Genomic DNA, 48,774 nt, shown 5'->3' on the forward strand with positions numbered 1-48,774 from the left:
CGCCGGCACTGCTCGCCAAATCAGGAGCGGGCGCCCACCAGTTGCGGGGTCTCGCGATAGTCCTGCGGGAACAAACGCTTGAGGCTTTCCACCTTCGGCTTGTCGTTGATGACGATGTACATATTGTCCGGATGCCGCACCAGATAGTCCTGGTGATAGCTCTCCGCGGGATAGAAGGCGCTGAGCGGCTCGATGGTGGTGGCGATCGGCCGGGGGTAGACCTTGCTCGCGCCCAGCTGCGCCACATAATCGGTGGCCAGCGCGCGCTGGGCGGCATCGTCGACGAAAATGGCGGAGCGATATTGCGTGCCCACATCCGGCCCCTGCCGGTTCTTCTGGGTCGGATCGTGCACCACCGAGAAGAAGATGCGCAGCAATTCGCCCGCCCCCACCACGCGGGGATCATAGGTGATGCGCACCGCCTCCGCGTGACCGGTGTCGCCATTGCTGACGCGGGAATAGTCCGCGGTCTCCTTGGTGCCGCCCGCATAGCCGGACACGGCGGAACTGACGCCCTTGACGTGCTGATACACCGCCTGCACGCCCCAGAAACAGCCGCCCGCCACCACCAAAGTGGCGGTGTCGCCGGTTTCCGCGGGCGCCTTCACCGGCGCCGGGGCGAGGACCACGCTTTCGGCGGCGTGAACGCCGGTGGAGAAGGGCGCGGCCAGAAGCAGAGCGAGCGCCGACAGCGCCAGGAAGCGGCGACGGGCGACGTGCGGGAGGGCGCCACGGACAGGCGCATCCGGCGCGTGAGAAACGGTGGTCTTCTGAGTGCGCATTGCGGAGTTCCTTGCACCGCCGCCCGGTGCCTTCGCTATGGGCGGCTTCGGGCACTGTACGTCGCAGAGCCCTGGCCCGTTACACCGATGCCGCCATCGTGACCTGACGTATCGGGACTTCGGGCCGGGCCCATGGCGGCTCAGTCCTCCGCCACCGGCGCGTCTTCCGCGTCCGGGGCGCGGGGGGCGTCGCCGCTTCCTTCCAGAAAGATGCGGCGCCGGATGATCTCCGCCGCCATGAAATCCAGGAACACCCGCACCCGCGCCGCATGACGCAGATCCGGATGGGTCAGCAGCCACAGATCATTGCCATAAGCCGGCTCCGGCGGGGCGAGCCGCACCAGGGCCGGACAGGCATCGGCAATGAAGCAGGGCACGTAGCCGATGCCCAGGCCCGCCTCCACCGCCTCGGCCAGGCCCAGAACCGTATTCACCTTGTAGCCGATGCGCTCCGGCGCCACCCGCGCCTGGACATCGCGCACCACCTGCATGCCGCCGAAGCCATCGCTGAGCGAAATCCAATCGCGCTGCGACAAGGCTTCGTCGGACACCGCCTGCGGATCGGGAAAATCGGACGCCAAGCCGTAGAGCGCCCAGCCCAGGCGCGCCACGCGGCGGCCCACCAGATTGTCCGGGGGCGTGTCGGTGGCGCGGATGGCCACGTCGGCATCGCGCTTGGAGAGGTTGAGGGCGGAATTGCCCAGCACCATTTCCAGCCGCACGTTGGGGTAAGCGGCGCGAAACCGCGTCAGCAGCGGCAATATCAGATGCAGCAGCAGGCTGTCGCTGGTGGTGACGCGCAATTCGCCCGCCGGCGCCAGTTCGCGCCCGGCGATCTTGCGGGTGACGGAGGTGATGTCCGCATCCACCCGCTCGGCCAGCGCCACCACTTCCTCGCCCGCCGGGGTCAAGGCATAGCCGGCCCGGTGGCGCAGGAACAACTGCACCCCCAGCGCCTCCTCGATCTGCCGCAGCCGCCGGAACACGGTGGAATGGTTGACGCCGATCTGCGCCGCTGCCGCCGGCAGGCCGCGCGCATCGGCCACCGCCTTGATCAGGCGGAAGTCATCCCAGGCCAGGTTCTTGAACGGCTCCGCCACGGTAGTCTCCCGACCTGCGCCAGTGCGCACGAAAGCGACCGCGCAGCAGCTGCGCGGTCGCATCTAGCATATCTGAACCGATCAGGCGGTGCGGGCGGCAGGCTTGGTCTGGGTCAGCTGCGCCACGGTCACCGACTTCAGGGCGAAGGCGCCATCGCCGAGGAAGCCCTGGACCACCGCGGCCATGGCGAGGAAGGCGGGATATTCCCAGCCACCGCCGGCGGCATTGAACACCCAGCCGTTCGGGGCATGCACCGAGAGCGCGCCCAGCAGCAGCGGCACCAGGGCCAAAGAGACCACCCGGCCGTAGAAGCCGACCAGGATGGCGACGCCGCCGATGAACTCGCCCAGCACGATCGGCCAAGCCAGCGCCGTGGGCAGGCCCACCTGGGCCAGATAGCCGGCAAATCCGGGCATCGTGAACACGGCGAACTTCAGATAGGCGTGCGAGATGAACATGACGCCGAGGGTGACGCGGAGGAGGAAGGCGCCATAAGGGGCGGTGCGATTGTCGATCATGGGAAGTCTCCAGTCTCAAGGGTTTGAAGGGTCCGGGGCCGTTCAGCGACCCCGGCGGTCAACTCACTGTGGAGCCACCATCCTCATTTCCTCACCGCAACGCAATTTCGAATTTCGCACGATCGACATTGCACCCGCGCAATCGAAAGTGCTGGCGTTGGGGGCCGGCTGACCTATCTCTGGTGGCAAGGGCGCCGACCGGCCCCACACCCCATCCTCAGGAGTTCAGCCATGACATCCGCCTCCATCCCCGGCATCCACCACATCACCGCCATTTCCGGTCCCGCCCAGCGCAACCTGGACTTCTACACCCGCGTCCTCGGTCTGCGGCTGGTGAAGAAGACGGTGAATTTCGACGATCCGGGCACCTATCACTTCTATTTCGGCGACGAGACCGGCCAGCCCGGCACCATCCTCACCTTCTTCCCCTGGGCCCATGTGGCGCCGGGCCGGCTGGGGGTGGGCGAAACGCAGGAGACCGTGTTCCGGGTGCCGGAAGGCGCCATGGGCTATTGGCTGCACCGGCTGGTAGAAACCGGCGTCGCCCACCAGGCGCCCATTGAGCGCTTCGGCGACAAGGTGATCCCGTTCAAGGATCCCGACGGCATGCGTCTGGCGCTCGTCGGCGTCCCCGGCATCGAGGGCGAGCCGGCCTGGACCGGCGGCACCGTGCCGGCGGAGGCGGCCATCCGTGGCTTCCATTCCGCCAGCCTGCTCCTGGCTGATACCGCCCCCACCGGCGCCATCCTCACCGATGTGCTCGGCTTCACCGAAGTGGCCCGCGAGGGCGATCTGGTGCGCTACCGGGCAGGCACCACACAGATCGGCGGCATCGTCGATCTGCGCGGCGCCGGCGGTTTCCTGCCCGCCCGCATGGGCGGCGGCTCGGTGCACCACATCGCCTTCCGGGCGGCGGATGATGCCGCTGAAATGGAGATGGTGCGCAAGCTGCAGGAGAACCACGGCATCACCACCACCGAGCAGAAGGACCGCAACTACTTCCGGTCCGTCTACTTCCGCGAGCCCGGCCATGTGCTGTTCGAGATTGCCACCGATGTCCCCGGCTTTGCCGCCGACGAGCCGGTGTCCAGCCTCGGCGCGGCGCTGAAGCTGCCGTCGTTCCTGGAGCCACGCCGCGCCTCCATCGAAGAGGTGCTGCCGGTCCTGGTCTGAGCCAAGGCCCGCCGCGCGCCCCGGCGCCGGCGGGCTGACGCCAGCGGACCTCACATGATCCCCGTCTGACCCCCAGCCCCCCATGGGAGGTTGCCATGACCACCGATACGTCTTTGTCCTTCATTCATCGCTTTGAACCGGCTCGCGCCCCCGGCGCCGCACCGCTTCTGCTGCTGCACGGCACCGGCGGCGACGAGGCGGACCTTCTGCCCCTCGGGCGCGCCGTCTCGCCCAACGCGGCCCTGCTCTCGCCCCGCGGGCGGGTGCTGGAAGGCGGCATGCCGCGCTTCTTCCGTCGCCTGTCGGAAGGCGTGTTCGACGAGGCGGACGTGCGTCGCCGCGCCGGAGAACTGGCGGACTTCATCGCCGAGGCCCGGGTAGCCTATGGCCTGCCCGCGCCCATGGCGCTGGGCTTTTCCAATGGCGCCAACATCGCCGCCGCGGTGCTTCAGCTTCACCCCGAGGCCCTGGCCGGAGCGGTTCTGCTGCGCGCCATGGTGCCGCTGAGCGATCCGCCGCCCGCCGATCTCACCGGCAAGAAGATCCTCATGCTCTCGGGCGCAGTGGATCCCATCGTGCCGTCGGCGAACTCCACCCGTTTGGCGGACATCTTCACCCGCCAGGGCGCCCATGTGCGCCATCAGGTCCTGCCGGTGGGCCACGGCCTGTCCCAGGCCGACTTGAGCCTCACCCAGGCCTGGCTGGCCGCCGCCTGACACCGCACTCAGGGGTCCGCCGCACCATGCGGCGGCCCCCTCCCATGCCCGGCCGCCCCGCGCCGCCGGTCCGCGCACGCGCGCCAGATCCGGCACCAGGATCGGCCCCGCCCGCACATGGCAATGGACGCAGTGAGCCAGCCGCTAGCGGCAAGCCCTCCAAACAGCGTATCGTTCGCCGCCTCATGGTCGAGGTGGATCGGCTGCGAATCGCAAGCCTCCTGCGAAAAGGCGATGATCTCGGGCGCCTCCGATGTGAGGCCGGCGCTCGGTAAAATGCTGGCTCACGGGGAGGTCGTCGCGGTAAATCGCTGGCGTAGCAGGGAGCGATGGGATGTCCGTTGATCTCTGCATGCCCACCCCGGCTCTGCAGTGGCGCACCGGCGAAACCGGGGCTCCGCGCGGGCGCCAAATGTCTTGAGTGCAAACCCTTGGGGCACAAGTAACTTGCCGGATGACTGGATCGGACCTAGTTTCTCCCCCCGTGCCGCGGGCCCCTCCCGCCGCGCTGCCATTGGCGGCCTTGCTCGGCACAGCGGCTCCCCCCTCCTGGCGGCGACGCGCCCTGGCGCCGAGGCGCTTTCTTTGCTTCCTTTCCGCACGCTTTGGCCAATGAGTCTGGTCACGCCCGTCCGCGGCGCCCGGCGTCACGCCCGTTCAAGGATGTCCGTTCCATGTCGAAGGCCTACTCGCAGCGGGTCGTAGTTACCGGCCTCGGCCTCGTGTCGCCTTTGGGGTGCGGGGTGGAGCCGGTGTGGTCGCGCCTGATCGCCGGGCGCTCGGGCCTGCGCCGGCTGCCGGACGCCATGGTGCCGGACGTGGAGCCCAAGGTGGCGGGCGTGGTGCCGTCGCGGGCCGAGGATCCGCACGGCTTCGACATGGAGGCGGTCCCGGTCAAGGACCGCAAGAAGATGGACCGCTTCATTCTGTTCGCCCTGGAGGCCTCCCGCCAGGCGCTGGAACAGGCCGGCTGGCAGCCGGAGGACGAAGCGGATCTGGAGCGCACCGGCATCATCATGGCCTCCGGCATCGGCGGCTTCCAAGGCATCGTCGAGGCGGTGCGCACGGTGGATACGCGGGGCGCCAAGCGCCTGTCGCCCTTCACCATTCCCTCGTTCCTGATCAGTCTGGCCGCCGGGCAGGTGTCGATCCGCTACGGCTTCAAGGGTCCGCTCGGGGCGCCCGTCACCGCCTGCGCCGCCAGCGTGCAGGCCATCGGCGACGGCTTGCGGCTGATTCGCTCGGGCGAAGCGGATGTGATGATCTGCGGCGGCGCGGAAGCCTGCATCGACCGGGTGAGTCTGGGCTCGTTCGCCGCCGCCCGCGCCCTCTCCACCCATTTCAACGACACGCCCGAGGCCGCATCCCGGCCGTTCGATTCCGCCCGGGACGGCTTCGTCATGGGCGAAGGCGCCGCGTCCCTGGTGATCGAGACCCTCGAACATGCGTTGGCGCGGGGCGCGACGCCCCTGGCGGAAGTGGCCGGATACGGCACCAGTTCGGACGCCTTCCATGTGACCGCCGCCCCGGAAAATGGCGAAGGCGCCCAGCGCGCCATGCGCGCGGCCCTGGGCATGGCCGGCCTGGAGCCGGGACAGATCGGCTATATCAATGCCCACGCCACCTCCACCCCGGTGGGCGACACCAGCGAACTGGCGGCGATCCGGGCGGTGTTCGGCGACAGCGGCCCGGCCATCTCCTCCACCAAATCCGCCACCGGACATCTGCTGGGCGCGGCGGGTGCGCTGGAAGCGGCGTTCTCAATCCTTGCCCTGCGCGACGGCATGCTTCCGCCGACCCTGAATCTCACCGATCCCGATCCCGCCGCCGCCGGTCTCGACCTGATCGGGCCGCAGGCGCGGGCGGAACAGGTGGACTATGCCCTGTCCAATGGCTTCGGCTTCGGCGGCGTCAATGCCTGCGTGATCTTCCGGCGCTGGACCGGACGCTGACGGGACGGGCACCGCCCGCCCCGCACCCACGCCAGCCCCTTTGGGCCGGATGGCCTATTGCGGCAGTTCACCCACCGGGCGGCCCAGCCACTTCTGCGACATGGCATTCAACGTGCCGTCGGCCTTGGCCGCCAGGATGATGGCGTTGACCTTGGCCCGCAGCCGCTCGTCGCCCTTCGCAATGCCGACAAAGCAGGGCGAATCCTTGATGAGGAACTTGAACTCGGTGTTGGTGGCCGGGTTCATCTGCATGATGGTGCCGGCGGCGGCGGCGCTGATGGCGACCAATTGGGTCTGCCCCGCCACATAGGCCGAGGCGGTGGCGGCATTGTCCTCATAGCGCTTCACCACCACGCCGGGCGGCGTCACCTTCTCCAGTTCCTGGTCTTCCATGGCGCCGCGGGTCACCGCCACGGTCTTGCCCGCCATGTCGGCCGGCCCCTTCACCGCCACCGACTTGCCGCCGAATACCGCCTGGAAGAACGGCGCATAGGCGTAGCTGAAGTCCAGCACCTTCTCGCGCTCGGCATTCTTGCCCAAGGTGGAGATGATCAGGTCCACCTTGCCGGTCTGGAGATAGGGAATGCGGTTGGCGCTGGTGACAGACACCAGTTCCGCCTTCACGCCCATCTTCTCGGCAATCAATTCCGCCATGGCGATGTCCAGGCCCTGCGGTTTCAGGTCGGGGCCGACGAAGCCATAGGGCGGATAGTCGGTGGGAACGGCGATGCGGATCACCTTGCGCGCCATGATGGCATCCAGGCCATCCTCCGCCCGCGCCGGCGGCGCGAGCCCCAGCAGCGCCGCGAAAGCACAAAGAAAGAGAGCGGATCTGCGGTTCATGGGAGGTCTCCTCGGGCTCAAAACGCACAGGTTACGGTGCCGCGGCGGCACGCTGCTCACCCCAGCAGCCCCCGCAGCGGGCGCATTTTGCATGCAGGAGTCATGCCGTTACGCGCGGCGGCGACCTATCCCCGGCCTGCGGCTCCCTGGACCGGCAGGGCGATGGAATATTTCACCTGGCTAAGGGCAAAACTCGATTCGATGGACGCGATGCCGTCCAGCCGGGTCAGCTTGGTCTTGAGAAACGTCTCATAGGCTGCCAAATCGCGCGCCACCACGCGCAGCAGATAATCCCGCGCGCCGGTCATGAGATAGCACTCCAGCACTTCCTCCCAGCCGGAGATGGCCTTGGCGAAGCGCTCCAGATCTTCTTCCTTCTGGCGTTCCAGCTTGATGGAAATGAACACGCTCACATGCAGGCCGATGGCCGCCTGGTCCACGATCGCCACGTGGCGGACGATGACCCCGCTCTCTTCCAGCATCCGCACCCGGCGATGGCAGGGCGAGGCGGACAGTCCCACCTGGGCTGACAATTCCTGCATGGTGATGCGGCAATCCTCCTGCAGCAGCGTGAGGATCTTGCGGTCGATGGCATCCAGTTCATGCATGGGGACGGGTCGCCCGGCTCGGTTTCCGGCAGGCACGTTATCTCAAGTCCGCCCGCGTGAAAGGGGGCGTGACGGTCCCGTGACGGGATTCGCGCGAAAGATGGATCGGCCCTGGCACCCGCATGCCAGGGCCGATCCCGACGCCGGAGGGGGTCGAGGCGCCGCGGCCCAAAGTGGTGAGCCGCCATGGGTGGTAAACATCCCACCTTGTGCGAGCATGGCGACAATGGCCTTTTTCCCCGATGGGCCGAGCCGGCGACGCCGCAGAGGCAGGGGCAGAGGCACGGCACCGTCACACCGACGCGGCACTAGCCGCGCCGATTCGCCAGCGCCGACCCAGGCGATGCGGTCCTCGGCCACGCGGCCATGTGTGCGCCGCCAGCCCCCTTGCGCTCAAGGCTTTCAGGGCCATATCCCGCGAGGCGCATCGGCCTGCCGACGCGCCCCGGGCGCCACGCCCTTTCCGTCCGTGCCCCAAAGCAATCGCCGACGTTGGGCTTTGCCGCCATCACGCGGACACCGAAGCTCCATCGGGTCCGCCTGTGACCAAAATTCGCACAACCGCCGTCCGAACAGGCTATATCCCGCCCATGCAGCCGATCATCTCCATCCGCGGTCTCTCGAAGACCTATGCGTCCGGCCATTCCGCGCTCAAGGACGTCACGCTTGATATCCGGCGCGGCGAAATCTTCGCGCTGCTGGGCCCCAACGGGGCCGGCAAGACCACTTTGATCTCCATCATCTGCGGCCTGGTCAATCCCAGCACCGGGACCGTGATCGCCGACGGCCACGATATCATCAAGGAGTTTCGGGCCGCGCGGGCGCGCATCGGCCTGGTGCCGCAGGAACTGAGCACCGACGCCTTCGAGACGGTTTGGGACACGGTCAGCTTCAGCCGCGGGCTGTTCGGCAAGGCGCCCAACCCCGCTCATATCGAGAAGGTGCTCAAGGACCTGTCGCTGTGGGACAAGAAGGGTAGCAAGATCATCACCCTGTCCGGGGGCATGAAGCGACGGGTGATGATCGCCAAGGCGCTCTCCCACGAGCCGCAGATCCTGTTCCTGGACGAGCCCACCGCCGGCGTCGACGTGGAACTGCGCCGCGACATGTGGCGGGTGATCCGTGAGCTGCGGGATTCCGGCGTCACCATCATCCTCACCACCCATTATCTGGAAGAGGCCGAGGAGATGGCCGACCGGGTCGGCGTCATCCGCAAGGGCGAGCTGATCCTGGTGGAGGACAAGCTGGATCTGATGCACAAGCTCGGTCGCAAGGAACTGACGCTGCATCTGGCGACGCCGCTCGCCGCCATCCCCGCGGCGCTGAGCGCCCATCCGCTGACCTTGTCCGAAGATGGCACGACGCTGACCTATACCTACGACACCGCCGGCTCCCCCACCTTCATCGCCCCGTTCCTGCAGGACATGGCCGCGGCGGGCATTGCGTTCAACGATCTCCAGACCCAGCAGAGCTCCCTGGAGGAGATTTTCGTCCGTCTGGTGCGAGCCACCCCGTGAGACCTGCGATGCCATCCGGCTTGCCGTCCCACGCACCCGTCATCGCCATGCCCGCACGCCGCGCCGGCCCCGCTCCGGGCCGCCCGCTGCCGCGGGAGCAAAGGGCACGTCCATGAATTACCATGCCATTCGCGCCATCTACATCTTCGAGATGGCCCGCACCCGGCGCACGCTGCTGCAGAGCATCGTCTCGCCGGTCTTGTCCACATCGCTCTATTTCATCGTGTTCGGCTCCGCCATCGGCAGCCACATGGGCGACATCAACGATGTGAGCTACGGGGCCTTTATCGTTCCGGGGCTCATCATGCTGGGGCTCCTGACCCAGAGCATCGCCAACGCCTCGTTCGGCATTTACTTCCCGCGGTTCGTCGGAACGATCTATGAATTGTTGTCCGCGCCGCTCTCGGCGGTGGAGATCGTGATCGGATACGTTGGCGCAGCGGCAACCAAATCCGTCATCCTCGGCCTCATCACCCTGGCGACAGCCGCCCTGTTCGTGGACCTGCGGATTGATCATCCGTTCTGGATGCTCGGTTTCCTGGTGCTGACGTCGGTGACCTTCAGTCTTTTCGGCTTCGTCATCGGCATCTGGGCGGACAGTTTCGAGAAGTTGCAGATGGTTCCACTGCTGGTCATCACGCCGCTCACCTTCCTTGGCGGAAGCTTCTATTCGATCGACATGCTCCCGCCGTTCTGGCGCACGGTGACCTTGTTCAATCCCGTGGTCTACCTGGTGAGTTGTTTCCGCTGGAGCTTCTACGGCATCTCCGATGTCAGCGTCGGCCTGAGCCTTGCCATGACCTTTCTGTTCCTGGCCCTGTGCCTCGGTGCGGTGGTTTGGATCTTCAAGACCGGATATCGAATGAAGAGCTGAGCCCCGCGGGCGCACAATCCGGGCGGAATTCCACCGCAATCGTGGAGATTTATTGCAAATCGGCAACAAATGCCGAATTGGATCGTTTTATCCCGCGGCCGCGCTTGAACAGAGCGTCAAGCTGCTGCAATAAACGTGTATAACCGGAGGACAGGCCGTGGACGATCAAGATTCGAATGACTTCCTGGCAGAGAACGCAGCGCATATCGTCAGCGCCTTCGTTGCCAATAATAGCGTGAGCGCGGCTGAGCTGCCCCAGTTGATCCAGGCGGTTCATGCGGCCCTGGCCGCATTGAGCGCCGAACCAGCGGCCGTCGAAGCGCCCAAGCAGTTGACGCCCGCCATCAGCATCAAGCGCTCGGTCACCCCGGACAGCATCGTCTGCCTGGAATGCGGCCAGAAGTTCAAGTCGCTGAAGCGCCATCTGCTGTCCAAGCATGGGCTGACGCCGGATGAGTTCCGCAAGAAGTGGGAACTGCCCTATGACTATCCGATGGTGGCGCCCAATTATGCGCTGACCCGCTCGGCCATGGCCAAGGAAATCGGCCTCGGCCGCGCCAAGGTGGAAGCCCCGAAGGAGCCGCCGGCTCCGGTGCGCAAGGCCCGCACGCCCCGCGCCAAGAAGGCCTGACGCCGTAAGAAGCCCGTCATGCCAAGGCGGGGCCGTGGAGCGGCCTCGCCTGTGGACGGTCTATTCCGCGCGAGCCCAGGCCTCACCGCCTGGGCCGCGCGCCGTCCGTTTGGATGCAGGGCCGTGAATCCAGGCCCCATATGCGCAGGCCCCTTTTACGAAGGCCCCTTGTACGCAGGCCTCGGAGCGATCGCCTCCCTCACGGCTTGCCACCCGTTCGCGCGCAGCGATGGCCTGCACCACCTGAGGGAGCAGCAATCTCAGAACCGTCGTCCGCGCGGACAGCGGGCTTCGGCCGCACGGGGAGCGGGCGGACGCTCAGTCCACCTTCTCATTGGGATAGACACCCCACAGCTTGCCTTGCTCGATGAAGCCATCGAAGCCGTCGCCGATCAGCCGGCACCATTTGCCGTCACAGGTCTTGACCGTGCCGAGGACGCCCGGCTCCAGCCGCGCGGCGACCTTGGCATTGGCGTCCGGCTTGTCCCGCAGCGTCACCGTCGCGTCCTTGCCCCAGGGCGCCACCAGCGCGGTGCGCCGACCGGACAACATGGAATGATAGACCCAGCCCTCCGCGCCCTCCGCGTCGCGGATGCGCCGCCAGGTCTCGAATTCGGCGGTGATCTCCACCGGCAGGCCGGACCGGGTGAAGATCCAGGCCACGTCCTGATCGCGATTGGGCCCATTGCGCACATTCACCTTGTCCGCCTTCAGCGACACAAAGCGCGGCACGGGAAGTCCGGTTCCGGGCGTGTCGTCCGCTGCACGGGCGCTCGCGCCTGGAAGCACCGCCGCCAACAGCAGGGCGAACGCCGCCGCGCGCGTGTGGAAGGGATGCCGCCCCGTGATCTGCATGTCCGATCGTCCTTTCGCACCACCCGCCGACCCACTTTGGCCAGCCGGTCTCATAAAACCGAGGCAGCCTTGATTTTGCGTTGAGACCCGCAAAATCGGCCACGCCATCCCCTGCGCCCCCGCCGCGCCCGAGGGCGAGCCTGAAGTGCGCTCCGCACGGTCCAGCGTCAAGGGCACGGGGCGCAGCGCTCTTTGTCTTTCGCCGTCCGTCTGCTAGACGGGACTATAAGGGTTAAGAAACGGGGAACGGGGAAGCAAATGGCGCGTCGCAAGCCGCTGGTTGTCGTCACGCGGAAGCTGCCGGATACGGTGGAAACCCGCATGCGGGAGCTGTTCGACGCCCAGCTGAACGTCGATGACATCCCCATGGACCAGGCCGCCTTGGTGGCCGCCGTGAAGCATGCGGACGTGCTGGTCCCCACCCTCACCGATCGCATCGACAATGCCGTATTGTCGCAGGCCGGTGAAAACCTCCGGCTGATCGCCAGCTTCTCCAACGGCGTCGATCATATCGACGTGTCCAGCGCCCTGGCGCGCGGCATCACCGTCACCAATACCCCCGGCGTCCTCACCGAGGATACCGCAGACATGACCATGGCGCTGATCCTGGCCGTGCCCCGCCGTCTGGTGGAAGGCGCGCAAACCTTGATCGGCGAGCGCGACGAATGGAGCGGCTGGTCGCCCACCTGGATGCTCGGGCGCCGCATCTGGGGCAAGCGCCTCGGCATCATCGGCATGGGCCGCATCGGCCAGGCGGTGGCCCGCCGCGCCAAGGCGTTCGGCCTCCAGATCCATTATCACAATCGCCGCCCGCTGCCGGGCGCGGTGGAAGAGGCGCTGGAAGCCACCTATTGGGACAGCCTGGACCAGATGCTGGCCCGCATGGACATCGTCTCGGTGAACTGCCCGCACACGCCGGCCACCTTCCATCTGCTCTCCGCCCGCCGGCTGAAGCTGATGAAGCGCGAAGCCTATGTGGTGAACACCGCCCGCGGCGAAGTGATCGACGAGAACGCCCTCGCCCGCATGCTGGAAGCCGGCGAACTGGCCGGCGCCGGGCTCGACGTGTTCGAGCAGGAGCCGGCGGTGAACCCCAAGCTGGTGCGCCTCGCCCGCAACGGCAAGGTGGTGCTGCTGCCGCACATGGGCTCGGCCACGCTGGAAGGCCGCGTGGACATGGGCGAGAAGGTCATCGTCAACATCAAGACCTTCATGGACGGCCACCGTCCGCCGGATCGCGTCCTGCCCTCCATGCTGTGAAGCGGGAGACGGCCCGGTTCCCATTCTGAAGGCCGCCGTTCAGGCGGCCTTTTCATGTTGGGACAGGTCGGTGATCCGCGCACCCGTTCCGGTCAAGGGATTGTCCGGATCGTAGGCATAGCTCAGCGTCTCGAAGCGCATGGAGCGGGCGTCGATCATCAGCAATTTGCCCACCAGCCCCTCGCCGAAGCCGACAATGGCCCGGATCGCCTCCAGCGCCGCCAGCGAGCCGGCAATGCCGGCCAGAGCCCCCAGCACCCCGGCTTCGGCGCACGGCGCCACCGTGCCCGGCGGCGGCGGTTCGGGAAACAGGCAGCGATAGGTGGGGTTGGGCGTGCCGTCCGGCCCGCTCTCATGGGCACGGATGGTGGTCACGGTGGCGTCGAATGTGCCCAGCGCCGCCGTCACCAGGGTCTTCCTGGCGAGCACGCAGGCGTCCGCCACCAGATAGCGGGTGGCGAAATTGTCCGAGCCGTCCACCACCACATCGGCGGCGGCGATCAAGTCCAGCGCATTGTCGACGCCGATGCGCACCGCGTGGGTGACCATCTCCACATGCGGGTTGATGCCGGCCACCGCATCAGCCGCGCTCTCGGTCTTGGGGCGGCCGATGTCTTGGGTGCGGTGAATCACCTGACGCTGCAGGTTGGATAACGACACCACATCGTCATCCACCAGAATCAGCCGGCCGACCCCCGCTGCCGCCAGATAGAGCAGCGCCGGGGCGCCCAGCCCGCCGGCCCCGATCACCAGGACGGTGGCGGCCTTGAGCTTCTGCTGGCCCGGCCCGCCCACATCAGGCAGCACCAAGTGGCGGGCGTAGCGCTCGATTTCTTCCGATGAAAAAGCCATGGGGGATTTTATCCTCTGGCGGACCGCAGGTCACGCCGTCGCCGGCGCGCTTCAGACCTGCGCCGCGTGCACCATCGGGCCGTCCAGCACCCGCGCGCCCTCGGCGGCTGAGAGGGCATGGCCATAGATGACGAGGCACGGCCCGGCGGCCCCCTCCTCCACCGCCGCCGCCACCGCATCGGACAAGCCGGACACCGGCGCCCAGATCACCTGCTCATTGGCCCGCGTGACGGAGAAGATGGCCACCGCCGGCGTGTGGGGATCGATGCCGGCGCTCAGCAGTTCGCTGACCATGTCCGGCAGCGTGCGGCGCGGCATGTAGACCACGGTGGTGGCGGCCTTGTCGGACAGCGCCTTGAAATCCAGATCGCGCGGCAGCTTGCCGTCACGGGCATGGGCGGTCACCAGTTGCAGCCGCCGGGCGTGGTCGCGATGGGTGAGCGAGGCCACCAGACGGCTGGCGGCGCCCTGGGGCGAGGAGATGCCCGGCACCACCTCCACCGGAATGCCCGCAGCCCGGCAGGCGGCGATCTCTTCGCCGGCGCGGCCGAAGATCATCGGTTCGCCGCCCTTCAGGCGCACCACCCGCCGGCCTTCGCGGGCCAGTTGCACCATCAGCGCATTGATGTCGTCCTGCTTGCAGGACGGGCCATAGCCGGTCTTGCCCACCAGCATCTTCCTGGCTTCGCGGCGGGCGAAATCCAGCACCGCCTCCGAGACCAGATCGTCATAGAGCACCACATCGGCGGATTGCAGCGCCCGCACCGCCTTGAGCGTCAGCAGTTCGGGATCGCCCGGTCCCGCCCCCACCAGCACCACCGAGCCGGTCTCGGGTGCGGCCTGGGTGGCATGGGCCAGCGCCAGCAGGTCGGCTCGATCCGCCTCATTGGGCGCCCGGCCCGGCTCGGCCATGGCCTTGGCGGCAAAACTCTCCCAGAAGCGACGGCGGCCCTGAAACGGCAGATTCAGCGCCGATACAGCCCCGCGCCAGGATTGTGCAGCCTGCGCCCACGCCTTGAAGCCCTGCGGCAGCAGCGCCTCGATCTTGGCACGGATCGCCTGCCCGAATACCGGGGCGGCGCCATCAGTGGAAATGCCCACCACCAAAGGCGAGCGATTGACGATGGCGCCGAAGGCGAAATCGCAATAGGCCGGCTTGTCCACCACGTTCACCGGCACGCCGGCGGCGCGGGCGGCGGCGGCAAAGCGTGCGGCTTCTTCCTCATCGGCGGCATCGCCAATGGCCATGGCCGCGCCGGGAATATCGTCCGCGTGCCAGGGGCGCTTATGGATGGAGATCGGCCCGTCCGGCGCGGCGCCGGCCAGATGCCACATCTCGGCGCAGATCTCTTCGGCGATCACTTCCACCCGCGCACCGGCAGCAGACAGCAGTTCCGCCTTCCATACCGCCGGCTCGCCGCCACCTGCCACCAGCACCCGCTTGCCGGAGAGGGCATAGAACACCGGCAGCCGGGCCAGCTTGTCCATGCGTCCGCCATCGCGCGCGCGGGGGGCACGGCCAGTGGGCGGTGAGCGGTCGGCGGTCATGGGGCTCTGCCTTCTCCTCGGGCGCGGCGCGAACCTGCGACGGTCAGTGTCCGCCCGGCGGGGCGGCTTGCCAAGAGTGCACGGTTCGCGCCTGTCGCGCGAAGGTCATATGGCGGAAGCCGGCCGTTCATTCAACAGAAACTAAGCGATATTCGCTTAATCCACGAAATTACCGCGCAAAAATCCACACCCCGGCTTTGCCCGAGGCGCTAGTGCGCCTCCTCCCAATTGTCGGCGCCGTGCGCTTCCACCTGCAACGGCACCGCCAGGGTCACCGCCGGCATGGCCGCGCCCTCCATCACCGCGCGCACCACCGGCAAGGTGGCCTCCACCTCGGCCTCGGGCACTTCGAACACCAGTTCGTCATGCACCTGCAGCAGCATGCGGGCGGAGAGTTTGGCCGCGTTCAGCGCCGGCTCCATGCGGATCATGGCGCGGCGGATGATGTCCGCCGCCGTGCCCTGGAGCCGGGCATTGATGGCCGCACGCTCGTTGAAGGCGCGGATGGCCGGGTTGGAAGCGGCAATGTCCGGGTAATGGCAGCGCCGTCCGAACAGGGTCTCCACATAGCCGTGCTCGCGGCAGAAGGCGCGGGTCTCGTCCATGTAGGCGCGGATGCCGGGGAAGCGCTCGAAATAGCGCTTGATATAAAGCCCGGCCTCATCGCGCGGGATGCCCAGCTGGTTGGCCAGCCCGAAGGCGGAAATGCCGTAGATGATGCCGAAATTGATCGCCTTGGCGCGGCGGCGTACCTCGGCCGGCATGCCCACCACCGGCACGCCGAACATTTCCGAGGCGGTCATGGCATGGATGTCGAGCCCATCCTTGAACGCCTGACGCAAAGCGGGAATATCGGCGATCTCCGCCAGCAGCCGCAGTTCGATCTGCGAATAGTCCGCCGACACCAGCTTGGTGCCCGGCACCGCCACGAACGCCCGGCGGATGCGCCGGCCCTCTTCGCTGCGGATGGGAATGTTCTGGAGATTCGGCTCCGAGGACGACAGCCGCCCGGTGGTGGTCGCCGCCAGCGCATAAGAGGTGTGGACCCGGTGGGTCTGCGGGTTCACGAAATTGGGCAGCGCGTCCGTATAAGTGGAGCGCAGTTTGGCCAGTTGGCGCCAGGACAGGATCTTCTGCGGCAGCACATGGCCGGCTTCCGCCAGTTCATCCAAGACATTGGCCTTGGTGGACCAGGCGCCCGTGGGCGTCTTGCTGGCGCCGGGCAGGCCCAGCTTGCCGAACAACAGGTCGCCGATCTGCTTGGGCGAGCCCACATTGACCTTCTCGCCCGCCAGCTCAGAAATCTCGTCTTCCAGCCGTGCCGCGCCTTGGGCAAATTCCGACGACAGCCGCGCCAGCAACGGCCGGTCGATGGAGATGCCGCGCGCCTCCATGCGGGTGAGCACGGACACCAGCGGGCGCTCCATGGTCTCATAGACCGTGGTCAGCCCCTCGGCCACGAGACGCGGCTTCAGCGCCAGCCACAGCCGCAAGGTCACGTCCGCATCTTCCGCCGCATAAGCGGTGGCGGCATCAAGCGCCACCTTGTCGAACGTGACCTGCCCCTTGCCCTTGCCGGCCACCTCGGTGAAGGCGATGGGCGTATGGCCCAGATGCTTCACCGACAATTCGTCCATGCCGTGATTGTTGCGACCCGCATCCAGGGCATAAGAGATGCACATGGTGCAGTCGTAAGGCGCGACCGTGATGCCGTGGCGGGCGAGGATGGCGGCGTCATATTTGACGTTGTGGCCGATTTTCAGCGTGCCGGAGTCTTCCAGCATGCCCTTGAGCACGGCGAGCGCGGCCCCCAGCGGGATCTGGCCCGGCAGCAGGCCTTCCGTGAACAGCCCCTCCCCCGCGCCCTGGTGGGCCAGCGGGATATAGCAGGCCTCATTGGGCGCCAGAGCCAGGGAGACGCCCACCAGATCCGCCTGCAAGGGATCGATGGAGGTGGTCTCGGTATCGAATGCCACCACGCCCAGATCGCGGGCGCGGGCGCACCAGTCTTCCAGCTCGCTCAAGGTGGTGAGCATGCGGTAGCGGCTGCGGTCCACCTTGGTGGCGCGCGCCTCCTGGGCCCGCTGCGCCGCCAGATCGGAGGGATTGAGCACGGTGGGACGGCCCGGTGCCGCGTCCGCCGTCGGCGCGCCGCCAGCTGATTCGGTCGAAGGTGCCGACGGAGCGCCCTCTTCCGCGGAAACGGCGGGCGCCGCGAACAATTGGCCACTGGCCGCCACCGCCAGACGCGGATCCGGCTCAACCTCCGCGGCCTCCACGGAGAAGGCCTCCGCCGCGCGGCGCACGATAGTGGTGAATTCCATGGCTTTCAGGAAGGCGATCAGGCGTTTGCCGTCCGGCTCCTCCAGCACCATGTCGGCGAGCGGCACTTCCACCGCCACGTCGGTGACCAGCTTCACCAATTCCTTGGAGATGCGTGCCTTCTGGACATTCTCCGGATCGAGCAGCGACTGGCGGCGCTTCTCCTGCTTGATCTCCCCGGCGCGGGCCAGCAGCGTGTCCAGGTCGCCATATTCCTTGATCAGGGTGGCGGCGGTCTTGATGCCGATGCCGGGAACACCGGGCACATTGTCGGTGGAATCCCCCGCCAGCGCCTGCACGTCCACCACTTGCTCCGGCGAGACGCCGAAATATTCGACCACCTCGGCCACCCCGATGCGCCGCTCCGGCCGCGCCCCGCGCCCGCCGGCTTCGCCCGAGGCCGGATCATACATGGCGACGCGCTCGCCGATCAGCTGCATCAGATCCTTGTCGGCGGAGACGATCAGCACATCGGCGCCGGCGGCCTGGGCCTGGCGGGTATAGGTGGCGATCAGATCGTCGGCCTCATAGCGGGCCATTTCCACCGGGATCAGGCCGAACGCCTTGACCGCCTCGCGCATCAGCGGGAATTGCGGGATCAGTTCGTCGGGCGGGTCGGAGCGATTGGCCTTGTAGAGCGGATACAGCTCCTTGCGGAACGAATCCTCCGACTTGTCGAAGATGATGGCGAGGTGGGTGGGCTTGATGCCCACGGCACCGTCGCGGATGAACTGGAACAATTTGGTGCAGAACAGCCGCACCGCCCCGGTGGGCAGGCGGTCCGAACGGAAATTGTATTTCCGGTCCTGATTGATGGACTGGAAATAGGCCCGGAACACGAAGGACGAACCGTCCACCAGGAACACGTGGTCGCCGGGCTGGATCGGGCGGGGAGCTGGGGACATGGGGCTTTCCGTTGATGCGGCGCGCACGATGCCCCACGGGCCTGGGCGCCACAACCCTTTCCGCCGCCCGCCCGGAAACGGGGCACGTCAGCCGATGGCGGTGAGCGGCTTTTCCAGCACCGCCAGCACCCGCGGCAGCTCATGGCCGCGCTTCAGGATCAGGCCGGTTTGCGAGACCACGCTATAGGCGCCCTGCTTGCGCGCCAGCTTGGGGGTCTTTTCGATTCGGTAGAGCGGCACGTCCAGCGAGCGGCGGAACACCGAGAACACCGCCCGCTCTTTCAGGAAGTCGATGGCGTAGTCCCGCCACTCGCCCGCCGCGACCATCCGACCATAGAGATCGAGCATGCGGTCCAACTCGCGCCGATCGAATGTGACTTGAACCACCAGCGGCGCATGGGACTGCGGGTGAGGCGCTGATGCCGGTGCACGCCGTATAGGTTCGATCTCGCCCATCAGGCCTCCGGGGCTGCCAGGAGAAGCATGATCGCTTCAGAACCGCCGGGTTTCAAGGGGGTCCATAGCCGGCTGTATCCGCCCTGGCGGGCGACAGACTGCGCACGTCCGGCCTGCCGTTGCGACCGATCACGGGGTCGTCAACACAGATCACAGTCTCGCCGGATTTCGGTCAATTCGCGGACAAGGGAGGGGGCGATCTTCATTCCCGTAGCAGGGCCGGTTCGCTTCCGCTCCGGTCTATCCCAGCCCCCCAGCCCCCCGGGGTGGTGAGCGGACCGGCCACTGTTACGCTCCAAAATTTTAACTTCAAAGGTCGCGCAAGCGGCCTTTTTTATTGCCCGACGCACCACCGTACGCGACGCGCCATCGCGGACGATGTGGGCTGAAATCCAGAAAAGAGATGATTGCGACGCCTCAGCCCAGTGGGCGACAGGCGATCAGTTCAGCGGCAGGCTGGCAGCGCCGAGAATCGGGCCGGGCGCGGTGAAGCTGCCGGATTGCAGCAGCACCACCACCGCATCGACCCCCTCGAAGCGCAACTGATTGACCGGCACCTTGAAGCGCTCGGCCTCGCCATCCCAGGTGCCGAGCCGGACCCAGCCGCGCACCACATTGGTATAAGTGACGTTGCGCCCGCCGTTCTCGCCACGGCCGATGGACACCGTATGGCTGCGGATCACCGGACAGGCCCACACTTCGGCACCGCCGACCCGCGGCATGGCGGTGATATCCACCACCAGATCCTCGCCATCCCGGCTGGCGGTGACCGGCACCACCAGCGCGGTGCCCCCGGCGCGGGCGGTGAGCATGGCCTTTTCCACCGCGGTGCGATCGCTGCCGATGGCCGCCTGGGCGCCGTCTACCACCATCTGCGGGGTATAGATCTTGCGATCGCCGCGCACATCCGAATAGGCGCGCTGGCGCTGGGAGTGGCCGTGCTGGGCCAGAGTGTCCTTCCAGCCGATATAGTCCCAATAGTCCACCGCCAGCGTCAGGGCGATCACGCCGGGGTCGCGGGCGAGATCCCCCAGCAGGGCATCGGCGGGCGGACAGGAGGCGCAGCCTTGGCTGGTGAACAGCTCGATGACCGCGCGGGGCTGGGTCGCCGCGGATATGGGCTTCGCCGTCTGCTCCTGGGCCTTCACGCCCGGCGCCGCAAGCAGGCCGACGAGGGCCAGCGCCAGCACAGCAAAGCGGGAGGAATGCGGGAGCACGGCAATCATGAGATGTCAGCGTAACCTTGGCAGCAGCGATGCGGAGGTTCAACGCATAAGCGCCGGGTCGGTCCAGCGCGAGTCAAATCAAGGTGACACACGGGCCGGTGAGCATGCGGCGGACCAGCACCCCGATCCTGGGATGCAAGCCAACGAGATACAACCAGCTTCAGACAGAATAACGGCCGGCTCCCGTAGGAAGCCGGCCGCAGGAAGAAGGCTCGGGCGGTGCTCAGACCGCCCGTGGCTCACGCCGCCAGATGGCGCAGCACGTAGGGCAGGATGCCGCCGGCGCGGAAATAATCCAGCTCGTCCAGCGTATCGATGCGGCAGATCAGGGTCACGGTTTCGGTGCGCCCGTCCGCGAAGGTGATCTGCGCATCCAGCTTCTGGCGCGGCTTCAGATCGCCGGCGATGCCGAGGATCGAGACCATCTCATCGCCCTTGAGACCCAGGGTCTGCCAGGAGGCGCCGTCCTCGAACACCAGCGGCACGATGCCCATGCCCACCAGGTTCGAGCGATGGATGCGCTCGAACGACTGGGCGATCACGGCGCGGATGCCGAGCAGCTTGGTGCCCTTGGCCGCCCAATCGCGGGAGGAGCCGGTGCCGTATTCCTTGCCGGCGAACACCACCAGCGGAACGCCCTCGGCCTTGTACTTCATGGCCGCGTCATAGATCGCCAGCTGGCCACCGTCGGGATAATGCAGCGAGACGCCGCCTTCCACGCCGGGCACCATCTGGTTCTTGATGCGGATGTTGGCGAAGGTGCCGCGCATCATCACTTCATGATTGCCGCGACGGGTGCCGTACTGGTTGAAGTCCACCGGGCGCACCTGGTGCTCCACCAGATACTGGCCGGCCGGGCTCGACGCCTTGATGGAGCCGGCGGGCGAGATGTGGTCGGTGGTGATGCTGTCCAGGAACAGGCCGAGGATGCGGGCGTCCACGATGTCGGTGATCGGGTCCGCGTCCTTGGTCATGCCCACGAAATAGGGCGGGTTCTGCACATAGGTGGACGCATCCTCCCAGGCATAGGTCTGGCCCGTGGGGATGGCGATCTTCTGCCAGTGCTCGTCGCCCTTGAAGACGTCGGAATATTTTTCCTTGAACATCTTCTTGGTGACGTTCTCGCGGATGTACTGCGCGACCTCCTTGTTGGAGGGCCAGATGTCCTTGAGATAGACCGGCTCGCCGTCCTTGTCGGTGCCGAGAGGCTCGGTGGTGAGGTCGACGGTGAGCGAACCGGCGAGCGCATAGGCCACCACCAGCGGCGGAGAGGCGAGATAGTTCGCCTTCACGTCGGGGTTCACGCGGCCTTCGAAGTTGCGGTTGCCCGAGATGACGGCACCGGCCACCAGGTCGTTCTTGTTGATGGCTTCGGAGATCGCTTCCGGCAGCGGGCCGGAATTGCCGATGCAGGTGGTGCAGCCGAAGCCCACCAGGTTGAAGCCCAGCTTGTCCAGGTCGTCCTGAAGGCCGGAGGCCTTCAGATAGCCTTCCACCACCTGGGAGCCCGGCGCCAGCGAGGTCTTCACCCACGGCTTGGAGCGCAGGCCCTTCTTGGCGGCGTTGCGGGCCAGCAGGCCGGCGGCCATCAGCACGGAGGGGTTCGAGGTGTTGGTGCAGGAGGTGATGGCGGCGATCACCACGTCACCATGGCCGACCGCATAGTCGGTTCCGGCCACGGGCACCTTCTTTCCGGCTTCGCCGGGCTTCTTGAACTCGCCTTCCAGGGCGGCCAGGAAGCCGGTCTTGGCGTCGCTCAGCAGCACGCGGTCCTGCGGGCGCTTGGGGCCGGCCAGCGAGGGCAGCACGGTGTCGAGGTCCAGTTCCAGCGTGTCGGTGAACACCGGATCGGGGGTGTCCTTCTTGCGCCACATGCCCTGGGCCTTGGAATAGGCCTCCACCAGCTTGACGCGGCTGTCCTTGCGGCCGGTCTCGTCGAGATAGTCGATGGTCTCGCGATCCACCGGGAAGAAGCCGCAGGTGGCGCCATATTCCGGCGCCATGTTGGCGATGGTGGCGCGATCGGCCAGCGAGAGATGCTCCAGGCCGGGGCCGAAGAACTCCACGAACTTGCCCACCACGCCCTTCTTGCGCAGCATCTGGGTGACGGTGAGCACCAGATCGGTGGCCGTGATGCCCTCGCGCAGCTTGCCGTCCAGCTTAAAGCCGATCACTTCGGGAATCAGCATGGAGATGGGCTGGCCGAGCATGGCCGCTTCCGCTTCGATGCCGCCCACGCCCCAGCCCAGCACGCCGAGGCCGTTGACCATGGTGGTGTGGCTGTCGGTGCCCACCAGCGTGTCGGGATAGGCGACCGTGACGGTCTTGCCGTTGATCTCTTCCTTCCGGGTCCACACCGTCTGGGCGAGATATTCCAGGTTCACCTGGTGGCAGATGCCGGTGCCGGGCGGGACAACGCGGAAGTTGTCGAACGCGCTCTGGCCCCACTTCAGGAAGCGGTAGCGCTCCTGGTTCTGCTTGTATTCCTCATCCACATTCTTCTTCAGCGCGTTATCGGTACCGAAGAAGTTGACGATGACCGAATGGTCGATGACCAGATCCACCGGCACCAGCGGGTTGATCTTGGCCGGGTCGCCGCCCAGATTCACCATGGCGTCGCGCATGGCGGCCAGATCCACCACGGCGGGAACGCCGGTGAAGTCCTGCATCAGCACGCGGGCGGGGCGGTAGGCGATCTCCTTCTCGGCCTTGCCGCGCAGGGTCAGCCAGTCGGCGATGGAGATCACGTCTTCCTTGGTGACCGTGCGACCGTCTTCGTAGCGCAGCAGGTTTTCCAGCAGCACCTTCATGGAGAAGGGCAGGCGGGAAACGCCGGGCAACCCGTTTTGCTCGGCCGCTTCAAGGCTGTAATAGACATATTCTTTGTCATCCACCTCGAGGGTGGTGCGGCACTTGAAGCTGTCAAGAGAGGTCACGGCGCGTATTCTCCGGTTCGATGATCGACCGACGCGAAACGCCAAAGCATGGAAGGAGTGGCACCCCGACACCTTTGGCGATGCGGTTCAGGCGCTTTATAGAGCCATTTCAAACGGCGGTCATGCGATAAGAATACCCTATGGATGAACTTTCTGACGCCGCCGCAACACCGGCCATTCCCTTGCCGGCCCTGCGCGCGGAAAGCCTTTCCTGCCGCAGGGGGCAGCGCACCCTGTTCTCAAGGCTCAGCTTCGAAACGCATGGCGGCCATGCATTGGTGGTGGTCGGGCCCAACGGGGCCGGCAAGTCGTCTCTTCTGCGCATCATGGCGGGACTGTTGGGCGCGACATCGGGCCGCGTGCAGCTGTCCGGCGGCGATCCTGAATTGAGCCTGCGGGAGCAACTTCACTATCTCGGCCATGACGATGCCCTGAAGGGCGCCCTCACCGTTGCGGAAAATCTCACCTTCTGGCGCGACGTGCTGGGCCGCACCGGGCTGGCTGTGGACGAGGCGCTGGAAGAAGTCGGCCTCGGCGGTCTCGGCCGGCTGCATGCTTCGGTGCTCTCCGCCGGGCAGAAGCGGCGCCTCGCCATCGCCCGTCTGCTGGTAACCAAGCGCCTGCTCTGGGTGCTGGACGAGCCCACCACGGCGCTCGACGTCACCGCCCAGGCCCGCTTTGCCGGCTTGGCGCGGGGGCATCTGGCCAGCGGCGGCATCATTCTCGCTGCCACCCACACCCCCCTCGATTTCGGACCGACGGTCAGTGAACTGGCCCTGGGAGGCCATCGCGCCCCATGATGCCCTCGCTCACCTCGGCGTTTTTCGCCATCGTCCGCCGCGATCTGGCGCTGGCCCTGAAATCGGGCGGCGGCGCCGGGCTGGGCGTGGTGTTCTTTCTGTCCGTCGTCACCATCCTGCCGTTTGCGGTGGGGCCGGATCTGGCGCTCTTGGCGCGCATCGGGCCGGCGATCCTGTGGATCGGCGCGCTGCTGGCCAGCCTCATCGGCCTGGAGCGGCTGTTCGCCGGCGATGTGGAAGACGGCTCGCTGGATGCGCTCGCCCTCTCGCCGCTGCCGTTGGAACTGGTGGCCGCCGCCAAGGGCCTCGCCCACTGGCTGGCCACCGGCCTGCCCTTGGTGTTGGCCGCGCCGGTGCTGGCGCTGATGCTCAACCTGGATCCCACCGCCATCGGCGCCGTGGCGCTCACCTTATTAGTGGGCACCCCCGCGGTCACAGCCCTGGGCCTGATCGGCGCCGCCTTCTCCGGCGCATTCCGGCGTGGCGGGCTGTTGATCGCGGTGCTGGTGCTGCCGCTGGTGATTCCGGTGCTGATCTTCGCCGTGTCCGCCACCAATGCCGCCATTACGGGGCCGGTACCGTTCGGCACGCCGTTCCAGATTCTCATCGGGCTCACCTTGTTCGCCATGGTGCTCGGTCCGGTGGCCGCCGCCGCCGCGCTGCGCACGGCGCGGGCCTGAGCCGGGACCGGCCGAAAGCGAACCCGGCCGGTCACATTCCCGCGTGGGGCGCCGCCGCGCCAAGATGCGGCAGGGGGCGGCGGCTTCCCTCCGGAGCCATCGCGCTCTAGAACGCCTCCATGGGGCTGCTCTCACTCGCCAATCCCACCCGTTTCGTCTGGCTCTCCGACCGGCTGCTGCCGTGGCTTTCGGGTGTGGCCGTGCTCGTTCTGGCGCTGGGTCTTCTGCTCGCCTTCCAGGCACCGCCCGACTATCAGCAGGGCGAGACGGTGCGGATCATGTACATCCATGTGCCGTTCGCCTGGCTCTCCATGTTCGGCTACGCCATGCTGGCGGCCTCGGCGCTGGGCATATTGGTGTGGCGGCATCCGTTGGCGGACGTGGCGCACAAGGCGCTGGTGCCCATCGGTGCCACCTTCACCTTCCTGTGCCTGCTCACCGGCTCGCTCTGGGGCCGGCCCATGTGGGGCACCTATTGGGTGTGGGATGCGCGGCTGACCTCGGTGCTGGTGCTGTTCCTGCTCTATCTCGGCCTCATGGCCCTGCGCGCCGCCATCGACGACCCCAACCGGGCCGGACGCGCTGCGGCGGTGTTGACGCTGGTGGGCTTTATAAATGTGCCGATCGTGAAATTCTCGGTGGATTGGTGGAACACCCTGCACCAGCCGGCCTCGGTGTTCCGCATGGGCGGCTCCACCATCGAATGGAGCCTGCTGCTGCCGCTGCTGGTCTGCGCGCTGGGCTTCACTTTGGTGTTCCTGGCGCTGCACATGCTGGCCATGCGCACCGAGATCATGCGCCGCCGGGTTCAGGCGCTGGAAGCCCGCGCCGCGGCGCAGGCGGGGGCCTGACATGAGCCATACCGCATTCATCGTCGCGGCCTATGGCGCCGCGTTCCTGGGGCTCGGGATTCTCACCCTTGCCCTGTTGTGGGACAACCGCGCCCAGCGCCGGGCGCTGGCGGACTTGGAAGCGCGTGGCATCCGCCGCCGCGCCAGCGGAGGCTGAGCCATGAGCGCGCCGGAAACCTCGCCCCCATCGCCCCGTCGGCGCCGTCCGCTCTTGGTGGCGCTGCCTTTGGTGGTGTTCGCGGTGCTGGCGTGCTTGTTCTTTGTGCGGCTGTGGGCCGGGGACGCCTCGCGCATTCCCTCCGCGCTCACCGGCCAGATGGCGCCCAAGCTCAATCTGCCCCCTCTCTCTGGCCTGACCGACAAGGGCGCGCCGGTCCCCGGGATCGTGAGTGCCGATCTGGCGGGGAAGGTGCTGCTGGTGAACGTCTGGGCGTCCTGGTGCGTGCCCTGCCGCGAGGAGCATCCGGTGCTCATGGCCCTGTCGCGCGATCCGCGGCTGGTGCTGGTGGGCCTCAACTATAAGGACCAGGCGGACAACGCCCGTCGCTTCCTGGGCACCTTCGGCCTGCCCTACGCGGCCGTGGGCGTGGACCCCAATGGCCGCGCGGCCATCGACTGGGGCGTCTACGGGGTGCCCGAGACCTTCGTGGTGGCCCCCGACGGCACCATCGCGCAGAAGTTCGTCGGGCCGCTCAGTGAGCAGACGGTCCGCGACACCCTGATGCCGTTGATCGCCCGCCTGTCAGGCAAGCCTGGCGCGTAGAGCCGGACGAGACCGTCAGCCTTCGCTCTCCGCCGCCTCGCTCTTGTCCTCGTAACGGGACATCAATGGCGCCTGGGCCATGGCGAAAATGAACGTCAGCGGGAGATAGCCGAAGGTCTTGAAATTCACCCAGGCATCGGTGGACACCGAGCGCCAGACCACCTCGTTCAGCACCGCCATCACCAGGAAGAAGATGCCCCAGCGGATGGAGAGGATGCGCCAGCCGGCGTCCGTCAGCTTCACCATGCCGTCCAGCACGTAGGGCAGCAGCGGCTTACGGAACACCAGCCCGCCCAGCAGCAGGATGCCGAACAGGGCGTTCACCATGGTCGGCTTCATCTTGATGAAATGATCGTCCTGGAGCACCAAAGTGAGGGAGCCGAACACCATCACCACCACCGCCGAGACCAGCGGCATCACCGCGATCTTGCGCACCAGCACCCACATCAGCCCCAGCGCCACGATGGTCGCCACCATGAACACAATGGTGGCCACATAGATGCCGCCGTACGAATTGCCGGCGAAGAACAGTGCCAGCGGCCCCATCTCCAGGGCCATCTTCAGCCCGAGGCTGATCTTGGGCTTGGTGGGAAGTACGGCGCCGGGCGTCTGACCGGGAACAGGCTGCGTCATCATGGTCCTCATATCTCGCGCCCCTTGTGGGGTCGGAGCGCGGCGGGATCAAGACCCGCGATGGCAGGCGCCGCTTTATCCGCGCTCAGAGGGCCAGATGCAGGCACGAGACGATCTCAGGCCCCTCCTGCTCCACGCGGCCATCCAGCCGGGCCGCCAGCCGCCGTACGCCAGGGGTCGGGCGGCCCGCATCGCGCTTGATCGGGTTCGGCAGCATGACCGCCAGCAGCGCGGCCTCCGATGCGCTCACCTGCGCGGCGCTTTTGCGTAGCGCCCGCTGGGCACCCGCCTCCACGCCGAACTCGCCGTCCGGCCCCCATTCGGCGATGTTGAGATAGATCTCCATCAACCGACGCTTGCTCAGCACCAGGTCGATCCACAGCGCCAGCGGCAGCTCCAGTCCCTTGCGAATGAACGACCGGCCCGGCCACAGAAATAAATTCTTGGCTACCTGCATGGGGATGGTGGAGGCCCCGCGCACGTCCTCCAGATCATCGTCCGCCTTGGCGATGGCGGCGCGGATCTCGCCGGGGTCCACCCCCCAGTGCTTGCAGAAGCCGGCATCCTCGGAGGCGATCACCGTGCGCACCAGCGTCGGCGACATGCGCTCAATGGGGGTCCAGATGCGCTCCACCCGTTCGCCGGTCAGCCACCGGCCCAGCATCAGGGTCGAGACCGGATTGACCACGGTGTAGAGAACGGTGAGCACTAGCGGTATCAGCACCAGACCCAAAACCACCCGCACGACCACGCTGAAGAGATGCATTTTTCGCCGCCGCGCCACATTCCCTCCAGCAACGGCGACGCTGCCGCTTCGGTTCCCTCTGTCCTGCGGCTTGACCATATGTCGTGGTTGGGGCAACCGAAGGGCAACATCGATGACAACACCGGGATCACCGCCGTGACGCGCGCCTTTCCCCTTCTTGCCGCGCGGTTCCAGGCGGTTGCGGCGGCCACCGAGCAGCGGCTCGCGCTCGCCCTCGCCGCCGCGCCCGAGGCCGGCGAGCGGCGGCGGCCGGAGCGGCTGCTGGCCGCCATGCGCCATGGCGCCCTGGACGGCGGCAAGCGGCTGCGTCCCCTGCTGGTGGTGGAAACCGCCGCGCTGTTCGGCATCCCCCTCGACGCCGCCATCACCGCCGCCGCGGCGGTGGAATGCGTGCATTGCTATTCCCTGGTTCATGACGACCTCCCCGCCATGGACAATGACGATCTGCGCCGCGGCCGGCCCACCGTCCACAAGGCGTTCGACGAAGCCAGCGCCATCCTGGCCGGCGACGGCCTGCTGACCCTCGCCTTCGATCTCCTGGCGGGGGAGGATGCCCATCCCGATGCCGCCGTGCGCATTGCCCTGGTGCGCGCCCTCGCCCGCGCCGCGGGCCTCGGCGGCATGGCCGGCGGACAGATCCTCGATCTCGCCGCCGAAGGCCGGTTCGACGGCACCGGCCCCCAGGCCCTGACCATGGCGGAGATCCGCGACCTTCAGGCCATGAAGACTGGCGCGCTGCTGGCCGTCTCGGTGGAGGCCGGCGCCTTGCTCGGGCGCGCGGACGACAGCCAGCGCACCGCCCTGGCCACCTATGGCAAGGCGCTGGGCGCCGCCTTCCAGATCGCCGACGACCTGCTGGATGTGGAAGGGACCGTGGAAGCCATGGGCAAGTCGGTGGGCAAGGACCGGGACGCGGGCAAAGCGACCCTGGTTTCCGCTTTGGGCCTGGACGCTGCGCGCGCGGTGTTGGCCGATCTGGTAGATGAGGCCAACACCGCCCTCGCCCCCTTTGGTGCTCGGGGCGAAACGCTCGCCGCCGCGGCCTGTTTCGTGGCTGAACGGCAGAATTGACCTGCGGGTGGCCCCGTCGCGCGCCCACCGTTGGCGTGCTAGATCATGAGCCGGGCACGGGACAGCGGTTTTCGGACGGGATCATGCGCCACTTGAGGCAGTCTCACAGCCACGCGCGTTCCGGGCGCTCTCACCGGTGCACCCGATGATCTCCGGCTCCCGCCTGTCCCGCCGTGCGCTGCTGGCCGGTGCCTTCGCGCTCTCGCCCGTGGCCCGCGCGCTGGGACAAGTCCCTGCCTCCGGGCAGGTGGACGTGGTGATCATCGGTGCCGGGGCCGCCGGCATCGCCGCCGCGCGCAAGGTCGCCGCGGCGGGACGCAGCTACGCTTTGATCGAAGCCGCCAAGCGGGTCGGCGGACGCGCCTATACGGACACCGCCGCATTCGGCGTGCCGTTGGATATGGGCGCCGACCGGCTCTATCTGCCGGGCGCCGCGGCGCTGGCGGAGCTCGGCCGTCAGGCCGGGCTTGATCTCTATGCCGGCCCCCGCGCCGCCCGCCTCTATCTCGCCGGCAAGGAAGCCAAGGACGCGGAATATGAGGATTTCGTTGCCACCGTGCGCCGGGCCGAACGGGCCATCGGCGCCGCAGGCGATGCCGGGCGCGACATGGCTGCCGCCCGCGTGCTGCCCGACCTCGGCCCGTTCGGCGCCGCCGCCAGCTTCCTGATCGGCCCCTTGGGCTGCGCCAAGGAATTGGAGCAGGTCTCCACCGTGGACCTGTCCCGCGCGGAAGAGCGCGATGAGACCTTGTTCTGCCGCACCGGCATCGGCGCCTTGGTGGTGAAGCTGGCGGAAGGACTTCCGGTTCGGCTGGACACCACGGCGTCCAGCATCGAATTCGGTGGGCGGGGGGTGGAGGTGCGCACCAATCGCGGCCTGCTCACCGCCCGCGCGGTGATCCTGGCGGTGCCGCCCAGCCTGCTGGCGGCGGGCAAGATCCGGATACAGCCCGGCCTGCCGGCCCGCCAGCGCAGCGCCATCGAGCGCATCACGCTCGGTGCCCGCGACCACATCGCCTTCCTGCTCCCCGGCAATCCCTTGCAAGCCGAGCCGGACGAGACCCTGCATGTGCAGACCATCGGCCAGAAGCCGCTTTCGCTCTCGGCCCGCGTGGGCGGCAGCGATGTGCATGTGGCGCAGGTGGGCGGGCAGATGGCGCAGGCCATTGCCGATGGCGGGCCCAATGCCGGCGCCGATTATGTGAAGACCGCGCTGCAAGCCGCGTTCGGCACGGACGTCTCGCGCAAGATCGGCAAGGTGGTGCAGACGCGGTGGAGCCGCGAGCCGCTGGCCCTGGGCGCCCTCTCCTGCGCCCTGCCCGGCAGCGGCAACATGCGCCGTGCCTTCACTGAAGTGGTGGCGAACCGGCTCGTCTTCGCCGGCGAGCATGCCCACGAAACCCTGTGGGGCACGGTCCCCGGCGCCTGGCTCTCGGGCGAACGGGCGGCGGGGCAGGCGCTGCGCATCCTCGGCGTTCAGGGCGCCGCTCTCGCGCCCTGAACGAAGGCCCGATCAACCGCGCAGAGCGGCACCGGTCTTCTTGGTGACTTCCGCGACGATCTTGGCGGCCACCGCCTCGATTTCCACATCGGTGAGGGTGCGCTCGCGCGGCTGCAAGGTGACCTCGATGGCTACCGACTTCTTGTCCTCGGCGATGCCCGCCCCCTCATAGAGGTCGAACACGCTCACCTCGGTCACCAGCTTCTTGTCCACGCCGTGGGCGGCCTTGACCACGTCGGCTGCCGCCACCTCGCGGCCCACCACGAAGGCGAAGTCGCGCTTCACCGGCTGGAAGGCGGACAGGTCCAGCAGCGGCTTGACCTTGGTGGGCTTGGCCTTGGGCTCTGGCACACGGTCCAGCACCAGTTCGAACGCCACCAGCGGGCCGGACACGTCCAGCGCCTCCAGCAGCGAGGGATGCAGCTCGCCGAAGGTGCCGAGCACGTTCGGCCCCAAGCGGAACGAGCCCGAACGGCCGGGGTGATACCAGCTCGGGGCATCGCGGGTGACCTGGAGATTGGCCACCGGCGCGCCGCACGCGGCCAGCGCGGCCAGCGCATCGGCCTTGGCATCGAAGGCATCGACGCTTTCCGCCTTGCCGGACCAGTGCCGGCCGGCCCCGGCCGGCTTGGCGGTGGCGCGGCGCAGGCCGGCGGCGCCCTGGCGCTGATCCTGCGGGCGATCGCCGGCGAAGATTTGCCCCACCTCGAACAGCGCCGCATCGCCGAAGCCGCGATCCGCATTGGCCTGGGCCGCGCGGATCAGGCCCGGCAGCAGCGAAGGCCGCATGTCGGACAAATCGGAGGCGATGGGATTGATCAGCGCCAGTTCCGGCGCCCCGCCGCCGAACAGTTCCGCCTGCGCCTTGGACACGAACGACCAGGTGACCGCTTCCACCAAGCCGCGCGCCGCCAGCGCCCGGCGGGCCTTGCGGGTGCGCATCTGCAAGGCGGTCAGGACCGGACGACGGGCGCCCTCGCGGGGGAATTCGGTCAGCGGCACCCGCTCCAGGCCGAGGATGCGCACCACCTCTTCCACCAGATCCGCCTTGCCTTCCACATCGCCGCGCCAGGACGGCGGCACCACGTCCAGCACCGGCCCGCTGCCGGAGACGGTGAAGCCGAGGCTGGTGAGCACGTCGGTGATTTCGGTCGGCGTCGCTTCCAGGCCGGACAGCCGCTTCACCTCGGACAGCGGGAAGGAAATGGTGCGGGTGGTGTCCGGCACCGCGCCCGCGACCACCGCCTGCGAGGGCTCGCCGCCGCAGATGTCGAGGATGAGGTGGGTGGCCAGATCCAGGCCCGGCAGGGTGAAAGCCGGGTCGATGCCGCGCTCGAAGCGGAAGCGGGCGTCGGAATTCAGCCCCAGCTTGCGGCCGGTCTGGGCGATGTTGATGGGGTCCCACAACGCGCTCTCGATCACCACGTCGGTGGTGTCGGCATCGCAGCCGCTCTCCTGCCCGCCCATGACGCCGGCCAAGGACTCCACGCCCTTGTCGTCGGCGATCACGCACATGGTGTCATCGAGCGTGTAGGTCTTGCCGTCCAGGGCCAACAGGGTCTCGCCCGCCTTGGCCCGGCGCACCACCAGATCGCCATGGACCTTCTTCAGGTCGAACACATGCAGCGGGCGATTGCGGTCGAAGGTCAGGAAGTTGGTGACGTCCACCAGCGCATTGATGGGCCGCAGGCCGATGGCCCGCAGCTTCTCCTGCATCCATTCCGGCGACGGACCGTTCTTCACGCCGCGAATGACCCGGAGCGCGAATACCGGGCTCAAAGGCGGGGTGTCGCCGAAGTCCAGCGTGACGCCCAGCGGGGCGGGGAAGGTGCCTTCCACCGGCGCCACCCGGGGCGCCATGAGTTCGCCCAGGCCCACCGCGGCCAGATCCCGCGCCACGCCGGCAACACCGAGGCAATCGGCGCGGTTAGGGGTGACGGCGATCTCGATCACCGGATCGTTCAGGCCCAGCACCTGCGCGAACGGCACGCCCACCGGCGCGTCCTCGGGCAGTTCCAGGATGCCGTCATGTTCTTCGGAGAGGCCCAGTTCACGAGCCGAGCACAGCATGCCGCGGCTCTCGACGCCGCGGATGGTGCCGATCTTCAGTTCGGTGCCGGTGGCCGGAATGACCGTGCCGGGGGCGGCGAACACCACCTTGATGCCGGCGCGGGCATTGGGCGCCCCGCACACCACCTGCACCGGGCTGCCGGCACCCGTATCCACCATGCACAGCCGCAGCTTATCCGCATTGGGATGCTTCTCGGCGCTGATGATGTCGGCCACCGTGAACGGCGCCAGCGCCTTGGCCTTGTCCTCGACGCCCTCCACCTCAAGGCCGATCAGCGACAGCTTCTCGACGATGGCGTCCATCGGCTGGGTGGTTTCCAGATGCTCTTGGAGCCAGGAGAAGGTGAATTTCATCGCGCGGTCGCTTTCATGTTCTGCTCAGTCCCCTCCCCCCGGCGCGTGGCAGCCTGGGAGGACGGGCAGGAATGGCGGACGGGCCGGAGCCTCAGACGCTCAGGCCACCGGCCAGGGTCGGGAAGTCCAGCGGGCGGAAGCCGTAGTGGGAGAGCCAGCGCTCGTCGGCCTCGAAGAAGGCGCGCAGGTCGTTCATGCCGTATTTCAGCATGGCGATGCGATCGATGCCCATGCCCCAGGCGAAGCCCTGGTAGACGTCCGGATCGATGCCGCAATTGCGCAGCACGTTCGGGTGGACCATGCCGCAGCCGAGGATCTCCAGCCAGTCGGAGCCCTCGCCGAAGCGGATCTCGCCAGGGCGGGAGCGGTCGCACTGGATGTCCACTTCCATGCTGGGCTCGGTGAAGGGGAAGAAGGACGGGCGGAACCGCATCGTCACCTTCTCCACTTCGAAGAACGCCTTGCAGAACTCCTCCAGGATCCACTTGAGGTGGCCCATGTGGGAGCCCTTGTCGATCACCAGCCCCTCCACCTGATGGAACATGGGGGTGTGGGTCTGGTCACTGTCGCAACGATAGGTGCGGCCCGGGCAGATGACGCGGATCGGCGGCTTCTGCCCCAGCATGGTGCGCACCTGCACCGGCGAGGTGTGGGTGCGCAGCACCATGCGCTCTCCCTCCGCATTGGGCGGCAGGAAGAAGGTGTCGTGCATCTCGCGCGCCGGATGACCGGCGGGGAAGTTCAAAGCGGTGAAATTGTGGAAGTCGGTCTCGATGTCCGGGCCTTCCGCCACCGAGAAGCCCATGTCGGCGAAGATGGCGGTGAGCTCTTCGGTCACCTGGGCGATGGGATGGATGCGGCCGCGCTCGGCCGGTGCCTCGCGCACGGGCAGCGTGACGTCGAGGCGCTCGGTGGCCAGGCGCGCATCGAGGGCGGCGGCCTTGAGGGCTTCCTTGCGGGCGGCGAGCAGGCCCTGCACCCGGTCGCGCAGGCCGTTGATGGCGGGGCCCATCACCTTGCGCTCGTCCGGGCTCATGGTGCCCAGCGACTTCAGCAATTCGGAGACGGTGCCCTTCTTGCCGAGGGCGGCGACGCGCACCTGCTCCAGTTCCGCCTCGCCGGCGGCCCCGAGGATCGCGCTCGCGGTCTCCCGCTCCAGTGCATCGAGAGCGGGGTGATCGGTGAGGACGAGAGCGGACATGAGCCAACCTCAGGACAGAACGGACATGAAACGGACGGGCGGCGGCGCGCGCGTTGGGCGCCTTATATCCACACCGCACCAACACCAAAAGCCCCGGACGGCTTAGCGCACGGGGCTTTCAGGTCTCGGAAAGGCGGGACGGGGAGAACTCAGGCCGCGAGGGCGGCCTGGGCCTTCTCCACCAGGACCTTCAAGGTCGCAGGCTCATGGATGGCGATATCCGAGAGCACCTTGCGGTCCACCTCGATCCCGGCCTTGCCGAGACCGTCGATAAACCGGCCATAGGTCATGCCCAGCTCGCGTACACCCGCGTTGATGCGCTGGATCCAGAGAGCGCGGAAGTTGCGCTTCTTGATCTTACGATCGCGGTAGTTGTACTGCATCGACCGTTCGACGGCCGACTTCGCTGCGCGGATGGTATTCTTGCGACGGCCGTAAAAGCCTTTGGCGGCTTTGAAGACCTTCTTATGCTTGGCGTGTGATGTAACGCCACGTTTGACGCGGGACATGGAATATCTCCTGGGATCGCGGTGGTGGCGTCAGCCGTTCGGCAGGAACGACTTGCGGATCACCCGTCCATCGCTCTCGCTCAGAATGGTGGTGCCGCGCTGATTGCGGATCGTCTTGTTGGTCCGCTTGATCATCCCATGGCGCTTACCTGCCTGGGCCGCGATCACTTTCCCGGTACCGGTCAGACGGAAGCGTTTCTTCGCTCCCGACTTGGTCTTCATCTTGGGCATTTGGCTCTCCGTGGCCGCTATCTGCCGCGCGTTGCCACGCGGAGCGTTCGGCCTCTTGTTGCTGTGAGCTATAAGAACCAGCACGGCAGCCCTTGTCGCCGGCCGGTTCGAAGGCCGCACTCGTTACAGGAGCCGGCTCCAAAACGCAAGCGGCGCCGCCCCGGACGCCCCCATAAGGACCATCGGGCGGGTGCGGCGCTCTGCCTCAAGGAGATGTGAAGACCCGACGTATGGTCACCGCGAGGCCGCCCAAGTGTGGCGATAAGACCAAGGGTGTGGAGGATTTCATCATGCGTCCGTTCCAGTCGCTTTCCCTTGCGTCTTCGGTCGTCGCCCTGGCTGCCGGCCTTGCCGCTGCCCCCTTGCCCGCGTCCGCCCAGGCGCTGCGCCTCGGCGCGCAGCCCGCCGCCGTTGCAGCGGTGGCGGACGGAAATGTCCAGCAGGTGCAATGGCGGGGTGGTCCCGGCGGTCCCGGCTGGGGCGGGGGCGGATGGCGCGGCGGCGGACCGGGCTGGGGCGGCGGTGGCTGGCGTGGCGGCGGCCCCGGCTGGGGTGGCGGCGGATGGGTCGGCCGACCGGGCTGGGGGCCAGGCTGGGGCCCCGGCTGGGGACGTCCTGGCTGGGGCGGTGGGCCGGTCTATTACGGCGGCGGCTGGGGCTATGGCAACGGCCCCTATTATGGCGGCTGGAACGGCTTCGGGCCGGGACTCGCCACCGGCATCATCGTCGGCGCGGCGGTGGCCAACACGGCTCCAGTCTATGGCGGGCCGGTGTATGGCGGCCCGGTCTATGCGGGCGCGCCTGCCAACTGGATTGCCTATTGCTCGCGGAAGTACCGCTCGTTCGATCCGCGCACGGGCACCTTCCTCGGCTATGACGGGCGGCGCCACCCCTGCACCTAAGGCCATGACCTGAGACCATCATGGGAAGTCATGGCCGACGACGGCGCCCTCGGGGCGCCGTGGCGAACAGATGACCACATCGATGCGACATCAAGGGTCTGTGAAGGGTTGGCACTTTCTGACGCCGCCAGCGTTGTTCTCCCATAAGGAGAATAATGATGGCTGCATACATGAGCGCATGGCGCCGAACCCTTACCCTGGCCACGGCCGCCGCCATGGCCGGAGCCCTGGTGGTTCCCACCGGCGCGGGTGCCCAAGCCCTGCGGATCGGGGCGGCGTCGGTTCCGTCTGCAGGCCCCGCCAGTGGCCTGCAGACGGGAGAGGCGGGCGCCGACGTCCAGCAGGTCCAGTATCGCCAGGGTCCGCCTCCCGGCTGGCGCGGCGGTGGTCCTAACCGCGGCTGGCGTGGCGCCGGCTGGCGCGGACCGGGCTATTACAATCGCGGCTGGGGTGGCCCCGGCTGGCGCGGCCCCGGCTATTACGGGCCGCGCTCGTACAACTATGGCTACAACAATAACAACGGCGGCGCTGTGGCCGCCGGGGTGATCGGCGGGCTGGCGCTCGGCGCCATTGCAGCGGGTGCTGCCAATGCCAACCAGAACCAAAACCAGGGCAACGCGGTCGCTTATTGCGCGCAGAGGTTCAAGTCTTACGACGCGCGGAGCGGTACCTACCTGGGCTACGACGGCCTGCGTCATAGCTGCCCCTGACGTCCGCTGCCCTGACATCGGGCGGCGATGAGATGACATCACCGGCCTGAAACGAAAAGAGGCCCGCCTTCCATGAAGGCGGGCCTCTTGATGTCATCCTCTCAGAGGTCCCGATCCAGGACTCAGCGCGGCGCCAGGATCATGATCATCTGGCGGCCTTCGAGCATGGGCTCGGCTTCCACCTTGGCGATGGTGGCGACGTCTTCCTTCAGCTTCTGCAGCAGCTTGAAGCCGATGTCCTGATGCGCCATCTCGCGACCGCGGAAGCGCAAAGTGACCTTCACCTTGTCGCCTTCCTCGAAGAAGCGCTGCATGGAACGCATCTTGACGTCATAGTCGTGCGTATCGATGCCGGGTCGCAGCTTGATTTCCTTGACCTCGACCACCTTCTGCTTCTTGCGCGCCTCGCTGGCCTTCTTCTGGTTCTGATACTTGAAGCGGCCGAAATCGAGGATCTTGCAAACGGGTGGGGCGGAATTGGGCGCGATCTCCACCAGATCGAGCCCGGCCTCCTGCGCCAGCGTCAAGGCGTCGCGGATGGCCAGGACACCACGATTCTGCCCATCTTGATCGATGAGCTGAACTTCGCGGATGCGGATCTCTTCGTTGACGCGCGGACCATCCTTCTCCGGCGCGACGGGTCTCATAGGGCGTCGAATGGCGGCAAACTCCTCTTGCCATTGAATTTTTCGCCTTGAAGCGTCGAACATCCGGGCGGCGTTGAGCCGCAGCACCAGTCTCGATCGCGAGGGCGGACCCTGAAGATCGTGACAAACGCCCCTTAAGTCAATGACCTTGGGCATTTCCGTGCCGATCCGGCTCGTCTTTTTCCGCCACCGCGGCGCAGCATGCCACCGGGTTTCTCTGTCACAGTTCGGCCGCCTTCCCCGGTCATGGCAGAATGAAGGGCAAAGAGGCGCGAATCGGGCCAACCCGGAGCGGGGGTTCGCCCGTTGCGTCGTGACAAACCGGACCCTTTCATGCGCCAGATCGATCCTCGACTTCGCCCTGCGGTGATGCCCGCTCTGCGCCGCCTGACATGGAGCGCGGCGCTGACGAGCGCCCTGCTGGCCGCCACCATCGGCGCGGCGCGGGCAGAAGGGCGCCTTTCCGCAAAATACTCCCTCACCGTGGCCGGCGTGGAGATCGGCCGCGCCAGCATCACGGTGGATGCGGGCGATACCGCGTACCAAGTCATCGGTACGGGCAAGGTCACGGGAATCATGCGTGCGGTGTCTGCCGGCAAGGGTAGCGCAGCTGCCCGTGGGGCGATCACCGTCAACAAGCTGGCTCCGCAGATCTACGCGCTCTCTGCCGAAGCGGACGGCAAAGCGGAGAGTGTCCGCCTCGCCATGGTGGCCGGCACCGCCAAGGAAGTGGATGTCGAACCGCCGATCAAGCCGCTGCCGGACCGTGTCGAGGTGACCGAGACGCATCTGGCCAACATCATGGATCCGGTGAGCGGCGCGTTCGTCTACGTGCCCGGCACCGCGGACCTGCTGTCCGCCGCGGCCTGCGACCGCTCGATCCCGATTTTTGACGGCCGCCAGCGCTACGATGTCTCCCTGACCTTCCTGCGCATCGAGCAGGTAAAAGCCGGCAAGACCTATGCCGGGCCGGCCGTGGTGTGCCGCGCCGGCTACACCCCGGTGGCGGGCCACAGGCCAACCCGCTCGACGGTCAAATACATGATGGAAAACAAGGAAATGTACGTTTGGCTGGTGCCGATCGCGGGCACCCGCCTTCTCGCGCCGTTCCGGGTATCCATCGCCACCATGATCGGCACAGCGACGTTGGAAGCCACCAGCTTTGAGGCCGAAGCCAAGGACAAGGCCGTCCCCATCAGCGCGCCCAAGCCCTGAGGCCACCGACGGGCATTGTTGGCGGGCTGACAGGCGCCCATCGATGAACACCCACCACCGCTAGTGGGGGGCGAAACACGAACGCAGGCGAACTCTCGATTCGACCGCTGTTCGTTCCTCACCCGTTCTTTTTGCCAGATTTTACTCCCGCCACGCTTCGCGTTGACACCGGGTGGTGGGGAGGTGTTCCCTTAGCGCGCACGGAGATCGTGCCAGAGGGATCCATGGCCAAACGAAGCAAGGCGAGCGCGAAACTGACCGTCGAGGCGCCGCGCGGCGTCAAATCCCTGGTCGAGGCCAAGGCCTGGATGGCGGCCCGCGGCATCACGGAAATCGAATGCACCGTGCCCGATCTGGCGGGCGTGGCGCGCGGCAAGATCATGCCGGCCTCCAAATTCTATTCCTCGCCGGTGATGAACCTGCCGCTCTCGGTGTTTTTCCAGACCATCTCGGGCGAATATCCCGACTATGAGGGACTGGTGGATTCCGTGGTGGCGGACTCGGACCTGGTGATGGAGCCGGACTTCGCCACCTTGTGCACCGTGCCCTGGGCGCAGGATCCCACCGCTCAGATCGTCCATGACGCCTACCATCGCGACGGACGGCCGGTGGAGGAATCCCCGCGTCAGGTGCTGAAGAATGTGCTCGGCCTCTATGCCAAGCACGGCTGGACGCCGGTGGTGGCCCCGGAGATCGAATTCTACTTGGTGGAGCCCAACACCGATCCCGACTACCCGCTGAAGCCGCCCGTGGGCCGCTCCGGCCGGCCGGAGATCGGCCGCCAGTCCTATTCCATCCAGGCGGTGAACGAGTTCGACGCGCTGTTCGAGGACATCTACGATTATTCCGAGGCGCAGGGCCTGGAGATCGACACGCTGATCCATGAGGACGGCGCCGCGCAGATGGAAATCAACCTGCGCCACGGCGACCCGCTGATGCTCGCCGACCAGGTGTTCCTGTTCAAGCGCACCATTCGCGAGGCAGCGCTTGGCCATAAGATCTACGCCACCTTCATGGCCAAGCCGATCGCCAACGAGCCCGGCAGCGCCATGCACATCCACCAATCGGTGGTGGATACAAAGACCGGCAAGAACATCTTCTCGGATGCCGATGGCGACCCCACGCCGGAATTCTTTTCCTTCATTGCCGGCCAGCAGAAATATCTGCCGGCGGTGCTGAGCATCCTGGCGCCTTATGTGAATTCCTATCGGCGCCTGACACCGGATTCCATGGCGCCCATCAATGTGCAGTGGGGCTATGACAACCGCACCGCCGGCTTGCGCGTGCCCCCCTCCCCGCCGGAGGCGCGGCGGGTGGAGAACCGGGTGCCGTCGTCCGATGCCAATCCCTATCTGGCCATCGCCGCTTCGCTGGCCTGCGGCTATCTGGGTATTGAGCAGGGCCTGCGCCCCACCGATCCCCTGGAAGGCGATGCCAAGGACAAGCCGTTCGACCTGCCCCGCGGCCTGCTGGAGGCGGTGGACGAACTGGTCGGCTGCGACGAACTGGGCGAAGTGCTCGGCCGGCGCTTCATACGCACCTATGCCGCCGTCAAGCGGGCCGAGTTCGAGACCTTCATGCGGGTGATCTCGCCCTGGGAACGGGAATATCTGCTGCTGAACGTATGAGGCCCCGCGACCCCTCCACCGCCGCGCACCCTGCCTCATGGTATGCGGCGACGGCCGGCACGCCGCCGGCTTTCCCAACGCTGCAGGCGGACACCCGCGCCGACGTGGTGGTGGTGGGCGGCGGCTACACCGGCCTTTCGGCGGCCCTGCATCTGGCGCAGGCGGGCATGGAGGTGGTGCTGCTGGAGGCGGGCCGGGTCGGCTGCGGCGCCTCAGGCCGCAATGGCGGGCAGATCCACACCGGGCAGCGGCGCGACCAGGAGTATCTGGAAGCTCATCTCGGCAAGGACGATGCGCGCAAGCTGTGGGACCTATCCCAGGACGCCAAGGCTTTCCTGCGCCAGCTCATCACCACCCATGACATCCCGTGCGACCTGGTCGATGGCCTGATCCATGCGGACCACAAGCCCGGCTACGTGGCCCACGGCCATGCCTATGCCCGCCATCTGCGCGAGGCCTATGGTTACGACCAGATCACGCCCCTCTCCCGCGACGAGGTGCGCGCCCTGGTAGGATCGCCCGCTTATTATGGCGGCACCCTCGACACCGGTGCCGGGCACCTGCACCCCCTGAAGCTGGCATTCGGCCTGGCCCGGGCGGCGCAGACGGCCGGGGCGCGGATCTTCGAACAAAGCGCCGCCGTGGCTATCTCCGAGGGAGGCGGCGCGGTGCGCATCACCACCGCCGGCGGCGCCGTGGTGCAGACGGACCGGCTGCTGGAATGCGGCAACGGCCTGATGGATGGGCTGGACCGGCGGGTGGATACCCACGTCATGCCCATCAACAATTACATCGCCGTCACCGAGCCTTTGGGCGCGCGGGCGCGCACCCTCATCCGCAATGGCGCGGCGGTGGCGGACAGCCGCTTCGTGGTGAACTATTTCCGTCTCACGCCCGATGACCGGCTGCTGTTCGGCGGCGGCGAGAGCTACCGCCGGGCGCTGCGGGCGAATGTGCCGGCCTTCGTGCGGCCGTTCATCCTCAAAGTGTTTCCCCAGTTGGCCGACGTGCGCGTCGATTATGGCTGGGGCGGGACGCTGGGGATCACCATGACCCGCAATCCCTTCGTGCGCCGCCTGTCGGAACGGGTGCTGGTGGCCGCCGGCTATAGCGGCCAGGGGGTGCTGCTGGCGCCCCTGTTCGGCCGGATCCTGGCGGAGGCGGTGGCCGGCCGGCTGGACCGGCTGGCGGTGCTGGAGCGCTTCCCAGTGCCGGCCTTTCCCGGCGGCACCGCCTTGCGCTATCCCCTCCTGGTGGCCGGCCTCAGCTATTACGCGCTGCGCGACCGGCTATAAGCCTGCGCTCAAGCGAACGCGGCCCTCACCCGCGCCGGCTGGAAGGCGCGGGCCGCGCCGATGCCGAGCAGGACGAACACGATCAACACCACGCCTTGGGCGATGGCGAACGGCGGCTCGGACTGGGTCGGCGCCAGGATGTGCAGCGCCGGGACTTTGCCGAAGGCTTGGGCCACGGCGACAAACACCAGCAAATATAGGCTCGCCACCGCACCGGCGGCATAGATCCAGCGCCAAGCGCGGGCGAGGTGAAAGGCGTAGCGGGCGGCCAGCGTCACCGCCAGGATCACCAACGCGATCGCCCCCACCACATGGGAGGGCAGCACGCCGGAGAACGGGAAGCCATATCCGGTGGCGCTGGTGGCCACCGCCGTGGCGAGGAACACGCCGGTCCACACCGGCTGCATCCGCGAGGCGAACATCCCCGCCAGAACCACCACGCCGGTGGCGATGGCAATGAGGCTCAGCCACGTATGAAAGCCGGTAAAGGTCGTGATGTCGAACATGCCCAGTCCCCCGACGACGCCTCGGCGCGGGAGCCTCCCGCCGGCGCGATCGCTGCTGGCGGGGGACCGTCCGGGCGTCAGGCATCAAGCCCATGGCGGAAACCGGCGAAGGCGCCGGAGACCCCACCCCACGGGCAGCCTGCCAGGAAACGCAAGCTTCGTCTTGCATGATTCCAATGAAACCCGCCGCAGGGCCTTAAGCCCCGCAACGGGTGCGAAGATGGGGTCCGGGCCGCGTCAGGCCGCGCGGACGCACTGCAGGAAGGTCTCAACCGACTGACCGAGCCCCCGCGCCCGCTCGGCGAGGTTGACCGCGAGGCTTTGCACCTCGTCCACATGGCTGACGTTGGAGGCCACCGAGGCGCGCACGCCGCCGATGCTGGCGAACACCGTGCGCGACCCATCCGCCGCCTCGTCCATCGACACCGAAATGTCGCGGCTGGCGTGGCCCTGACCCACCGCGGCTTCCGCCACTTCACGGGCCAGGATGTTCATGTTGCGGATGGTCTCGGCGATGAGATCCACCGCCTTGGAGGTGCCGCGGCTGGCGCCCTGGATGCTGGTGATCTCGTCGGTGACCTGGGCCGTGGCGCGGGCGGTCTGCTCTGCCAGGGCCTTGACCTCGCTGGCCACGACCGAGAAGCCGCGTCCCTTGTCGCCGGCGCGGGCAGCCTCGATGGTGGCATTGAGGGCCAGCAAATTGGTCTGCTCGGCGATGGAGGCGATGACCCCCACCACATCGCCGATCTTGCTGACCGCGGCCACCAATTGGCTGGCCGCCTGACCGGTCTGCTCGGTCTCGACGAGGGCCGCGGCGGCGATCTCGCTGGTGGTGCGGATGCGCGAGCCGATCTCGTCCGCGGATTCCGACAAATGCTTGGCGCTGCCGGCAATGGAATCCACCGCCCGAGCCGCCGCGTCCGCGGCATCGGAAGCCACCTTGGCTTCGCTCTGGGTGGCGTGGGAGGCGTCCGACATGGCGTTGGCCGCCAGGCTCATTTTCTCGGCTGCCTCCTGGACCGCGCCCATCATCGCCAGGGCTTCCCGCTCGAACGCCTTGGCGGCGTCGGCAAGATATTCCGCCCGCGCATGGTCGGCGGCGGAGCGGGCCAGCAGCGCCGCATCGGCTTCGCGCTTCTCCCGCAGCGCCTGCTGGAAGATGGCGATGGCCTTGGCCATCTCGCCGATCTCGTCGCGATTCTGGGTGAAGGGGACGGTCACATCCAGATTGTTGTCCGCCAGCGCCACCATGGTGGACTTCAGCCGGATCAACGGACGCTGGATCTGGCGCGACGTCAGCCACCCGGCAACCGCCAGAACGACAATGAGCCCCACCGCCGGAACGGCGATCAGGGCCACCTGGGCGTCGAACCGCGAGGCTTCGGCGGCGGCGCGGGTGCGATCCAGGCCCTCCAGCACTTCGCGCCCGAGGGCCTCGATGCTGGCGATCATCTGCTCACGGCTCTTGATGGTGGGTTCTTCGGAAGCCTGGAGCAACGCCGCGGCGGGCGAGATAGTGAGGCCCAGTTGCGCGGTATCTTCCTGGTAGGCGATGAATTCGTTGAGCTGGTTCTGCAGCTTGCGCTTGCGCTGGGGATCCAGCTGATCTCCAAGGGCAGCGAAGAACGGCTCACGGATGGCGGTGATCTCCTTCAGCGCCTGCTCCAGACCTTCCAGCTTGCCCTTTGCTGCCACCTTGTCGCGGGCCGTGTAAACCGCATTCGCCTGCACCACGGCGTGTTCGATGGCGCGGGCCAGGGTCTGGGCCTGCAACGCGCCGCTCCAGATTGTCTCCACCTGCTCGGCCCGCTGCTGTTCCAATGCGATCTGCAGGTAACCGAACCCCGAGACCGCAAATGTCAGAATGGCAAGAAGCCCAAGAACGGCGCTCAGTTTGCGCCCGATGGTGACGCGCAGCGAGAAATGGGGAAGGCGAAAAAGGCGCATGGGATAATTCCGGGCGAGGGAAACAATTCGCGCACCACGTGCCGGATGATACTTTACGGGCGTATGACGGTTAACCGGCAAACATCACCGCTGCGACGTCTCGCCATCCCTAAATGCTTGCGACTGCAGTCTTCGCAGCCGCCAGTAAACCTAGGCGACACCTCATTTTACCTCTGTACCCAATTTAGGTTATGAGAGATCGATATCAGTAGTTACCTAAAGTCCAGCCCGGCTGCGCACTACTTTTTCTCTATGAGCTTCCGCGCCTCTCCGACCGCCTGGAGACAGCCCGCCTTGTCACCCGCGGCCTGGAGATTCTGCGCTTTGTTGAGATAGGCCTGGGCTCCGGAGAGCTGGGGCGCAGCCCCGCCTTCTGCCGCCGCCATGGATCCTGGCGTCGGCTCATGGTTCAGCTGGGCACCGACGCTCTGCGTCCCGTATGGGCCGGTGAGAGGCGCGTTCAGGGGCGGTTGCGGCAGTTGGTTCTGTAACGCAACGATCTGTTCCAGGCAGTCCTGTGCCGCGGCGGCGGGCGCGAAGGCTCCGACCCCGAGAAGCGCACCGATCCCCATCATGGCCAAGGTCCGCGTCATGATCAGCTCCATTGCCCCACGGGCTCATGTACCTGCGCGCGACCGATCCCCATGCGATGGAGCGAGCCGGAGGCGCTGCTTTTCCATGCAGCCGGAACGCGCCGGCTTCAAGCCGAAATGCAGGGCGCCGCCGCGCACGCACGGCCATTCTCTGGCGCCGGCTGGCCGAGCCCACTTGCCATCCCCCCGCACCGCTGCTCCCATGCGGCGGGAGCTTGTCATGCACACGCGGCGCACCTTTCTCACCCGGACCTTGACCGGTGCCTGCGTCCTGTCGGCGGCACCGGCGTTGCTGGGCCGGTCCGCACAGGCCGGCGCAGGACCGGAGCGGATTCAGGCTCTGATCGATGGCGCCGCAGCGCGGGCGCGCAGCGCGCAGGGCGCGAAGCTCGGTCTCGTGCTCGGCATCATCGGGCCGGACGCGCCCGAAGGACGCCTGCTGTTCGCGGGCGGCGCCGGCCTCACCTCAGCGACCGGGGCGCCCCTGCCCTTGGATGCGCAGACCTCCTTCGAGATCGGGTCCATCTCGAAGGTCTTCACCTCCGCCCTTGCCTATCAGCGCCATGGCCCGTACGCGGGCACGCTGGGCGCGGCCCTCGGCGGTGCCGTGCCGCTTTCGCCAGCGGTGGCAGCCCTGGAATTGGAGAATCTCGCCATCTACCAGCCGGGACTGCCGCAGGACAATCGGGGCGGGGTCTATCCGCCGGGGGCAATGGCGACGCTGGACAACCTCTTTGCCTATGTGAACGGCCTGCCCGGACCAATCCCCCAGGGGACATGCTACGCCTATTCGAACCTCGGGTGGGCGCTGCTGGCCATGGCCAGCGTCGGCCTCTCCGGCACCGATACGAAGGCCTTCGTGGCCCGCTACGCGCAGGCTCTGCAGGCGTTCTGCGGTACCTTGGGTGCGCGCGATACCCATGTCTTCGCCCCGAGGCTCCGCCCGCAGCTGCCCATGGGCTACACGCACCAGTGGCAGCCCTTGCCCGGAAATGCCTCCTATGCCCCGACCACCCCACCAACGGTCGGCGCCGGAGGCATCGTCAGCACCGGGGCCGACATGCTGTCCTATCTGGCCTACAACATGGGCCGGCGGCCCGGAGGGCTGACAGATGCCGCCCTCGCCTATCAGCAGACGCCCAGCTTCCACGCGCGAAATTGCAAGGGTGGCAATGCCCCGTCCACCGCCTACGGCTGGTTCCGCAAAGCCTTGCCTACAGGCGATGGCGCGGTGACCGTGCTCAACAAGGATGGCGGCGTGCGGGGATTTACGGCGTGGATGGGGTTCACCGCGTGGCAGGGCACGGGGCAGCCATCCAGCCATGGCGTGTTCGTCCTCGCCAATGGACCGCCGGCGGTCAGACTGGGCAACGCGGCCCTGGGACTTCTTTGGAAGGCGTGAGCACGGGATACCTGATGCTCAGAGCGCTCACCGCGCAGCTGACATTACCTCCAGGCTTAAACGAGAACTAAACAGTCGGAGCTTAGTCTGGACCGAATGTGGTTCGATCCAACAACTCTCTTCGCTGGCCTGATCGCCAGCCTCACCGTCAGCGGCCTCGTGCTGCTCTGGAGTTGGTATGAGGATCAATCGGAACTGATCCTTGCCCGCGGCGGGAGCGGCTTCCTTTTGGCCGGCCTGGGCGCAGCGGTATTCGCCGCGCGGGATGACATTCCCCATGAACTCGGCCAGATGGTCGGTCCGGGGATGGTCATGCTCGGCATCGGGATCACCTGGGCCGGCGCGCGCGCCTTCAATCGGCGCCCGGCGCCCCTCTGGGTGATCGGGCTCGGGACGGTCCTGTGGATCGGATTTACCCTCACGCCGCCCCTGTTTGAGTCGACCCATGTGCGCACAGCGGTCGGCTGCGCCATCATCGCCAGCTATCTTCTGCTCGCCGCACTGGAAATCCGCTCCGGCGCCCCGTTGCGGGGCCGTACGCCACTGGCCGTGCTGCTGATGCTTCACGCCCTCTTCGTCATGCTGCGCGTTCCGCTCTCCCTGGGGTTTGTTCCACCGGGCGTGGTGCCGGTACAGACCCAATGGCTCGGAGCGATCGTGCTGGAGGGCATGGTGTTCGTGCAGATCTGCGCCGTCCTGCTGATCGCTTTGACCAAGGAGCGCCTGGAAGAGCGGCTGCGGGCAATGGCGGAGACAGATCCCCTGACCGGCCTGTGCAATCGCCGCGCGCTGTTCGAGCGCGGCAGCGGCGCCCTGGCGGCCTGCGCCCGCACACGCAAGCCAGCCGCTGTGGCCCTTTTCGACCTGGATGAATTCAAGGCGGTGAACGACACCTTCGGACACGCCGCCGGTGATGCGGTGCTGCAGGCGTTCGCACATGCCGCAGAGGAGTGCCTGTGGGAAGGCGACATCGTCGGCCGGATCGGTGGTGAGGAATTCGCTCTGGTCCTGCCGGGACGCGATGCCAGTGCCGCGACCGCCGTGGCGCAGCAAATCATGGAGCAATTCCATCATCTGGCCGCACAGGGGCATGGCATCGCCTGCACCGCATCCGGCGGGCTGGCGGTGGTCCTGGACGGGACCGGCTCCATCGAGGCCCTGCTGGGCGCCGCGGACCAGGCGCTTTACGACGCCAAGCGCGAAGGCCCCAACACCCTGCGCCTCGCCCCCTAGGGCAGGCACGGAGCGAGGCCCCAGCGCCCGCCGTCAGTGGGCCGGCGCGGCGCCCGCTCCGGGCTTGGGCCGGCGCACCAGGAACACCAGCAAGGTGGTGGCGCACAGAAAGATGGAGACCCCGAAGAACACATCGGAAAAGGCCATCACCAGCGCCTGTTGGCGCACCATCTTGGCCACTTCCTTTGCGGCCGCCAGTTCCGCGTTGGAGCCCAAGGTGGCTTCAAAGCCAGCGGTCATCTTGGCCAGCGTGTCCACCACCCCGGGGCGCGACCAGGTGACGGAGTCCCGCAGCCGGGCCATATGCATGTCCCAACGGCTGTTGAGCACGGTGTTGATGACCGCAAGCCCCACCGCGCCGCCGAGGTTGCGCATCAGATTGAACAGGCCGCTGGCATTCTTCAGTTGCGAGGGCGGCAGCGTCCCCAGCGCGACGATATTGATGGGCACCATGCACATCATCAGCGCTGCCCCGCGCAGCAACTGCGGCCACAGCAACTGGTCAAAGCCCCAGTCCTTGGTGATGGGCAGCAGTTCCAGGGAGGAGATGATCAGACAGACGAAGCCCGTGCCGATCACCAGGCGCGGATCCAGCTTGCGCCCAAGGATGCCGACGATGGGTGCGAACACGAACATCGCCCCACCGGTGACGAACACCGTCTCGCCGATCTGCAGCGCATTGAAGCCGCGCACCTGGGCGAGGAACAGCGGGTACAGATAGGTCAGTCCGTACAGCACTGTGCCCAGCATGAAGGTGAGCACGGACCCGACAGCAAAATTACGGTCCCGATAGGCTTTCAGATCCACCACCGGCTGAGCGGCGGTGAAGGCGCGGTAGAAGAACAGCAGCGCGCCCAGCACCACCAGCATCGAAAACACCACGATGGTCTGCGATTGGAACCAGTCGTCGCGCTCCCCTTCCTCCAGCACATATTCCAAGCTGCCGAGGAACACCGCCATGCCCAACAGACCGAACGCGTCGAACTGCTTGAGCAGGCTGAATTCCGGCTTGTCGAAATCCACCAGGAACCAGCACAGCAGCGTGGCGGCAATGCCCGGCGGCACGTTGATCAGGAACAGCCAGTGCCACGAGAGCGCATCGGTGAGATAGCCGCCCACTGTGGGGCCGATGGTGGGCGCCAGGGTCACCACCAGGCCCACCAGCGCCATCACCGGCGGCTGGTAGCGCTTGGGGAAGATGGTATAGGCCGCGGCAAAGGCGGTCGGGATCATGCCTCCGCCGATGAAGCCCTGGACGGCGCGGTAGAAGATCATCTCGTTGATGGAGGTGGCGGTGGCGCACAACAGGCTGGCCACCGTGAACCCCGCAGCCGACATGGCGAACAGATAGCGGGTCGACATGGCCCGGGCCAGGAAGCCCGACAGCGGGATCATCACCACCTCGGCGATGAGATAGGCCGTCTGCACCCAGGAAATCTCGTCGGAACTGGCAGACAATCCCGCCTGGATTTCCGACAAGGACGAGGAGACGATCTGGATATCCAGGATCGCCATGAACATGCCGAAGATCAGCGCCAGAAACGCAATCAGGCGCCGGGTGGTGATCTGCGGCTCCGCCGCAACCCCGCCCACCACCGCCGCTCCCGCGGCCATCAGCGGACCTCGGCGGTGCGGCTCGCCTTGGGGTCTGAGCGGGTATCGATGGTCACCACCGCCGAGAGGCCCGGCCGCAGACGACCGCTTTCAAGCACACTGGCGGGAACGCGCACCCGCACCGGGACACGCTGAACGATCTTGGTGAAGTTGCCGGTGGCATTTTCCGGCGGCAGCAGGCTGAACACCTGGCCGGCGGCGGGGGCGATGCTCTCCACCGTTCCCACGATGGGATGATCGGGATCGGCATCCAGAATGACATCGACGCTCTGGCCCGCATGCAGCGTGCGCAGCTGGGTTTCCTTGAAATTGGCATCCACATAGGCGCCATTTTCCGGCACCAGCGCCGCAAGCCGCTTGCCAGCGGTGACATAGTCACCCACTTCGACGCCCTTGTTGCCGATGACGCCATCAAATGGCGCCCGCAACACCGTGGCGTCCAGGTCGAGCTGCGCCTTGGCGAGCGCCGCTTCCAGCTCCTTGCGGGTGCTCGACGCCTCGTCCCTCTGCGCCTTCAACACCTCGAGCGTGGCCTCCGCGGAGGCCACGGCCGCCGTGGCGGCGACGGTGGCCGCGG

The 48,774-nt window shown here is 67.1% G+C and carries 45 protein-coding genes and 1 pseudogene; 21 read left to right on the forward strand and 25 right to left on the reverse strand.

The window, feature by feature from the left end; all coding sequences use genetic code 11:
- Positions 1-20: 20 nt before the first annotated feature.
- The 3 genes from msrA to AAG816_RS21495 form a co-directional block, all read right to left on the reverse strand.
- Positions 21-782 (reverse strand): peptide-methionine (S)-S-oxide reductase MsrA, encoded by a 762-nt coding sequence (gene msrA, locus AAG816_RS21485; RefSeq protein WP_341991733.1) that lies wholly within the window; start codon positions 780-782, stop codon positions 21-23.
- Positions 783-922: 140 nt separating this feature from the next.
- A complete protein-coding gene (locus AAG816_RS21490) occupies positions 923-1,882 on the reverse strand; it encodes a LysR family transcriptional regulator (RefSeq protein ID WP_341991734.1) in 960 nt (319 codons plus the stop codon).
- An 81-nt stretch (positions 1,883-1,963) separates the two neighbouring features.
- Positions 1,964-2,401: a DoxX family protein gene (locus AAG816_RS21495; protein ID WP_341991735.1), complete on the reverse strand. Its 438-nt coding sequence runs from the start codon at positions 2,399-2,401 to the stop codon at positions 1,964-1,966.
- A 231-nt stretch (positions 2,402-2,632) separates the two neighbouring features.
- On the opposite strand from AAG816_RS21495, the gene AAG816_RS21500 reads away from it, so the two are divergent.
- A complete protein-coding gene (locus AAG816_RS21500) occupies positions 2,633-3,574 on the forward strand; it encodes a ring-cleaving dioxygenase (protein ID WP_341991736.1) in 942 nt (313 codons plus the stop codon).
- A gap of 95 nt (positions 3,575-3,669) precedes the next feature.
- Positions 3,670-4,290, forward strand: a complete 621-nt coding sequence (locus AAG816_RS21505) for an alpha/beta hydrolase (protein WP_341991737.1) — start codon at positions 3,670-3,672, stop codon at positions 4,288-4,290.
- A gap of 116 nt (positions 4,291-4,406) precedes the next feature.
- On the opposite strand, the pseudogene AAG816_RS21510 reads toward AAG816_RS21505, so the two are convergent.
- Positions 4,407-4,568 (reverse strand): annotated as a pseudogene (locus AAG816_RS21510) (MaoC/PaaZ C-terminal domain-containing protein); the annotation flags it as partial.
- Positions 4,569-4,964: 396 nt separating this feature from the next.
- On the opposite strand from AAG816_RS21510, the gene fabF reads away from it, so the two are divergent.
- The gene (gene fabF, locus AAG816_RS21515) at positions 4,965-6,242 is read left to right on the forward strand and encodes a beta-ketoacyl-ACP synthase II (protein WP_341991738.1); all 1,278 of its coding nucleotides are present in this window, start codon (positions 4,965-4,967) and stop codon (positions 6,240-6,242) included.
- Positions 6,243-6,296: 54 nt separating this feature from the next.
- Here the strand turns inward: fabF and AAG816_RS21520 are convergent, their stop codons facing one another.
- Positions 6,297-7,085 (reverse strand): transporter substrate-binding domain-containing protein, encoded by a 789-nt coding sequence (locus AAG816_RS21520; RefSeq protein ID WP_341991739.1) that lies wholly within the window; start codon positions 7,083-7,085, stop codon positions 6,297-6,299.
- A 125-nt stretch (positions 7,086-7,210) separates the two neighbouring features.
- A complete protein-coding gene (locus tag AAG816_RS21525) occupies positions 7,211-7,693 on the reverse strand; it encodes an Lrp/AsnC family transcriptional regulator (protein ID WP_341991740.1) in 483 nt (160 codons plus the stop codon).
- Between the two features lie 590 nt (positions 7,694-8,283).
- Here AAG816_RS21525 and AAG816_RS21530 point away from each other — a divergent pair.
- The 3 genes from AAG816_RS21530 to AAG816_RS21540 all read left to right on the forward strand — a co-directional run bounded on the left by AAG816_RS21530 (position 8,284) and on the right by AAG816_RS21540 (position 10,715).
- Positions 8,284-9,210, forward strand: a complete 927-nt coding sequence (locus tag AAG816_RS21530; protein WP_341991741.1) for an ABC transporter ATP-binding protein — start codon at positions 8,284-8,286, stop codon at positions 9,208-9,210.
- Positions 9,211-9,322: 112 nt separating this feature from the next.
- A complete protein-coding gene (locus AAG816_RS21535) occupies positions 9,323-10,084 on the forward strand; it encodes an ABC transporter permease (protein WP_341991742.1) in 762 nt (253 codons plus the stop codon).
- Between the two features lie 157 nt (positions 10,085-10,241).
- Positions 10,242-10,715 (forward strand): MucR family transcriptional regulator, encoded by a 474-nt coding sequence (locus AAG816_RS21540; RefSeq protein WP_341991743.1) that lies wholly within the window; start codon positions 10,242-10,244, stop codon positions 10,713-10,715.
- Positions 10,716-11,033: 318 nt separating this feature from the next.
- On the opposite strand, the gene AAG816_RS21545 is transcribed toward AAG816_RS21540, so the two are convergent.
- Positions 11,034-11,570 (reverse strand): SH3 domain-containing protein, encoded by a 537-nt coding sequence (locus tag AAG816_RS21545; protein ID WP_341991744.1) that lies wholly within the window; start codon positions 11,568-11,570, stop codon positions 11,034-11,036.
- A 258-nt stretch (positions 11,571-11,828) separates the two neighbouring features.
- On the opposite strand from AAG816_RS21545, the gene AAG816_RS21550 reads away from it, so the two are divergent.
- Positions 11,829-12,830 (forward strand): D-glycerate dehydrogenase, encoded by a 1,002-nt coding sequence (locus AAG816_RS21550; protein WP_341991745.1) that lies wholly within the window; start codon positions 11,829-11,831, stop codon positions 12,828-12,830.
- A gap of 39 nt (positions 12,831-12,869) precedes the next feature.
- Here AAG816_RS21550 and moeB read toward each other — a convergent pair whose 3' ends face one another.
- The 6 genes from moeB to acnA all read right to left on the reverse strand — a co-directional run bounded on the left by moeB (position 12,870) and on the right by acnA (position 23,075).
- On the reverse strand, positions 12,870-13,682 hold the full coding sequence (gene moeB / locus AAG816_RS21555; protein WP_341991746.1) for a molybdopterin-synthase adenylyltransferase MoeB: 813 nt from the start codon (positions 13,680-13,682) through the stop codon (positions 12,870-12,872).
- A gap of 51 nt (positions 13,683-13,733) precedes the next feature.
- Positions 13,734-15,230 carry a siroheme synthase CysG gene (gene cysG / locus AAG816_RS21560; RefSeq protein ID WP_341991747.1) on the reverse strand — a complete coding sequence of 499 codons (1,497 nt, stop codon included), beginning with the start codon at positions 15,228-15,230 and terminating at the stop codon, positions 13,734-13,736.
- 209 nt (positions 15,231-15,439) lie between these two features.
- Positions 15,440-18,457 (reverse strand): DNA polymerase I, encoded by a 3,018-nt coding sequence (polA, locus tag AAG816_RS21565; RefSeq protein WP_341991748.1) that lies wholly within the window; start codon positions 18,455-18,457, stop codon positions 15,440-15,442.
- Between the two features lie 87 nt (positions 18,458-18,544).
- Entirely contained in the window at positions 18,545-18,913 is a 369-nt protein-coding gene (locus tag AAG816_RS21570) for a DUF2794 domain-containing protein (RefSeq protein ID WP_341991749.1), read from the reverse strand.
- A 440-nt stretch (positions 18,914-19,353) separates the two neighbouring features.
- A complete protein-coding gene (locus AAG816_RS21575) occupies positions 19,354-20,139 on the reverse strand; it encodes a DUF1223 domain-containing protein (protein ID WP_341991750.1) in 786 nt (261 codons plus the stop codon).
- A gap of 239 nt (positions 20,140-20,378) precedes the next feature.
- Positions 20,379-23,075, reverse strand: a complete 2,697-nt coding sequence (gene acnA, locus AAG816_RS21580) for an aconitate hydratase AcnA (protein WP_341991751.1) — start codon at positions 23,073-23,075, stop codon at positions 20,379-20,381.
- Between the two features lie 140 nt (positions 23,076-23,215).
- Here acnA and ccmA point away from each other — a divergent pair, with 140 nt between their 5' ends.
- The 5 genes from ccmA (at position 23,216) to AAG816_RS21605 (ending at position 26,169) form a co-directional block, all read left to right on the forward strand.
- On the forward strand, positions 23,216-23,875 hold the full coding sequence (gene ccmA, locus AAG816_RS21585) for a heme ABC exporter ATP-binding protein CcmA (protein ID WP_341991752.1): 660 nt from the start codon (positions 23,216-23,218) through the stop codon (positions 23,873-23,875).
- On the forward strand, positions 23,875-24,555 hold the full coding sequence (ccmB, locus tag AAG816_RS21590; RefSeq protein ID WP_341991773.1) for a heme exporter protein CcmB: 681 nt from the start codon (positions 23,875-23,877) through the stop codon (positions 24,553-24,555). Before ccmA ends, ccmB begins: the two co-directional genes overlap by 1 nt.
- 119 nt (positions 24,556-24,674) lie before the next feature.
- Positions 24,675-25,406, forward strand: a complete 732-nt coding sequence (locus tag AAG816_RS21595; protein WP_341991753.1) for a heme ABC transporter permease — start codon at positions 24,675-24,677, stop codon at positions 25,404-25,406.
- A gap of 1 nt (position 25,407) precedes the next feature.
- Positions 25,408-25,563, forward strand: a complete 156-nt coding sequence (gene ccmD / locus AAG816_RS21600) for a heme exporter protein CcmD (protein WP_341991754.1) — start codon at positions 25,408-25,410, stop codon at positions 25,561-25,563.
- Positions 25,564-25,566: 3 nt separating this feature from the next.
- Entirely contained in the window at positions 25,567-26,169 is a 603-nt protein-coding gene (locus AAG816_RS21605) for a DsbE family thiol:disulfide interchange protein (RefSeq protein ID WP_341991755.1), read from the forward strand.
- 15 nt (positions 26,170-26,184) lie between these two features.
- On the opposite strand, the gene AAG816_RS21610 is transcribed toward AAG816_RS21605, so the two are convergent.
- A complete protein-coding gene (locus AAG816_RS21610; protein ID WP_341991774.1) occupies positions 26,185-26,727 on the reverse strand; it encodes a septation protein A in 543 nt (180 codons plus the stop codon).
- Between the two features lie 160 nt (positions 26,728-26,887).
- Positions 26,888-27,568, reverse strand: coding sequence for a monofunctional biosynthetic peptidoglycan transglycosylase (mtgA, locus tag AAG816_RS21615; RefSeq protein WP_341991756.1), 681 nt, complete (start codon positions 27,566-27,568; stop codon positions 26,888-26,890).
- Between the two features lie 135 nt (positions 27,569-27,703).
- Here mtgA and AAG816_RS21620 point away from each other — a divergent pair, with 135 nt between their 5' ends.
- Positions 27,704-28,639 carry a polyprenyl synthetase family protein gene (locus tag AAG816_RS21620; protein ID WP_341991757.1) on the forward strand — a complete coding sequence of 312 codons (936 nt, stop codon included), beginning with the start codon at positions 27,704-27,706 and terminating at the stop codon, positions 28,637-28,639.
- Positions 28,640-28,784: 145 nt separating this feature from the next.
- On the forward strand, positions 28,785-30,140 hold the full coding sequence (locus tag AAG816_RS21625; RefSeq protein WP_341991758.1) for an FAD-dependent oxidoreductase: 1,356 nt from the start codon (positions 28,785-28,787) through the stop codon (positions 30,138-30,140).
- 12 nt (positions 30,141-30,152) lie between these two features.
- Here the strand turns inward: AAG816_RS21625 and pheT are convergent, their stop codons facing one another.
- From pheT to rpmI, 4 genes are all read right to left on the reverse strand, one after another.
- Complete coding sequence (pheT, locus tag AAG816_RS21630; RefSeq protein ID WP_341991759.1) at positions 30,153-32,564, reverse strand: phenylalanine--tRNA ligase subunit beta; 2,412 nt, start codon at positions 32,562-32,564, stop codon at positions 30,153-30,155.
- 91 nt (positions 32,565-32,655) lie between these two features.
- The gene (pheS, locus tag AAG816_RS21635; RefSeq protein ID WP_341991760.1) at positions 32,656-33,765 is read right to left on the reverse strand and encodes a phenylalanine--tRNA ligase subunit alpha; all 1,110 of its coding nucleotides are present in this window, start codon (positions 33,763-33,765) and stop codon (positions 32,656-32,658) included.
- Positions 33,766-33,914: 149 nt separating this feature from the next.
- Entirely contained in the window at positions 33,915-34,274 is a 360-nt protein-coding gene (gene rplT, locus AAG816_RS21640) for a 50S ribosomal protein L20 (RefSeq protein ID WP_341991761.1), read from the reverse strand.
- A gap of 30 nt (positions 34,275-34,304) precedes the next feature.
- The gene (rpmI, locus tag AAG816_RS21645; protein ID WP_029003627.1) at positions 34,305-34,505 is read right to left on the reverse strand and encodes a 50S ribosomal protein L35; all 201 of its coding nucleotides are present in this window, start codon (positions 34,503-34,505) and stop codon (positions 34,305-34,307) included.
- A 230-nt stretch (positions 34,506-34,735) separates the two neighbouring features.
- Here rpmI and AAG816_RS21650 point away from each other — a divergent pair, with 230 nt between their 5' ends.
- Positions 34,736-35,407 carry a BA14K family protein gene (locus AAG816_RS21650; protein WP_341991762.1) on the forward strand — a complete coding sequence of 224 codons (672 nt, stop codon included), beginning with the start codon at positions 34,736-34,738 and terminating at the stop codon, positions 35,405-35,407.
- Positions 35,408-35,622: 215 nt separating this feature from the next.
- Positions 35,623-36,117: a BA14K family protein gene (locus tag AAG816_RS21655; RefSeq protein ID WP_341991775.1), complete on the forward strand. Its 495-nt coding sequence runs from the start codon at positions 35,623-35,625 to the stop codon at positions 36,115-36,117.
- A gap of 122 nt (positions 36,118-36,239) precedes the next feature.
- On the opposite strand, the gene infC is transcribed toward AAG816_RS21655, so the two are convergent.
- Positions 36,240-36,764, reverse strand: coding sequence for a translation initiation factor IF-3 (infC, locus tag AAG816_RS21660; RefSeq protein WP_341991776.1), 525 nt, complete (start codon positions 36,762-36,764; stop codon positions 36,240-36,242).
- A 333-nt stretch (positions 36,765-37,097) separates the two neighbouring features.
- Between infC and AAG816_RS21665 the strand changes: the two genes are divergently transcribed.
- The 3 genes from AAG816_RS21665 (at position 37,098) to AAG816_RS21675 (ending at position 40,902) form a co-directional block, all read left to right on the forward strand.
- A complete protein-coding gene (locus AAG816_RS21665; protein ID WP_341991763.1) occupies positions 37,098-37,979 on the forward strand; it encodes a DUF3108 domain-containing protein in 882 nt (293 codons plus the stop codon).
- A 224-nt stretch (positions 37,980-38,203) separates the two neighbouring features.
- On the forward strand, positions 38,204-39,607 hold the full coding sequence (locus tag AAG816_RS21670) for a glutamine synthetase family protein (protein ID WP_341991764.1): 1,404 nt from the start codon (positions 38,204-38,206) through the stop codon (positions 39,605-39,607).
- Positions 39,604-40,902, forward strand: a complete 1,299-nt coding sequence (locus AAG816_RS21675) for an FAD-binding oxidoreductase (RefSeq protein WP_341991765.1) — start codon at positions 39,604-39,606, stop codon at positions 40,900-40,902. The genes AAG816_RS21670 and AAG816_RS21675 overlap by 4 nt, the downstream gene beginning before the upstream one ends.
- A gap of 8 nt (positions 40,903-40,910) precedes the next feature.
- Here the strand turns inward: AAG816_RS21675 and AAG816_RS21680 are convergent, their stop codons facing one another.
- The 3 genes from AAG816_RS21680 to AAG816_RS21690 all read right to left on the reverse strand — a co-directional run bounded on the left by AAG816_RS21680 (position 40,911) and on the right by AAG816_RS21690 (position 43,948).
- Positions 40,911-41,408 (reverse strand): hypothetical protein, encoded by a 498-nt coding sequence (locus AAG816_RS21680; RefSeq protein ID WP_341991766.1) that lies wholly within the window; start codon positions 41,406-41,408, stop codon positions 40,911-40,913.
- A gap of 237 nt (positions 41,409-41,645) precedes the next feature.
- Positions 41,646-43,355 carry a methyl-accepting chemotaxis protein gene (locus AAG816_RS21685; RefSeq protein WP_341991767.1) on the reverse strand — a complete coding sequence of 570 codons (1,710 nt, stop codon included), beginning with the start codon at positions 43,353-43,355 and terminating at the stop codon, positions 41,646-41,648.
- A gap of 239 nt (positions 43,356-43,594) precedes the next feature.
- A complete protein-coding gene (locus AAG816_RS21690) occupies positions 43,595-43,948 on the reverse strand; it encodes a hypothetical protein (protein WP_341991768.1) in 354 nt (117 codons plus the stop codon).
- Positions 43,949-44,168: 220 nt separating this feature from the next.
- On the opposite strand from AAG816_RS21690, the gene AAG816_RS21695 reads away from it, so the two are divergent.
- Entirely contained in the window at positions 44,169-45,350 is a 1,182-nt protein-coding gene (locus tag AAG816_RS21695; protein ID WP_341991769.1) for a serine hydrolase domain-containing protein, read from the forward strand.
- Positions 45,351-45,446: 96 nt separating this feature from the next.
- Entirely contained in the window at positions 45,447-46,583 is a 1,137-nt protein-coding gene (locus AAG816_RS21700; RefSeq protein ID WP_341991770.1) for a GGDEF domain-containing protein, read from the forward strand.
- A gap of 33 nt (positions 46,584-46,616) precedes the next feature.
- On the opposite strand, the gene AAG816_RS21705 is transcribed toward AAG816_RS21700, so the two are convergent.
- A complete protein-coding gene (locus AAG816_RS21705; protein WP_341991771.1) occupies positions 46,617-48,197 on the reverse strand; it encodes a DHA2 family efflux MFS transporter permease subunit in 1,581 nt (526 codons plus the stop codon).
- Positions 48,197-48,774, reverse strand: a 578-nt coding sequence (locus tag AAG816_RS21710) for an HlyD family efflux transporter periplasmic adaptor subunit (RefSeq protein WP_341991772.1), incomplete at its 5' end; no start/stop codon positions are given. The genes AAG816_RS21710 and AAG816_RS21705, both read right to left, overlap by 1 nt.

It is taken from the genome of Azorhizobium sp. AG788 (genome assembly GCF_943371865.1).
In the GTDB taxonomy this organism is placed as follows: Bacteria; Pseudomonadota; Alphaproteobacteria; order Rhizobiales; family Xanthobacteraceae; genus Azorhizobium.

Bases quoted from the DNA above. Each gene is read 5' to 3' on its own strand.
- msrA (WP_341991733.1), bottom strand. From the start codon at position 782: ATGCGCACTCAGAAGACCACCGTTTCTCACGCGCCGGATGCGCCTGTC.
- AAG816_RS21495 (WP_341991735.1), bottom strand. From the start codon at position 2,401: ATGATCGACAATCGCACCGCCCCTTATGGCGCCTTCCTCCTCCGCGTC.
- AAG816_RS21500 (WP_341991736.1), top strand. From the start codon at position 2,633: ATGACATCCGCCTCCATCCCCGGCATCCACCACATCACCGCCATTTCC.
- AAG816_RS21505 (WP_341991737.1), top strand. From the start codon at position 3,670: ATGACCACCGATACGTCTTTGTCCTTCATTCATCGCTTTGAACCGGCT.
- fabF (WP_341991738.1), top strand. From the start codon at position 4,965: ATGTCGAAGGCCTACTCGCAGCGGGTCGTAGTTACCGGCCTCGGCCTC.
- AAG816_RS21520 (WP_341991739.1), bottom strand. From the start codon at position 7,085: ATGAACCGCAGATCCGCTCTCTTTCTTTGTGCTTTCGCGGCGCTGCTG.
- AAG816_RS21525 (WP_341991740.1), bottom strand. From the start codon at position 7,693: ATGCATGAACTGGATGCCATCGACCGCAAGATCCTCACGCTGCTGCAG.
- AAG816_RS21530 (WP_341991741.1), top strand. From the start codon at position 8,284: ATGCAGCCGATCATCTCCATCCGCGGTCTCTCGAAGACCTATGCGTCC.
- AAG816_RS21535 (WP_341991742.1), top strand. From the start codon at position 9,323: ATGAATTACCATGCCATTCGCGCCATCTACATCTTCGAGATGGCCCGC.
- AAG816_RS21545 (WP_341991744.1), bottom strand. From the start codon at position 11,570: ATGCAGATCACGGGGCGGCATCCCTTCCACACGCGCGCGGCGGCGTTC.
- AAG816_RS21550 (WP_341991745.1), top strand. From the start codon at position 11,829: ATGGCGCGTCGCAAGCCGCTGGTTGTCGTCACGCGGAAGCTGCCGGAT.
- moeB (WP_341991746.1), bottom strand. From the start codon at position 13,682: ATGGCTTTTTCATCGGAAGAAATCGAGCGCTACGCCCGCCACTTGGTG.
- cysG (WP_341991747.1), bottom strand. From the start codon at position 15,230: ATGACCGCCGACCGCTCACCGCCCACTGGCCGTGCCCCCCGCGCGCGC.
- polA (WP_341991748.1), bottom strand. From the start codon at position 18,457: ATGTCCCCAGCTCCCCGCCCGATCCAGCCCGGCGACCACGTGTTCCTG.
- AAG816_RS21570 (WP_341991749.1), bottom strand. From the start codon at position 18,913: ATGGGCGAGATCGAACCTATACGGCGTGCACCGGCATCAGCGCCTCAC.
- AAG816_RS21575 (WP_341991750.1), bottom strand. From the start codon at position 20,139: ATGATTGCCGTGCTCCCGCATTCCTCCCGCTTTGCTGTGCTGGCGCTG.
- ccmA (WP_341991752.1), top strand. From the start codon at position 23,216: ATGGATGAACTTTCTGACGCCGCCGCAACACCGGCCATTCCCTTGCCG.
- ccmB (WP_341991773.1), top strand. From the start codon at position 23,875: ATGCCCTCGCTCACCTCGGCGTTTTTCGCCATCGTCCGCCGCGATCTG.
- AAG816_RS21595 (WP_341991753.1), top strand. From the start codon at position 24,675: ATGGGGCTGCTCTCACTCGCCAATCCCACCCGTTTCGTCTGGCTCTCC.
- ccmD (WP_341991754.1), top strand. From the start codon at position 25,408: ATGAGCCATACCGCATTCATCGTCGCGGCCTATGGCGCCGCGTTCCTG.
- AAG816_RS21605 (WP_341991755.1), top strand. From the start codon at position 25,567: ATGAGCGCGCCGGAAACCTCGCCCCCATCGCCCCGTCGGCGCCGTCCG.
- AAG816_RS21610 (WP_341991774.1), bottom strand. From the start codon at position 26,727: ATGGCCCTGGAGATGGGGCCGCTGGCACTGTTCTTCGCCGGCAATTCG.
- mtgA (WP_341991756.1), bottom strand. From the start codon at position 27,568: ATGCATCTCTTCAGCGTGGTCGTGCGGGTGGTTTTGGGTCTGGTGCTG.
- AAG816_RS21625 (WP_341991758.1), top strand. From the start codon at position 28,785: ATGATCTCCGGCTCCCGCCTGTCCCGCCGTGCGCTGCTGGCCGGTGCC.
- pheT (WP_341991759.1), bottom strand. From the start codon at position 32,564: ATGAAATTCACCTTCTCCTGGCTCCAAGAGCATCTGGAAACCACCCAG.
- pheS (WP_341991760.1), bottom strand. From the start codon at position 33,765: ATGTCCGCTCTCGTCCTCACCGATCACCCCGCTCTCGATGCACTGGAG.
- rplT (WP_341991761.1), bottom strand. From the start codon at position 34,274: ATGTCCCGCGTCAAACGTGGCGTTACATCACACGCCAAGCATAAGAAG.
- rpmI (WP_029003627.1), bottom strand. From the start codon at position 34,505: ATGCCCAAGATGAAGACCAAGTCGGGAGCGAAGAAACGCTTCCGTCTG.
- AAG816_RS21650 (WP_341991762.1), top strand. From the start codon at position 34,736: ATGGTCACCGCGAGGCCGCCCAAGTGTGGCGATAAGACCAAGGGTGTG.
- AAG816_RS21655 (WP_341991775.1), top strand. From the start codon at position 35,623: ATGGCCGGAGCCCTGGTGGTTCCCACCGGCGCGGGTGCCCAAGCCCTG.
- infC (WP_341991776.1), bottom strand. From the start codon at position 36,764: ATGAGACCCGTCGCGCCGGAGAAGGATGGTCCGCGCGTCAACGAAGAG.
- AAG816_RS21665 (WP_341991763.1), top strand. From the start codon at position 37,098: ATGCGCCAGATCGATCCTCGACTTCGCCCTGCGGTGATGCCCGCTCTG.
- AAG816_RS21670 (WP_341991764.1), top strand. From the start codon at position 38,204: ATGGCCAAACGAAGCAAGGCGAGCGCGAAACTGACCGTCGAGGCGCCG.
- AAG816_RS21675 (WP_341991765.1), top strand. From the start codon at position 39,604: ATGAGGCCCCGCGACCCCTCCACCGCCGCGCACCCTGCCTCATGGTAT.
- AAG816_RS21680 (WP_341991766.1), bottom strand. From the start codon at position 41,408: ATGTTCGACATCACGACCTTTACCGGCTTTCATACGTGGCTGAGCCTC.
- AAG816_RS21685 (WP_341991767.1), bottom strand. From the start codon at position 43,355: ATGCGCCTTTTTCGCCTTCCCCATTTCTCGCTGCGCGTCACCATCGGG.
- AAG816_RS21690 (WP_341991768.1), bottom strand. From the start codon at position 43,948: ATGACGCGGACCTTGGCCATGATGGGGATCGGTGCGCTTCTCGGGGTC.
- AAG816_RS21695 (WP_341991769.1), top strand. From the start codon at position 44,169: ATGCACACGCGGCGCACCTTTCTCACCCGGACCTTGACCGGTGCCTGC.
- AAG816_RS21700 (WP_341991770.1), top strand. From the start codon at position 45,447: ATGTGGTTCGATCCAACAACTCTCTTCGCTGGCCTGATCGCCAGCCTC.
- AAG816_RS21705 (WP_341991771.1), bottom strand. From the start codon at position 48,197: ATGGCCGCGGGAGCGGCGGTGGTGGGCGGGGTTGCGGCGGAGCCGCAG.